Genomic DNA, 40,503 nt, shown 5'->3' with positions numbered 1-40,503 from the left:
CTGAAGAGTGGCACCGATGTCAGAGGTACGGGTCGTCGTCATCGACTGGACGGAAACAGGCGCGTCCCCGCCCACCGGGACCGACCCGACCTGGATCTGACGGCTCTTGCGGCGTTCGGCGAGCTTGATCGGAACATCTGGCATCCCGAGCGAAATCGCGGTCATTGCGTGGCATCCCCAAGGTGTGGATCGAGGTCCCGCGTGGGCGGGCTCCGGTAACCGAGGTTACGGCACCCCGCCCACGACCCACACGCCCCTCATCCCATTACGAACTCAGTTTGACGGGGTTGACCACGTCGGCGATCAGGACAAGCAAGGTGAAGGACACAAAGATTCCGGCCACGACATAGGCGATCGGCATGAGCTTGGCGACGTCGAAGGGGCCGGGGTCCGGCTTGCGGAAGACCTTGGCGGCCTTGCGCCGGACGGACTCCCACAGCGCGCCCGCGATGTGCCCGCCGTCCAGCGGCAGCAGCGGGAGCATGTTGAACAGGAACAGCGAGAGGTTGAAGCCGCCGACGAGCATGACCATGGTCATGACGCGGTTGATGGCGGGCTCCTGGAGCGCGAAGACCTCGCCGCCGACGCGGGCGGCGCCGACGACGCCCATCGGGGAGTCCGGCTTGCGCTGCGCGCCGTTGAAGGCCGCGTTCCACAGATCGGGAATCCGCTTGGGCAGGCTGATCAGAGAATTCACGCCCTGTTTGGCCATGTCGCCCATGTGGTTCACGGAATCGGTGAAGCCCAGCGGCTGGATGTGGCTGGCCGGGCTGAAGCCGAGGAAGCCCGCCTTGACCGTGCCGTCCACGTAGTTGCCGTCACTGTCGGTCTTGGCGACGGTGTTGGTGGTGATGGTGGGGTGCAGGGTGAGCCGCTGTCCGTCGCGGACCACGACGACGCTGGCCGGGCCGATGCCGTCGCGGATGTCCTTGGACAGGGCGTTCCAGTCGCCGACCGGGTGGCCGTTGAACTCCACGATCTTGTCGCCGGCCTTGAAGCCCGCGGTCTTGGCGGGCGCGACCGGGTCGGAGGGCAGGCACGGATTGTTCACGTCGCGCTTGGCGGTGTCCGCCTGCGAGATCACACAGTCGCTGACCTGGCTGACCACGGTGGTGCGCATGCTGATGCCGAAGCCCATGAACACGCCGAGGAACAGCGCGACGGCCAGGATCAGGTTCATGAACGGCCCGGCGAACATCACGATGACGCGCTTCCACGGCTTGCGCGTGTAGAACATCCGCGTCTCGTCGCCGGGCTGGAGCTCCTCGTACGCCGCCGAGCGGGCGTCCTCGATCATGCTGCGCCACGGCGAGGTCGACCGGGCGGAGACCTTGCCGTCCGCCCCCGGCGGGAACATCCCGATCATGCGGATGTAGCCGCCGAGCGGCACGGCCTTGAAGCCGTACTCGGTCTCGCCCTTGTGCCGGGACCAGATCGTCGGGCCGAAGCCGACCATGTACTGCGGCACTCGGATCTTGAAGAGCTTGGCCGTGGAGAGGTGGCCCAGCTCGTGCCAGGCGATGGAGACCATCAGGCCCACGGCGAAGACCACTATGCCGAGGACCGTCATGAGAGCGGTCATACGCCTGCTGCCTCCGATGTCGACGCGCTCGTGTTCACGTTCCCGTTCACGTCCGCACTCCCGTTGTTCCCGTTCACGTTCGCGAGTTCCCTGGCGCGAGCACGGGCCCACGCCTCCGCTTCGAGGACGTCCTCGACGGTCAGTCGAGTTCCCGTCCCGGGCACGCCGTGTTCCTCGACGACCTTCGCGACGGTGTCCACGATCCCGGTGAACGGCAGCCGGCCGGCGAGGAAGGCGTCGACGCACTCCTCGTTGGCCGCGTTGAACACCGCGGGCGCGGTGCCTCCGAGGCTACCCACATGTCGCGCCAATGCGACGGACGGGAACGCGTCGTCGTCGAGCGGGAAGAATTCCCATGTCGAGGCTTTCGACCAGTCGAAGGCGGGCGCGGCGTCCGGGACCCGGTCCGGCCAGCCGAGACCCAGCGCGATCGGCATCCGCATGTCGGGCGGGCTGGCCTGGGCGAGCGTCGATCCGTCCACGAATTCCACCATCGAGTGAATGTAGGACTGGGGGTGGACGACGACCTCGATCCGGTCGAACGGGATGTCGTAGAGCAGGTGCGCCTCGATGACCTCAAGGCCCTTGTTGACCAGGGTCGCGGAGTTGATGGTGATCACCGGGCCCATGTCCCAGGTGGGGTGCGCGAGGGCGTCGGCGGGCTTGACGTCGGCCAGTTCCTCGCGAGTACGGCCGCGGAAGGGGCCGCCGGAGGCGGTGACGACGAGCTTGCGGACCTCGGCGCGGCTGCCGCCGAGCATCGCCTGGAAGAGCGCGGAGTGCTCGGAGTCGACGGGCACGATCTGGCCGGGCTTCGCGACGGCCTTCACCAGGGGGCCGCCGACGATCAGCGACTCCTTGTTGGCGAGGATCAGCACCCGGTCGGCCTCCAGCGCCGCCAGTGTGGGCCGCAGGCCGATCGAGCCGGTGATGCCGTTGAGCACCGCGTGGCACTCCAGGGTCGCGGCCTGGGTGGCGGCTTCCGGGCCGACCAGCAGCTCCGGCCCGTTGCCGGGGCCGAAGTGCCTGGTCAGGGCCTGTCGCAGCGGCTCCACGGCGGCCTCGTCCGCGACCGCGACCGTATGCACCTGAAGCTGGTGCGCCTGTTCGGCGAGCAGTTCCGCGCGGCTGCCCGCGGCGGAGATGGCCACGACGCGGAAGCGGTCCGGGTTGCGGAGCACCACGTCGATGGCCTGGGTGCCGACAGAGCCGGTCGAGCCGAGGATCACGATGTCCCGTCGGCCGCCGGCCGCCGCCTCTCCGGTCGTGTACGGGCGGTAGTGCGGGTCTGCGAGAGCGTCCGTCATGGGGCCATTCTGTCCTGCCGTGGCGGCTGTCAGTGCACCGGTCGGCGGACGTTGTCCGCCCGCGACGGGCCGGGCTCGGCCTCCGCGATCCACGGGCCCTCGCGGCTGGGGTCGACGATTCCGGCTTCCAGCCAGGTGAGGTCGCCGTTGAGCACGGAGCGGGTGAGGCGGCGGTCGGTGCTGTCGGTGTTGGTCCACAGCCGGGCGAACAGTTCCTCGGTGCGGATGCGCGACTGGTGGCAGAAGGCGTCGGCCAGACGGCGGGCCTCCCGGCCGTGGTCGCCGGTCGCGGCCAGGTGCTGGGCGCGGACGCAGGCGGCGCTCATCGCGAAGAGCTCCGCGCCGATGTCGACGATCCGGGCGAGGAAGTTCTGCTTGGTCTCCATCCGGCCCTGCCAGCGCGACATCGCGTAGAAGGTGCAGCGGGCCAGCTTGCGCGCGCTGCGCTCCACATACCGCAGGTGTCCGGCGAGCGGCCCGAATTCGGCGTACGCGTGGGGGAGCCGGCCCGGGCCCGCGACGAGCTTGGGCAGCCAGCGGGCGTAGAAGCCGCCTGCCTTGGCGCCCGCCTTGGCCTTGTCGCCCAGGGTGGTGTCGGGGTCGATGAGGTCGCCCGCAACGGACAGGTGGGCGTCGACGGCCTCGCGGGCGATCAGCAGGTGCATGATCTCGGTGGAGCCCTCGAAGATCCGGTTGATCCGCAGGTCGCGGAGCATCTGCTCGGCCGGGACGGCGCGCTCGCCGCGGGCGGCCAGCGAGTCGGCGGTCTCGAAGCCGCGCCCGCCGCGGATCTGCACCAGTTCGTCGGCCATCAGCCAGGCGGCCTCCGAGCCGAAGAGCTTGGCCAGCGCGGCCTCGATCCGGATGTCGTTGCGGTCCTCGTCCGCCATCTGGGACGACAGGTCCAGTACGGCTTCGAGCGCGAAGGTGGTGGCGGCGATGTACGCGATCTTCGCGCCGACGGCCTCGTGCTCGGCGATCGGCTTGCCCCACTGCTCACGGGCGGCCGACCACTCGCGGGCGATCTTCAGGCACCACTTGCCCGCGCCCGCGCACATGGCGGGCAGCGACAGGCGGCCGGTGTTCAGGGTGGTCAGCGCGATCTTCAGGCCCGCGCCCTCGGCACCGATCCGGTTCGCGGCCGGGACCCGGACCTGGTGGAAGCGGGTGACGCCGTTCTCCAGGCCGCGCAGGCCCATGAAGGCGTTGCGGTTCTCCACGGTGATGCCCGGGGAGTCGGCCTCCACGACGAAGGCGGTGATGCCGCCCCTGTGGTCCTCGTAGGTGTCCGCGCCGCCGTCCGGCTTCGGTACCCGGGCCATGACGACGAGCAGGTCCGCGATGACGCCGTTGGTGGTCCACAGCTTCACGCCGTCGAGTACGTAGTCGTCGCCGTCGCGGACCGCGCTGGTGGCCAGCCGCGCCGGGTCGGAGCCGACGTCGGGCTCGGTGAGCAGGAAGGCGCTGATGTCGGTTCGGGCGCAGCGCGGCAGGAACTTCTCCTTCTGCTCCCGCGTGCCGAACATCTTCAGCGGCTGCGGTACGCCGATCGACTGATGGGCCGACAGCAGCGCGCCGATCGCGGGGCTCGCGGAACCGGCGAGGGCCAGCGCCTTGTTGTAGTACACCTGGGTGAGGCCGAGGCCGCCGTACGCGGTGTCGATCTTCATCCCGAAGGCGCCGATTTCCTTCAGGCCCGCGATCGTCTCGTCGGGGATCCGCGCCTCGCGCTCGATCCTGGCGCCGTCGACCTTCGTCTCGCAGAAGCCCTTGAGCAGGTCGAGGAACGCCTCGCCCTGCTCCACAGCCTCGGCCGCGGGCAGCGGGTGGGGGTGGATCAGGTCGAGGCGGAAGCGCCCGAGGAACAGTTCCTTGGCGAAGCTGGGCTTGCGCCAGTCCTGTTCTCTGGCGGCCTCCGCCACCTGACGTGCTTCGCGCTCCGAGACCTTGCGTGCGGTGGGTGCGGACACGGTTGCGTCACCTCCGGGTAGCCGGTTACCAACCGGTGCTACTTGTCCGTACTACCCGAATCCGGCCGACCCGACCATCCGCGGCGCGAGGTCGGCCGAATCCTTCGGGCCCCTGGAGCTCCCGGTGCCTGGAGGTCGCGGCGCTCGGAGGTCCCGTGTCCAGAGGTCCCGTGCCTAGAGGTCCAGGCCGGTGAGGACCAGCACGCGCTCGTACGTGTAGTCGTCCATCGCGTACTTGACGCCTTCGCGCCCGGTGCCGGAGTCCTTCACACCGCCGTACGGCATCTGGTCGGCGCGGTAGGAGGGCGCGTCGCCGATGATGACGCCGCCGACCTCCAGTTCGCGGTGGGCGCGGAAGGCGGCCTGGAGGTCGTGGGTGAACACGCCGCTCTGGAGGCCGAAGCGGGAGTCGTTGACGGCGGCGAAAGCCTCGTCGGTGCCGTTCACCCGGTGCAGCGACAGGACGGGGCCGAATGCCTCGGCCGAGGCGAGGACGGCGTCGGCGGGCAGGTCGGCCAGGACGGTCGGGGCGTAGCTCGCGCCGTCCCGCACGCCGCCGGTCAGGAGCTTGGCGCCCTTGCCGACGGCATCGTCGACCCAGGAGGCGACGCGCTCGGCGGCGGCCTCGCTGACCAGCGGACCGACGTCGGTCGCGTCGTCGCCGGGGTCGCCGACCGCCTGCGCGCGCACCTTGGCGACGATCTTCTCGGCGAGCGCGTCGTAGACGGCGGTGTCGGCGATGACCCGCTGCACCGAGATGCAGGACTGGCCCGCCTGGTAGTTGGCGAAGGTGGCGATCCGGCTCGCCGCCCAGTCCAGGTCGGCCTCGGACGACCAGTCGGCGAGGACGACGGCGGCGGCGTTGCCGCCGAGTTCGAGGGTGACGTGCTTGCGCGGCACGGAGTCCATGATCTGGTAGCCGACGGTGTCGGAGCCGGTGAAGGAGATCACCGGCAGCCGCGGGTCCTGGACCAGCGAGGACATCCGGTCGTTCGCCACCGGCAGCACGCTCCAGGCGCCCTCGGGCAGGCCGGTGGTCTCGGCGAGGAGTTCGCCGAGCAGCAGCGCGGACAGCGGGGTCGCGGGGGCGGGCTTGAGGATGATCGGCGTGCCGACCGCGATGGCCGGGGCGATCTTGTGGGCCACCAGGTTGAGCGGGAAGTTGAACGGCGCGATGCCGAGCACCGGGCCGCGGCTGAAGCGGCGGGTCAGCGCGAGCCGCCCGACGCCGCCGGCGTCGGTGTCCAGCCGCTGCGCCTCGCCGCTGTTGAAGCGGCGGGCCTCCTCCGCGGCCCAGCGGAAGACGGACACGGCGCGGCCGACCTCGCCGCGCGACCACTTCATCGGCTTGCCGTTCTCCGCCGTGATCAGCCGGGCGACCTCCTCCGACCGCTCCGCGAGCCGCTTCGACACGTGGTCGAGCGCCGCCGCGCGCACATGGGCGGGCGTCGCCGAGAACGCGTCCTGCGCCGCGGCTGCCGCCGCCACCGCCTCCTCGACCTGCGCGTCCGTCGGCACGCTCACCCGGCCGACCGCCGCACCGTCCCACGGGCTGGTCACATCGAAGGTGTCCGTACCGGTGGCCTCACGGCCCGCCAGCCAGAACGCGTACTCGGCTGCGCCTGTCGTTGTCACGGTGGGTCCCGCCCTTCAGAAGTTCGATTGTGCTGCCGTCCCGTCTCTCACGGTAGGCGCGCCCGCGGACACCGCACGTTGTCCACGACGTAGTACGTGCCCACTGACGCGCGCCGTAATGGCCGGAATGGCCCAGCGGTGCGAGGAGGGGCCCGTTTTACGGGGACCGCCGGGGACCCGGCGGCGGCCGGTCGGGGCATACCGGACGGCGTCCGGTGGGGCGTCGGTGCCGGGGGACGGCAGGGGCCGGGCTTACGGGGACCGGCGGGGATCCGGCAGCGGCCGGTCGGGGCATACCGGACGGCGTCCAGTGGGCGTCCGGCAAGGGCCGCGGCGGGCGGACGGCGTCGGGTATGGCCCCAGTACGGCCGGGGTACGGCCCGGGTACGGCCGGTCGGCGGTGCCGGCTTCGGTCGGGGGGCAGGTGGGGAAAGCCGCACGGCGTGCCGGCGGGCGCCTCTATCCTGCTGGCGGGACGGGGAGGGAACGCCACGACGGAGACCGTGACGATCGACCTGGGCGACGGCTCGACGGTGGAGGCCGAGGTCATCGGCGACCTCACCTTCCGGCAGCCCGGTGAGGCCGCCTCCGGCGCGGGCGGCGCCGACTCGTACGGCGACGTCGGTGTCGACGTCGGCCGCCGCGCCGCCGCGCTGGGCTCGGCCGTCGCCCTGAGCCTCGGCCAGGTGCGCGACACCGTCCGCAGTGTGGGCCGCTGGGCGGCCGAAACGGTGACGGAGGGCGGCGCCGCCGGTTCCCCCGACGCCTTCGAGGTCGAGTTCGGCCTCAACCTGGCCGTGAAGTCCGGCCAGCTCTTCGGGATCATCGCGGAGGCGGGCAGCGAGGCCAGCCTGACCATACGGCTCTCCTGGGACCTGGCGGCGCGCAGAGCCCGCGCTGAAGCGGCCGAGGCGGCGGCAGCAGCCGTCACGGCGGTGGTCGGAGCCGCCACGGACGGGTCCGGCCCGGTCGGGGACACGGGCTCCGGGTCCGGCGGACAGCCGTGAGCGCTGGGGCCGTCGCCTGGTGGGGCGCCGGGCCGCTGTGCGGCGAGGCGCACTTACGCGCGGTGTGGCTGGAGATCGGCGGGACCTTCCGGGGCAGCGGCTTCCTCGTACGGGACGGGCTCGTCGTCACCGCCGCGCACGTGGTGGCCGAAGCGGCCGGAATCGTCGTCGCGGTCAGGCGCCGTACGACAAGGCCCTGCCGTGGCTGGAGTTGACCGTCCTGGGCCTGACCGGCGCGGCGCGCCGAGCTGTGGTCGGCCGGGCCGACCCGTACCCCGCTCGGCCAGCACCACCCCGTCGTCGTACGGTCCCTGGAGCGGTACACCGACTCCTGGGTCATCGGCGCGTGGCGGCAGCGCTGGCAGCACCTGCGCCGGGACCCGCAACGAGCGGCGGCGGGAACGGCGACACGGCCGGAACCGGGGCTCGGGAGCCGACCTCGGCGGACGACGCGCTCGGCCGGATCTCCTGGCCCCGGCTGCACGGCCGGTCCGCCGCGACTGACCTGACCGAATCCCTCGTACGGCAGCCGGAGTTGGCCTGCCTCGGCCTGACCGTGCCGTACGACCGGCTCTCGGCGCACCTGCTCGCGGCCGTGAAGGACGCGCTGTACACCGAGGGCGTGCCCGTCATGCTGTGGCGGGGCGGCGTTCGGACGCGCGGGATGCCGAGCGGCAGGCGGAGAGCATGGCCGCGCGACTGCTGGCCGACAACCGGCAGGGCTGACGGGTCAGCGCCTCACGGCCCGGTCTTCAGCGCCAGCCACAGCTCCATCCGCACGTCCGGGTCGTCCAGCGAGCGGCCCAGGATTTCCTCGACGCGCCGCATGCGGTAGCGGAGCGTGTGGCGGTGGACGCCCAAGTCGGCCGCGGCGGCGTCCCATTGGCCGTGGTGGGAGAGCCAGGCGTGCAGGGAGGCGACGAGGTCGCCGCGGGAGGTGGCGTCGTGGTCGCGCAGTGGCCGCAGCAGACCTTCGGAGAAGGCGCGGACGGCGTCGTCGGCGAGGAGGGGCAGGACGGAGCCCGCGCCGACCTCGCCGTGCTCGACGAGGTTGCGGCCGCGGCGCAGGGCGACGGCGAGGGCGCGTTCGGCCTGGCGGTGGGCCTCGGGGACCTCGGCGGGAAGTACGGGCGCGGACAGTCCCGCGGCGAGCGCGTCCTCGGCCTCGGCGAGGTCGGCGGCCGTGGACAGGGCCATGGACTCCTCGGCGGCCAGCACGATCAGCCGGGGGCCCTCGCGGACCGCGAGAAGGGCGTCGCCGGAGCGGGAGGCGACGGCCTCGGCGCGTTCGCCGAGGAGCGTGACGGCGTCGGCGCCCGCGGTGGCGTGGGCCTCGGCAGGTTCGGCGATGAGCACGCGGACCGGGTGGTCGAGGAGGGTGCCGTAGAGCTTGCCCGCGACGCTGCGGGCGTGGCCGGGCTCCCCGGCGAGCAGCATCCGCAACAGGGCGGCGGCCAGGCGCTGTTCGGCGTCCTGGAGGGTGCGGGACTGTTCGAGGGAGAGGGTGAGCAGGGCGACGGCGGCGTGGACGACGTAGCGCGCGGCGGTGTCGAGGCGTTCCTCGGTGCCGACGGCGAGGAAGCCGCGGGGGCGGCGGCCGGTGCCCAGCGACTGGAGTTCGACGCGGTCCTCGCTGCCCGCGGGTCCCGCGACGGCGGCGCTGGCCGGGGCGGGCGTGTCGCGCAGCCGGTCGATCTCGCCCGCGAGCCGGGCGGCCCGGCGGCCCGCCCAGTCGGGGGCCGCGGCCAGAACGGCGCCTGAGGCGTCGTAGAGCGCGGCCCAGCCGTCGAGGTGCTGGGCGAGGCGGCTGAGGAGCGCGGCGGTGCCGTCGGGGGCGAGGGCGGCGCGGGTCAGTTCGCGCTGGGCCTCGAAGCCCGCCGTGACGGCCTTGTACTGGTCGGCGGCGACGGCCGCGGAGACGGCTTTGCTGATGGCGATGAACGGGGTCTTGCGCGGCACCTCGAACAGCGGCAGCCGGGCGGCCTCCGCCGCGGCCACCAGGGCGGGGGGCACGGCGTCGTGGCCGACCCCGACGCCGAAGCCGAGGCCGACGACTCCGGCCGCCGCCAGCCGCGTCACGTACGCGCGTATGTGCTCCGCGTCGTCCACGGGCAGTTTCAGGCCGGTGGTGAGCAGCAGTTCGCCGCCCTCCAGGTACGGTCCCGGGTCGTCCAGCTCGCTGGTGTGGACCCAGCGCACTTCGGTGTCCCCCAGCCGGTCGCCTCCGGCGAGGACGGTGAGCTTGAGTACCGAGTGGTGGGCGAGGGACGCGAGCGTGAGGGGCATACGTACCTGGTACGGGAGGAGGCCGATTTTTGGCCGACCGGGAGCGGTCGCCACCCCCAATTGTGCCGCACCGTCCAGCACCCGGCCCGCACTGCCCTGCCGCCGCACCCCGACACCGGGCCCGCACGCCCCCGGCGCTACCCCCGCAGGTCCACCAGGACCGGTGGGGCGCTCTCCCCCGCGGTGGTCGTGAGCGAGACGACGGCCTGCCCGGCGGGCACGGTGTGGGCGAGGTCGGAGGCCGACCAGCGTTCGCGTTCGACCTCGCGGACGGTGACGGCGTCGGCGGTGACGACCCGGCCGGTGATCATCCGGCGTGCCACGCGGTTGACGCGCTGCGCCATGCCGCCCGACTGGTCGGCGCGGGTGACCTCGCGGGTCTCCACCCGCGTGGTGCCCCAGGACTCGGCGAAGAACTTGCCGTCCCAGGGCGTGACCCCGGCCAGGGACATCCGGCAGCCCGCGGCGGCGACGAGCGGGCCGCGCAGGTGCTCGGGCACGTCGGCCAGGGTGCGCAGACCGAGGACCATGCCCGCCGTGGTGGACGGCAGGGCCGCCAGCGCGCGGACGGTCTCCGCGGTGACGGCCTGGCCGATGTCGTCGACGATCAGGCAGACGAACCGGGTCCAGGTGCGCTGGGCGCGGACGGCGGCGGTGAACTGGGCGAGCAGCAGCCGGACGAGGATCCGGGAGGCTTCGGCGTGGCCGCGTTCGGGCAGCTCGATCCGTACCCGGATGGGGTGGACGAGCGCTTCCATCGAGAACGGCCGGGCCCGGTCGGGGGCGCCGAAGGAACCGGCGAAGGCGGGGCGGTCGAGCAGCGCGATCCGGTTGGCGAGGTCGCCGCCGATGTCCCCGGTGCGGGCGGACTGCCGCTGTCTGGCGTCGAGTTCGCGCAGCAGCGCGGACGCGCCCGCCGCGGCGACGGCGCGGCGCAGGTCCTCGTACGCCTCGGGTGCGCCGTCCAGCAGTTCGCGGAGCACCGGCACCGGGGGGAAGCGGCCGTGCGCGGCGGCGTACGGGCCGAGGAGTTGGCCGAGGGCGGCGACGGCGCGGCGCTGTTCGGCCTCGGGGCCGTCGACGAGGGCTTCGGCGAGCAGCCAGGCGGCCATGTCGGGGTCGGTGGTGCCGCCGTACAGGTCGAGGCTGTAGCGGGAGGCCGGGTCGCCGGGCGCGATGATGACGTCGTACGCCTCGTGCGGTCCGAGGTCGGTGTCCGCGCCGGCCACGACGACCACGGCGGCGGTGCCGGTGAGCGCCTGGAGGCAGAGCGACTCGGCCGCCGGGCGCATGACGCGGCGGGTCCTGTCGGCGCCGGGCGGGCCGACGACGAGCAGTCCCGTACCGAGCAGTGCGGGGTCGAGGGCCATGCCGGAGCCGCGGTACTGGAAGCCGTTGCGGTCGTCCTCGACGCCGCGGCCGATCCTGACCTGGCCGCCGAGCAGGTCGTGCGGGGCGGTGCGGGCGGGCAGGTCGCGCTCGCCCGACGGGTGGAGGCAGGCGCCGCCGCCGAGGCGCCGGACCTCGTCGGTGAACGCCAGGACCTCGCGGGGGCGCTGCCGGGTCTCGTCCCACGCGTGCCGGACCCGGACGCAGTCCACGTCGTTCATCCGGCCCAGGCCCACGTCCCGCGCCAGCCGGTCGGCCGCGTCGGAGCGCCCGGCCGCGCGCAGTTCCGGCCAGTCCGCGGGGGTCTCCCCGAGGGGGTCGGCGCCGGTGCGGGTGCTGGTGTACGAGGGGGCGGCGGGGCGCCCTCCCGCGGTGTCGTCGGGCTGCCAGCCGGGGATGCCGAACCAGCCGCCGAATTTGGCGCAGGGCCAGGCGATCAGCGCGGCGACGAGGGCGTAGATGGCGTAGGTGACCGCGGCGGCCCGGTTGGGGTTGCCGCCACCGCTTATCCACGAGTACGGGAAGAGGTCGAGCACCGTGTCGAGGATGGGCACGTAGCCCGTCCAGCTCAGTTGCCACACCAGGGCGCCCGCGGCGAGCGCGAACCAGCCGCGGCGCGCGGGGGTGTTCAGGAAGCGGCGGGCCGCCTCGCCCCAGTTGCCGAGCCTGCCGGTGATCCAGACGATCACGGCGGCCGACAGCACGCTGTAGAGGTTCTGGGTGAAGACCTCGGGGCGGGACTGGTGGCCGCTGAAGGACCAGCTGTGCGGGGTGAGGATCTTGAGCGGGAACTGCCACCAGGGCAGGAAGCCGTTGTTGCGCAGGGACCAGATGAGGATTCCGGCGAGGAGGGCGAGTGCGGCGCGGCCGAGGACGCGGCCGTCGGGGACCCGGTCGGCCTCGTTGGGCACGTGTCCGTAGGCGTACACGCCGGGCGCGTCGGAGATCCGCGGGGTGCGCAGCCAGCGCTCGGTCTCGGACATCGGCGGTGCCTGTTTGGGCACGGGGGGCGCGGCGGCCGGGCGCGGCGCCGGTGTCCCGGCGGGCCGGGGCGGCACCTCGGGCCGGTGGCCGTACCCGTGCGCGCCCTCGTGATCCATGGCATCCATGGTGCGTGCCCCTCGCCCCTCGTCGCCGACGATGCGCTCAATGTAGTCGAGCGGCTACCGCCGTAAAAGGATCTTGCCGGTGGCGGGCGGTGGCACGCCGCGGCGCGCGCACTGGCCGTTACGGCGAATCGTCGGTGGGCAGTGTTACCTATCGGCGTATGCGGGCGGGCCGGGACGCGGCCTAGCCTGCGGGAAGAGCTGAAAAGTCCGCAGAGATCCGAAGAGATACCGCACAGACACCGCCGCCCGGCTTGAGGAGAGCACCCGCCATGACCGCACTTCCGCAGGAACGCAAGCTGGTCACCAGCATTCCCGGCCCGAAGTCGCAGGAGCTGTCGGCGCGCAAGAGCGCCGCGGTCGCGAACGGGGTGGGGGTGACGCTGCCGGTGTACGTGACGCGCGCCGGGGGCGGCGTGGTGGAGGACGTGGACGGGAACCGGCTGATCGACTTCGGCTCCGGGATCGCGGTCACGTCGGTGGGCAACAGCGCGGAGGCCGTGGTGCGGCGGGCCACGGCGCAGCTCGCCGACTTCACGCACACCTGCTTCATGGTGACGCCGTACGAGGGGTACGTGGAGGTCGCCGAGGCGCTGAACGAGCTGACGCCCGGCAGCCACGCGAAGAAGACGGCGCTGTTCAACTCGGGCGCGGAGGCGGTGGAGAACGCGGTGAAGATCGCGCGTTCGTACACCAAGCGCCCGGCGGTCGTCGTGTTCGACCACGGCTATCACGGCCGGACGAATCTGACGATGGCCCTGACCGCGAAGAACATGCCGTACAAGGAGGGCTTCGGGCCGTTCGCGCCCGAGGTGTACCGGGTGCCGCTGGCGTACGGCTTCCGGTGGCTGACCGGGCCGGAGCACGCGGCGGAGGAGGCGGCGGCGCAGGCGATCGACATGATCACCAAGCAGATCGGCGCGGAGCACGTGGCGGCGATCGTGATCGAGCCGATCGCGGGCGAGGGCGGCTTCATCGAGCCCGCCAAGGGCTTCCTGCCGCGGATCGCGCAGTTCGCGAAGGACAACGGGATCGTCTTCGTCGCGGACGAGATCCAGACCGGCTTCTGCCGTACCGGTCAGTGGTTCGCGTGCGAGGACGAGGGCGTGGTGCCGGACCTGATCACGACGGCGAAGGGCATCGCGGGCGGTCTGCCGCTGGCGGCGGTGACCGGCCGCGCGGAGATCATGGACGCGGCGCACGCGGGCGGCCTCGGCGGCACCTACGGCGGCAACCCGGTGGCGTGCGCGGCGGCCCTGGGCGCGATCGAGACGATGAAGGAGCTGGACCTCGCGGCGAAGGCGCGGCGGATCGGCGAGGTGATGAAGGCGCGGCTGACCGCGCTCCAGGAGAAGTTCCCGGCGATCGGCGAGGTCCGCGGGCGCGGCGCGATGATCGCGGTGGAGCTGGTCGAGCCGGGCACCACGACCCCGGACGCGGCGCTGACCGGCGCGATCGCCCGCGCGTGTCACAGTGCGGGCCTGGTTGTCCTCACTTGTGGCACCTACGGCAACGTGTTGCGTTTCCTCCCGCCGCTGGTCATCGGGGAGGATCTGCTCAACGAGGGCCTCGACATCATCGAGGAGGCCTTCGCCGGGGTGTGACCGGCGGTAAGAAATGGGGGGACGTGAAGAACGTGTGCGGGCCTGATGGCGGAGGGGTGATCCCTGGCCTTGTGGCCCTCCCGGTGACGTACGGTCTCAGCAGAACACCCCGCTCGGGGCGGTCTCCGAAGGAGATCATCACGGGCGACACCGCGCCGGTGTATCCCCAACACCGGCTCAGCAGTGCCCTCGCGCACGACACCGCCGGGACCGTAGGCCCCGGCACTCCTCGCCGATCGGTCGGCCGTTCGTCCCACACCCCCCGGGACGAGCGGCACGGCGGTCGCCCTGGCCGCCCCGGAACTCTCCCCCCTGTTCCGGGGCGGCTGACTTTTCTCCTGCTGCTGAGCGCCGTCGGCGCCGCCCTGTTCTCCCTGCTCACCTGGCAGGTCGAGACCGGCGGGCGGCTGGTCGGCCGCGACTGGACCGTACTCGGCTGGTTCCGGCGGGCGTCCGCCGCGCATCCGGGCGTTCACGGCACCGCGCAGGTCGTGAGCGACTTCGGCAACATCGAGGTGGCCGTGCCGGTCCTGCTCGTCGCGGTCGTGGCCGCCGCGGTGCTCGGACGGCGGGCGGCCGTCGTCCGCTGGTGGCTGCCGCCGCTGGCCGCCTGCGTGGCCATGGCGCTGCTGCCGGTCGTCGTCGACACGGTCAAGTCCGCGGTGCACCGGCCCGCGCCCGGCCGCCTCGTGCCCCGGCTCGACGGCTACGGCTACTTCCCCTCCGGTCACGCCGCGACCTCCGCCGTCGCATACGGCCTGACCCTGCTGCTCCTGCTGCCGTACGTGCGCCGCCCCGCGGCCAGGACCGCGCTGACCGTTTTCACCCTCGCCCTCCAGGCGGCCGTGGGCGCCGCACTGGTGTGGTGCGACTACCACTGGCCGCTGGACGTGCTGGCGAGCTGGTTCCTGACGGTCACGCTGGTGGCGTGGGTGGCGGCGGCCGGGCTGTTCAGCCACGCGCCGGAAGCCGGCGAACCGGACGCCGGCGGTCCGAGCGCCGACCGCCCGGGCGTCGGCGGTCCGAACGTCGGCGGCCCGGACACCGACGGACCGACGGTCAGCTATTCGTCGGGAAGCCCAGATTGATGCCCCCGTGCGAAGGGTCGAGCCAGCGCTGCGTGACGGCCTTGCCGCGGGTGAAGAAGCGGACCCCGTCCTCGCCGTAGGCGTGCGTGTCGCCGAAGAGCGAGGACTTCCAGCCGCCGAAGGAGTAGTACGCGACCGGCACCGGGATCGGCACGTTGATGCCGACCATGCCGACCTCGACCTCGTGCTGGAAGCGCCGCGCGGCGCCGCCGTCGTTGGTGAACAGCGCGGTCCCGTTGCCGTACGGGTTGGCGTTGATCAGCGCCAGGCCCTCCTCGTACGAGGCGACGCGGACGACGGAGAGCACCGGGCCGAAGATCTCGTCGTCGTAGACGGACATTCCGGGCGTGACGCGGTCGAAGAGGGTGGGGCCGAGCCAGAAGCCGTCGGCGGTCTCCGCGCCCGAGATCGGGTGCTTGCGGCCGTCGACGGCCAGTTCCGCGCCGTCCGCGACGCCGGAGTCCAGATACGCGGTCACCTTGTCGCGGTGCACGCCGGTCACCAGCGGGCCCATCTCGGAACTGGCGGCGCAGCCGGGTCCCACGGTCAGACCCGCGACGCGCTGCTTGATCCGCTCGACCAGGCCGTCGCCGACCGGGTCGACGGCGACCAGCACGGAGACCGCCATACAGCGTTCGCCCGCGGCGCCGAAGCCCGCGTTGACGGCGGCGTCGGCGGCTAGGTCCAGGTCCGCGTCGGGCAGCACCAGCATGTGGTTCTTGGCGCCGCCGAGGGCCTGGACGCGCTTGCCGTGCCGGGTGCCGGTCTCGTACACGTAGCGGGCGATGGGGGTGGAGCCGACGAAGGAGACGGCCTTGATGTCGGGGTGTTCCAGCAGGCGGTCGACGGCGGGCTTGTCGCCGTGCACGACGTTGAAGACGCCGTCGGGCAGGCCCGCCTCCTGCCAGAGCCCGGCGATGAAGTTGGCGGCGGAGGGGTCCTTCTCCGACGGCTTGACGACGACGGTGTTGCCCGCGGCGATGGCCAGCGGGAAGAACCACATCGGCACCATGGCGGGGAAGTTGAACGGCGAGATGATCGCGACCGGGCCGAGCGGCTGGCGGATCGAGTAGACGTCGATGCCGGTGGACGCCTGCTCGGTGAAGCCGCCCTTGATCAGTTGCGGGATGCCGCACGCGTACTCCACGACCTCGATGCCGCGGGCGACCTCGCCGAGGGCGTCGGAGTGCACCTTGCCGTGCTCGGCGACGATGATCGAGGCCAGTTCGTCGCGGCGGGCGTTGAGCAGTTCGCGGAAGGCGAAGAGGACGCCGGTGCGCTTGGCGATCGAGGCGTGCCGCCACTGCTGGAACGCGTCGAGGGCGGCGTCGACCGCCGCGTCCACGACATCGGCGGACGCGAGGTCCACCTGCCCGGTGATCGCGCCGGTCGCCGGGTCGTACACGTCGCCGTGCCGTTCCGCGCCGCCGGTCCAGCCCTTGCCTGCGATCCAGTGGGTGATGTGCTTGGTCGTCACGGGCTGACCCTTCCGTCGTTGTCTCATGTCAGTCTCCCCAGGCCGGGGAGGTGGTCACAAGCACCGCGCGGTGGGCTCGCTCCGCGGTGCGTCCTTCAGCCGCCGCCCGCGATCTGGGCGGCGGCCTCGTGCATGGCCAGTTCGAGCAGCACCGGGTCGGTCAGGTGCCCGCTGCCGTCCGGCGGCACCAGCCACCGCACCCCTCCGGTCGCCCGGCCCGGGTACGGCACGACGATCCAGGTGCCGCGGCCCGCCGTCCGTACGCCGGTGGCCAGCCAGCGCGCCGCCGTGCCCGGCGGTACGAAGAACCCCATCCGGGAGTCGCCGAAGTCGGCGAGCACCGGGCCCGGCCGCTCCACGAGCCGGGTCAGCACGTCCAGGGTGGGGTAGCCGAGATCTCCGGTGAGGATCAGGACGTCCCACAGTTTCCCGGCGGGCAGCAGCGTGACCCCGAGGGGGTTGCGCTCCCACTCCCACCGGCAGCTCACCGGATCAACCGCCACCGACACCAGCCACTCGACCGCGCTTTTCGCACCGGTGCTGACCATGACCGGCTCCTCCGTTTCTTCCGCCCGACGACCGCTGTGGACGGTCGCTGTCATGGAAGAGAGCGGGTTGGGGGCCGATCATTACGCGGGTTTCGCTACTCATTGGTAGTGAAGTGGCTCACGCCACATGCCGGTTGTGCGCCGGGGGATCACCGCGGGTCCGCGCCAGGCGGCCCTAGCTGTCGAAGCCGAGCCCGGCGCGGTCCATCGCCTTCAGCCACAGATTGCGCCGCCCTCCCGACCGGTCGGCGCGGGCCAAGGACCACTGGGTGATGCCGATCCCGACGGTGGCCAGCGGTTCCGGCGGGAACGGCAGCGGCTTCCTGCGGACCATCTCCAGGCGGGTCCGCTCGGTCTCCTCCCCCGCCAGCAGGTCCAGCATCACGTCCGCGCCGAAGCGGGTGGCGCCCACGCCCAGCCCGGTGTACCCGGCCGCGTAGGCGACCCGGCCGCCGTACGCGGTGCCGAAGAAGGCGGAGAAGCGCGAGCAGGTGTCGATCGCGCCGCCCCAGGTGTGGGTGAAGCGGACGTCCTCCAACTGCGGGAAGCAGGTGCGGAAGTGCTCCGCCAGCTTCAGGAAGGTCTCGGGCCGCTGGTCGTACTCCGCGCGCATCCGGCCGCCGCGCGGATAGACCGCGTCGTAGCCGCCCCACAGGATCCGGTTGTCCGCGCTGAGCCGGAAGTAATGGAAGTGGTTGGCGCTGTCGCTCAGGCCCTGGCGGCCCTGCCAGCCGATCGCCGCGAGCCGCTGTTCGGTCAGCGGCTCCGTCATCAGCGCGTAGTCGTAGACCGGCACGGTGTAGGGGCGGGCCCGGCGGACCAGTGACGGGAAGACGTTGGTGCCGAGCGCCACCTGGCGGGCGGTCACCCTGCCGTACGGGGTGCGCACCCCCAGCGCCGTGCCGTAGGTGGCCAGGTCGCGGGCCGGGGTGCGCTCGTAGATCCGTACACCCGCGTCCGCGGCGGCGCGGGCCAGGCCCCAGGCGAGCTTGGCGGGGTGCAGCATGGCGACGCCGCGCCGGTTGTACAGGCCGCCGAGGAAGGTGGGCGAGTCGACTTCGGCGCGGACCTGGTCGCGGTCCAGCAGTTCCGCGTCCAGGCCGTGCTCGGCGCCTTCCTCGGCGGCCTCGCGCAGTTCGTCGTACTGGTGCGGCTCGGTGGCCACGTCGATCTCGCCGGTCCGCTCGAAGTCGCAGTCCAGGCCGTAGCGGGCGACGGCCTCCTCGATGGCGTCGAGATTGCGGTCGCCCAGCCGCTGGAGCGCGTCGAATTCGTCGGGCCAGCGGGCGAGTCCGTTGGCGGCGCCGTGGGTGAGGCTCGCGGCGCAGAAGCCGCCGTTGCGCCCGGAGGCGGCCCACCCGATCCTGTCCCCCTCGACCAGCACCACGTCCCGCAGCGGATCGCGCTCCTTGGCCAGCAGCGCGGTCCACAGCCCGCTGTAGCCGCCCCCGACCACCAGCAGGTCGCAGCTGTCGTGGCCGGTGAGCGCGGGGTGCGCCTGCGGCCTGCCGGGGTCGTCCAGCCAGTACGGTCGGGGCTCGGCCTCGGCGAGCGAGCGGGCTGCGTCCATGGTTCTCACACCTTCGTGATGCGCGGGTCTCCGTCGGGAAATACGGGGGCGGTACGGGTCAGGTGCGCGCCCTCCTGCGGCTGCTGCCGAGAAGCTGCCCGGCCAGTACGAGCAGCACCGCGATGACGAACATCGCCGTACCGATCACATTGACCTGGACGGGTGTGCCGCGCTGCGCGGAGCCCCACACGAACATCGGGAAGGTGACGGTGTTGCCCGCGTTGAAGCTGGTGATGATGTAGTCGTCGAAGGAGAGCGCGAAGGACAGCAGGGCGCCCGCCGCGATACCGGGCGCGGCCAACGGCAGGGTGATCCGCAGGAACGTCTGCGTCGGGGTGGCGTAGAGGTCCTGCGCGGCCTGCTCCAGACGGGGGTCCATGCTCATCACGCGGGCCTTGACGGCGACGACGACGAAGCTCAGGCAGAACATGATGTGCGCGATGAGGATCGTCCAGAAGCCGAACTGGATGCGCATGTTGAGGAAGAGGGTGCCCAGCGAGGCGCCCATCACGACCTCGGGCATCGCCATCGGCAGGAAGATCAGCATGTTGGTGGTGGCGCGGCCCCTGAAGCGGTAGCGGGCCAGCGCGAAGGCGGTCATCGTGCCGAGCACGGTGGCGCCGATGGTCGAGTAGACGGCCAGTTTCAGGCTGAGCGTGAGGGAGTCGCACATGCCCGCGACGTCGCAGGGGTGCTGCCAGGCGTCGGTGGAGAACCGCGTCCAGGTGTAGTTGTAGCGGCCGTTGGGCTTGTTGAAGGAGAAGAGCAGCACCACGAGGTTGGGCACGATCAGGTACGTCAGGGTGAGCACCCCGGCGATCACCACGAGGTTCTTGCGCAGCCAGCGGATCGGACGCATCAGACCAGTTCCTCCGTTCCCGCGCGGCGGACGTAGACCATGACGATCGCCAGGATGACCGCCATGAGGATGAACGACAGGGCGGCGGCCGTCGGGTAGTCCAGCACCCGCAGGAACTGCGACTGGATGACGCTGCCGATCATCTTCTGGTTGGTGGAGCCCAGCAACTCGGCGTTGATGTAGTCGCCGGAGGCCGGGATGAAGGTGAGCAGGGTGCCGGCCACCACGCCCGGCATGGACAGCGGGAAGGTCACCTTGCGGAAGGTGGTGAACGGGGTCGCGTACAGGTCGCCCGCCGCCTCGTGCAGCTTGCCGTCGACCCGCTCAAGGGACGTGTAGAGCGGCAGGATCATGAACGGCAGGAAGTTGTACGTGAGGCCGCAGACGACCGCCAGCGGGGTGGCCATCACCCGGTTGCCCTCGGTGATGCCGAGCGCGGACGTGACGTCCAGCAGGTGGATGTGGTTCAGGAACGACACCAGCGGGCTCTGGTCGGCGAGGATCGTCTCCCAGGCCAGGGTGCGGATCAGGAAGCTGGTGAAGAAGGGCGCGATCACCAGGATCAGCACCAGATTGCGCCAGCGTCCGGCCCGGAAGGCGATGGTGTACGCCAGCGGGTAGCCGATGCCCAGGCACAGCACGGTGGAGATGCCGGCGTAGACCAGCGATTTCACGAACTGCGGCCAGTACTCGTGGAAGGCGTCCCAGTACGTGGCGAAGTGCCAGGTCACCTTGAAGCCGTCGTCGAGCGAGCCGGTCTGCACCGAGGTCGACGCCTGGTAGACCATCGGGGCCACGAAGAAGACCAGCAGCCAGGCGACGCCCGCGAGCAGCAGCAGATACGGGATGCGCCGCCGTCTGCGGGCGGCCTTCTTCAGGGCGGCGGGCAGCGGGGCCGCCTCGGCCGGCGCCGACGGCCCGGTGACGGGCGCGGTCGCTGCGCTCATGCGGCGGCCTCCCCCTCGTCGGTGTCGGTACCGGCGTCGATGTCCTGGGCGGCGTCGAGGCCGAAGGTGTGCTCGGGGTTCCAGTGCAGGACGACGGGCGCGCCGGGCACCAGGCGGCCGTCGCGTTCCACGTTGGGCACGAAGACCTCCAGCTCCGGGCAGACCGGGCTGTCGATGACGTACTGCGTGGAGACGCCGATGAAGCTGGAGTCGACGATCCGGCCGCGCACCCGGTTGCGGCTCTCGGCTATCTCGTGCTCGTCGTCGCTGTGCGCCAGGGTGATCTTCTCGGGGCGGACCCCGGCCAGCACCCGGCCGCCGGTCGTCACGTCGACGCGACATCGGGCGGCGGGCAGGGTCAACTTCTGTCCGGCGGCGGTGAGCTGGAGTTCGCCGCCGCTGACGCCGGTCACCTCGGTCTCGATGAGGTTGGAGGTGCCGAGGAAGTTGGCGACGAAGGTGGAGGCGGGGTTCTCGTAGAGGTCGGCGGGCGCGCCCATCTGCTCGACGCGTCCGGCGTTCATCACCGCGACGGTGTCGGCCATCGTCATGGCCTCCTCCTGGTCGTGGGTGACGTGGATGAAGGTGATGCCCACCTCGGTCTGGATGCGCTTGAGTTCGAGCTGCATCTGGCGGCGCAGCTTGAGGTCGAGCGCGCCGAGCGGTTCGTCGAGCAGCAGCACCTGCGGCTGGTTGATCAGCGCGCGGGCCACGGCGACGCGCTGCTGCTGGCCGCCGGAGAGCTGGTGCGGCTTGCGGCGGGCGAGCGCGCCGAGCTGGACGAGGTCCAGCATGTCGCCGACCTGCTTCTTGACGGATTTGATGCCGCGGCGGCGCAAGCCGAAGGCGACGTTCTCGTAGACGTCGAGGTGCGGGAAGAGCGCGTAGTTCTGGAAGACGGTGTTGACCGGGCGCTTGTACGGCGGCAGGGCGGTGACGTCCCGGCCGCCGAGGCGCACGGAGCCGGAAGAGGGGTCCTCCAGGCCCGCGATCATGCGCAAGGTGGTGGTCTTGCCGCATCCGGAGGCGCCGAGCAGTGCGAAGAAGGAACCGGCGGGCACGGCGAGGTCCAGCGGCTGGACGGCGGTGAAGGAGCCGTAGGTCTTGCTGATCCCGGTGAGGCTGACGGCGTCGTCGGCTGGGGTCTTGGGGGTCGTCATGAGGTGTCCCGGAAGTCGTCGGGGAGTGCGGGCTGCTGGAGCGCCGGTCAGGCGCCGGTGAGCTTGGAGAACTTCGCCTCGTACCGGGTGTCCTCGTCCTCGCTGAGCGAGCGGAAGGCGTGCGACGTGGCGTTCATCTGGGCGTTCGGGATGATCAGCGGGTTGGTGGCGAGCGACGTGTCGATCTTGGCCAGTTCCTCGCGGACGCCCATCACCGGTGACACGTAGGTGGTGTAGGAGGCCAGTTCGGCCGCGATCCGCGGCTGGTAGTACCAGTCGATCAGCCGCTCGGCGTTGGTCTTGTGCCGCGCCTTGGCGGGGATCAGCAGATTGTCCGTGGAGGTCATGTAACCGGCGGCCGGGAAGGCGTACCCGATGTTCGGGTCGTCGAGCCTGAGCTGCACCAGGTCACCGGCCCAGGCGATACAGGCGGCGATGTCGCCCTTGCTGAGGCCGTCGGTGTACTCGCCGCCGGTGAACTTGCGGATCTGCCCCTTGTCCACCGCGCCCTGGATGCGGTTGAGCGCGGCGTCGTACTCGTCGTCGGTGACGGTCTCCGGCTTCTTGCCCATGTCGAGCAGCGTCATCCCGACGGTGTCGCGCATCTCGGAGAGCATGGCGGCCTTGCCCTTGAGCGCGGGGTCGTCCAGCAGTTGCGACACCGAGGTGACCTTGCGGCCCTTGGTGACCTTCTTGTTGTAGGCGATGCAGGTGGGGATGCCGGCCCAGGGGTAGGAGTAGGCGCGGCCGGGGTCCCAGTCGGGGCTGCGGAAGCGCTGTTCCAGGTTGGCGAAGGCGTGCGGCAGGTTCGAGGGGTCGAGCTTCTGGACCCAGCCGAGCCGGATCATCCGGCCGGCGAGCCAGTCGGTGAGCACCATCAGGTCGCGGCCGGTGTCCTGGCCCGCGGACAGTTGCGGCTTGATCTTGCCGAAGAACTCGACGTTGTCGTTGATGTCCTCGGTGTAGTCGACCTTGATGCCGGTGGCCTTGGTGAACTGGTCGAGGCTCGGGCGGTGCTTGCCGTCGTCGGTGACGTCGATGTACTGGTCCCAGTTGGAGAAGTTCACGACCTTCTCCTGCGCCGAGTGGTCGGTCGACGCCGTGGTGTCGCCCTTGCGGCCCGCGGCCGGGATGCCGCACGCCGTCAGTCCCGCCGTGGCGACGGTGCCCAGCCCCGCGGCGCGCAGCAGCGTCCGGCGGCCGAGGGCGCCGCGCCCGCCGGTCATGCTGCGGAGTATCGCCGCGCGCACCGGCGGGGACAGGGTCTCGTACTGCTCCATGGGTGGTGCCCTTCCGCTATCGGTCTCCGAAGACGGTGCGGTGCCAGTCCTTGCGCGCCACCGCGGTGTTGTCGAACATCACGTGCTTGACCTGCGTGTACTCCTCGAAGGAGTACGTGGACATGTCCTTGCCGAAGCCCGAGGACTTCGTTCCGCCGTGCGGCATCTCGCTGACGATCGGGATGTGGTCGTTGATCCAGACGCAGCCCGCGGTGATCTCCCGCGCGGCCCGCCCGGCCCGGTAGACGTCGCGGGTCCAGGCGGAGGCGGCCAGGCCGTACGGGGTGTCGTTGGCGTACGCCAAGCCCTGATCGTCGCTGTCGAACGGCAGCACCGCCAGTACCGGGCCGAAGATCTCCTGCTGGAGGGCCTCGCTGTGCTGCGGCGCGCCGGTGAGCAGCGTGGGCCGGTAGTACGCGCCCGCCGCGAGCCCGTCGCCGGGCGCCGCGCCGCCGGTGACGACGGTGGCGTACGTACGGGCCCGCTCGACGACGGCCGCGACGCGGTCGCGGTGCGCGAAGGAGATGAGCGGGCCGAGGTCGGTGGCCGGGTCGGCGGGGTCGCCGAGCCGTACGGTCGCCATCAGGTCGGCGACGGCGGACACGAACGCGTCGTACAGCGGGCGCTGGACGTAGGCGCGGGTGGCGGCGGTGCAGTCCTGGCCGCTGTTGATCAGGGCGGCGGCGACCGCGCCGTGCACGGCCGCGTCGAGGTCGGCGTCGTCGAAGACCACGAAGGGGGCCTTGCCGCCCAGTTCGAGGTGCAGGCGCTTGACGGTGCCCGCGGTGAGCCGGGCGATCCGGGTGCCGACGGCGGTGGAGCCGGTGAAGGACGTCATGGCGACGTCGGGGTGGGTGACCAGGTGCTCGCCCGGGCCCTGCCCCGTGCCGGTGACGATGTTCAGCACCCCGTCCGGGATTGCGGCCTCGGTGGCGGCCTCGGCGAACATCAGGGCGGTCAGCGGGGTCAGCTCCGACGGCTTGAGCACGATGGTGTTGCCCGCCGCGACCGCCGGGAGGATCTTCCACCCGGCCATCTGGAGCGGGTAGTTCCAGGGGGCGATGGAGCCGATGACGCCGACCGGCTCGCGGCGCACGTACGAGGTGTGGTCCGGGCTGTACTCGCCGGCCGCCTTGCCCTCCAGGTGGCGGGCGGCCCCGGCGAAGAACGCGGCGTTGTCCACGGTGCCCGGCACGTCGAATTCGGTGCTGAGCTTGATCGGCTTGCCGCACTGGAGGGTTTCGGCGCGGGCCAGTTCGTCGGCGCGCGCGTCGAGGGCGGCGGACAGCCGGTGCAGCGCGGCGGAGCGCTCACCGGGCGCGGTGGCCGCCCAGCCGGGCAGCGCGGCCTTCGCGGCGGCGACGGCGGCGTCCACGTCGGCGGGTCCCGCGGTGGCGTACGTCCACACCGTGCGGCCCGTCGCCGGGTCCACGACGGAGTGCGTGTCGCCGCTGCCGCCGGTTCGCGGGCGGCCGTCGATGTACTGGGCTCCGCCCGCGAACCGTTTCGCCACGTCCGTCACGTGGTCCATCACGTTCTCCTCGCCTCCGCGCCCACTCCTGGCGGCGTGGCCAAACTCTGGATTGATCGCCGATCCTGGCAGAGGAGCTGTCCTTCAACAAGTGATTCCGTTGTTGCCTTTTGGTTACGCGACGAATTCTGTGTGAATCCGGCCGTCGCGGCGATCCCCGGCAGCGTGAGCGGGTGACGACAGGGGGCCGTGGTGCGACGTCGGCCGTCCCCGCCCGCCGTCACGGCGCCGCCGCCCGCCGTCCCAGCGGCGTTTCCCGGTGCCGTTTACGATGAACCGCACCGATCGGACCCCTGGGAGGACCCCCGCATGCCCGACACCGCGCCCGGCTTCGGCTCCGGCCTCGACACCTTCATCGCCGGACTTCCGAAGGCCGAGTTGCATGTCCACCACGTCGGGTCCGCGTCACCGCGGATCGTCGCGGAACTGGCCGCCCGGCACCCGGACTCCGCGGTCCCCGCCGACCCCGCCGCCCTCGCCGACTTCTTCACCTTCAAGGACTTCGCGCACTTCATCCAGGTCTACCTGTCGGTGGTCGATCTGATCAGGGACGCCGAGGACGTACGGCTGCTCACCTTCGAGGTGGCCAGGGACATGGCGCGGCAGAACATCCGCTACGCGGAGCTGACCGTCACCCCGTTCAGCTCGACCCGGCGCGGCATCCACGAGCAGGCGTTCATGGAGGCCATCGAGGACGCGCGCAAGGCCGCGGAGTCCGAGCTGGGCGTGACGCTGCGCTGGTGCTTCGACATCCCCGGCGAGGCGGGTCTTGAGTCCGCCGAGCAGACGGCGCACCTGGCACTCGACCTGCGCCCCGAGGGCCTGGTCTCCTTCGGTCTGGGCGGACCGGAACTGGGCGTGCCGAGGCCGCAGTTCAAGCCGTACTTCGACCGGGCGCGCGCCGCCGGTCTGCACAGCGTGCCGCACGCGGGCGAGACGACGGGCCCCGAGACGATCTGGGACGCGATCAACGAACTGGGCGCGGAGCGCATCGGCCACGGCACCAGCGCGGTACGCGACCGGCGGCTGCTCGATCACCTGGCGGAGCAGCGCATCCCGCTGGAGGTCTGCCCGACCTCCAACATCGCCACCCGCGCGGTCGCCGAGATCGACCGGCACCCGATCAGGGAGATGATCGACGCGGGCGTGCTGGTCACGGTCAACAGCGACGACCCGCCGATGTTCGGCACCGACCTCAACACCGAGTACGCGGTCGCCGCCCGGCTGCTGGAGCTGGACCACACCGGGGTCGCGGCGCTCGCCAAGAACGCCGTCGAGGTCTCCTTCCTCGACCCGGCGGGCAAGCAGGCGCTGGCCGCCGAGATCGACGCGTACACGGCGGCGTGGCGGTGACCGTCGCGGTCTCCCACCGCGGCGACCCGTACCACGAGCGCGAGAACACCCTGCCCTCCGTGCGGTCGGCGCTGCTCAAGGGCGCGGGCGCGGTGGAGGTCGACGTGAAGCTGACCGCCGACGGCGTGCCGGTGCTGCTGCACGACGAGACGCTTGAGCGGCTGTGGAAGGTGCCGGAGGCGGTCGGCGACCTGTCGTTGAACGATGTCGTGGACCTCACCGGCGGCCGCGTGCCCACCCTGGCGGACGCCTTCGCCGAGCTGCTGCGGCACCCCGGCGGCTGCCGGATGATGCTGGACCTGACCTCGGTCGGCCAGGTGAAGGCGACCGTGGCCGCGGTGGCGGAGGCGGGCGTCGGCGACCGCGTCTACTACTGCGGCGGGCTCGGCGCGATGCTGACGGTGCGCGACCTGGACGCGTCGGCGGAGATCGCCATGACGTGGACGACGGTGGCCCCGCCGCCGCGCTCGCTCCTGGACGAGCTGGGGCCGCGGTGGATCAATCTGCGCTTCGGGCTGATCGACGCGACGACCGTGCGGTGGGCCGCGGACAACGGGCTGCTGGTCGGCGCGTGGACGGCGGACTGGCAGCGCAATATGACCCGGCTGCTCGACCTGGGCGTGGACGCGATCACCACGAACCGGCTGGACACCTTGCAGCGGCTGCTGCGGCGCCGCGCCTGACCGTCCCTCCCCCGCGGGCCCGCCCGCGGGGGAGGCCGGACGGCCGGCTCAGCCGTCCAGCGAGGTCATCACGTGCTTGATCCGCGTGTAGTCCTCGAAGCCGTAGCCCGACAGGTCCTTGCCGTACCCGGACCGCTTGAAGCCGCCGTGCGGCATCTCGGCGACCAGCGGGATGTGGGTGTTGATCCACACGCAGCCGAAGTCCAGCCGCTTGGACATCCGCATGGCGCGCCCGTGGTCCTTGGTCCACACCGAGGACGCCAGCGCGTAGTCCACGCCGTTGGCCCAGGCGACGGCCTGCTCCTCGTCGGTGAAGGACTGGACGGTGATGACGGGGCCGAAGACCTCGCGCTGGATGATCTCGTCGTCCTGCCGCAGCCCGGACACGACGGTCGGCGCGTAGAAGTAGCCGCGCTCGCCGACCCGGTGGCCGCCGGTCTCGACCTTGGCGTGCGCGGGCAGCCGCTCAATGAAGCCGCTGACCTGGGCGAGCTGGTTGGCGTTGTTCAGCGGCCCGTACAGCACGTCCTCGTCGTCCGGCAGGCCGGTCTTGGTCTCGGCGGCGGCCTTGGCGAGGGCCGCGGTGAACTCCGCGTGGATCGACTCCTGGACCAGGACGCGGGTGGCCGCGGTGCAGTCCTGCCCGGCGTTGAAGAATCCGGCGACGGCGATGTCCTCGACGGCCTTGGCGATGGCTGCGCTGTCCAGGTCCTCGAAGACCACGACGGGGGCCTTGCCGCCCAATTCGAGGTGGACCCGCTTGACGTCCTTGGCGGCCGATCCGGCGACCTCGATGCCCGCGCGTACCGAACCGGTGATGGAGGCCATAGCGGGCACCGGGTGCTCGACCATCGCCCGGCCGGTGTCCCGGTCGCCGCAGACGACGTTGAAGACACCCTTGGGGAGGATGCCGCCGAGGATCTCGGCGAGCAGCACGGTGGAGGCGGGCGTGGTGTCGGACGGCTTGAGGACGACGGTGTTGCCCGCCGCGATGGCCGGGGCGAACTTCCACACGGCCATCATCATGGGGTAGTTCCAGGGCGCGACCTGCGCGCAGACGCCGACCGGCTCGCGCCGCACGATGGACGTCATGCCCTCCATGTACTCGCCGGCCGAGCGGCCTTCGAGCATGCGCGCGGCGCCCGCGAAGAAGCGGATCTGGTCCACCATCGGGGGGATTTCCTCGCTGGCGGTCAGTCCGATCGGCTTGCCGGTGTTCTCGCTCTCCACCGCGATAAGCTCATCGGCGCGCGCCTCGATCGCGTCGGCGATCTTCAGCAGTGCCTTCTGCCGCTCCGACGGAGTGGCGTCGCGCCACGCGGGGAAGGCTGCCGCTGCGGCGGCCATCGCCGCGTCCACGTCGGCCGCGCCGGACAGCGGCGCGGTGGCGTACGCGTCGCCGGTCACCGGGCTGACCACCTCGGTGGTGCGGCCGTCCGCGGCGTCGCGGAACTCTCCGTCGATGTAATTGCGCAGAGTACGGAGTTCGGTCACGGCGCTTGCTCCCTGGTCGTACGAGTCCGGTGTCCACGGGCTGAGACGTTCCCCAGCTTAGCCGCAGGACTGCCGTATTCGACACACCCATCCCCCCTCAACAACCGATTCGGTACCACAGAGGGCCATCGGCGACGATTTTCATCGTGAAGGGCTTGCGCGACCGTCGACCTCTCCTGCACAGTGGGGCGCGTGGCCACTCGGGACAAGAACGGCGGAGCGCCGTCGATAGACGCGGTGTCGAACGCGATCATCGAACAGCTCCAGCAGGACGGACGCCGTCCGTACGCGACGATCGGCAAGGCCGTGGGCCTGTCCGAGGCGGCGGTGCGGCAGCGCGTACAGAAGCTGCTCGACCAGGGCGTCATGCAGATCGTCGCCGTCACCGACCCGCTCACCGTGGGCTTCCGGCGGCAGGCGATGGTCGGCATCAACGTGGACGGCGACATCGACCCGGTCGCCGAGACCCTGACCGCGCTGGACGAGGTCGACTACGTCGTCATCACCGCCGGTTCCTTCGACCTGATGGTGGAGATCGTCTGCGAGGACGACGACCACCTGCTGGACCTGGTGAACAAGCGAATCCGGGCGCTGCCCGGCGTCCGCTCCACCGAGACCTTCGTCTACCTCAAGCTGCGGAAGCAGACCTACACCTGGGGAACCAGATAGCCATGACCTCCACGAACCCCGCACCGTCCGCGACTGCCTCGGACTCCTCCAGGATCGCCCACGACCACCTGTGGATGCACTTCACCCGCATGTCGTCGTACGAGAACGCCCCCGTGCCGACCATCGTGCGCGGCGAGGGCACGTACATCTACGACGACCACGGCAAGCGGTACATCGACGGTCTGTCGGGGCTCTTCGTGGTCAACGCCGGTCACGGCAGGCACGAGCTGGCCGAGACCGCGTACAAGCAGGCCCAGGAGCTGGCCTTCTTCCCGATCTGGAGCTACGCGCACCCCAAGGCGATCGAGCTGGCCGAGCGGCTCGCGCACTACGCGCCCGGCGACCTCAACAAGGTCTTCTTCACCACCGGCGGCGGCGAGGCCGTCGAGACGGCCTGGAAGCTCGCGAAGCAGTATCACAAGCTGACCGGCAACCACACCAAGTACAAGGTGATCTCACGGGCCGTCGCCTACCACGGCACCCCGCAGGGCGCCCTGTCGATCACCGGGCTGCCCGCCCTGAAGGCCCCTTTCGAGCCGCTGGTCCCCGGCGCGCGCAAGGTGCCCAACACCAACATCTACCGCGCCCCGATCCACGGTGACGACCCCGAGGCGTTCGGCCGCTGGGCCGCCGACCAGATCGAGCAGCAGATCCTCTTCGAGGGCCCGGACACCGTCGCCGCCGTCTTCCTGGAGCCGGTGCAGAACGCGGGCGGCTGCTTCCCGCCGCCCCCCGGCTACTTCCGGCGCGTCCGCGAGATCTGCGACCAGTACGACGTCCTGCTCGTCTCCGACGAGGTCATCTGCGCCTTCGGGCGGCTCGGCACGATGTTCGCCTGCGACAAGTTCGACTTCGTGCCCGACATGATCACCTGCGCCAAGGGCATGACCTCCGGGTACTCCCCCATCGGCGCCTGCATCATCAGCGACCGGCTCGCCGAGCCCTTCTACAAGGGCAACAACACCTTCCTCCACGGGTACACCTTCGGCGGCCACCCCGTCTCGGCCGCCGTCGGCATCGCCAACCTCGACATCTTCGAGCGCGAGGGCCTCAACCAGCACGTCCTGGACAACGAGGGCGCGTTCTTCGACACCCTCAAGAAGCTCAACGACCTGCCCATAGTGGGCGACGTCCGCGGCAACGGCTTCTTCTACGGCATCGAACTCGTCAAGGACAAGGCCACCAAGGAGACCTTCACCGACGAGGAGACCGAGCGCGTCCTGTACGGCTTCCTCTCCAAGGAGCTGTACGCCGCCGGCCTCTACTGCCGCGCCGACGACCGCGGCGACCCCGTCGTCCAGCTCGCCCCGCCGCTCACCTCCGACCAGTCCCTCTTCAACGACATCGAGGCCATCCTGCGCAGCGTCCTGACCGAGGCGTGGACCAAGCTTTAACGCTTCCAGCGCGGTGCGTCGGCGTGGGACGCCAGCCCCGTGTTTTTAGGGGCGCGGGGAACTGCGCGGCCCCCCGGTGGTCCGGCGACAACCGAACTGCCCGCCGGGGCGGGTGGTGACCTGCGGGAGCGCTCCGGCGGGCCTTCAGGTAAGCGTCGGGGGCTTGTCACCCGGACGGGGGGCTCGCGGGGGACGCACGCCGTGCCTGCGGGCCGCGGGGGCTGACGGCGCCTAACCTCCCCGGAGGGGATTGGTTCGCGAACCGCGGAGGTAACGGCATGGTGGCCCCGCCGGACAATGACGTGTTGTGGGCCCGTTCGCTGCGCCACGCGCACGACGGGTCCCCCGCGCTGCTGGGTGTGTCGCTGGGCGTACGGCAGGGCGAGATCCTGGCCGTCGTGGGTCCGCGAGGCGCGGGCAAGTCGACGCTGCTGCGCTGCCTGTCGGGGCAGTTGGTGCCGGACGAGGGCGAGGTGTGGTTCAACAGCGCCCCGGTCCACACCCTCCCCGAGACAGCCAGGGACGAGCTGCGCAGGGACCGCTTCGGCTGGGTCGGCAGCACCTCACAACTGCTGCCCGAGTTGACGGCCTGGGAGAACGCGGCGCTGCCGCTGCTGCTGCGCGGCACCAAGTACCGCGCGGCCAGGGCCGCGGCGCAGGAGTGGCTGGACCGGCTCGACATCGGGGCCGCCGCCCGCAAGCGCCCGGCCGAACTCCTCCAGGCCGAGCGGCAGCGGATCGCGGTGGCCCGCGCCCTGGTCACCACCCCGGAGATCGTCTTCGCCGACGACCCTGGCGCGCCGCTCCACCGCCCCGACCGCGCCCTGGTGATGCGGACCCTCACCAGCGCGGCCCGTTCGCACGGCATCACCGTCGTGCTCAGCGCCTGCGACCACGACATCGCGCCCTTCGCGGACCGCGTGATCCCGCTGCTCGACGGCCGGGTCAACGCCGCGATGCCCGCGCAGGAGCGGGATTCCGAGCCGACCACAACGACGACGACGCGGGCCGCGTCCGTATGACCTTGACTGTCCACACCGCCCGTGCCCTTACGGGTGCCCGTTCCGGCGGGGCCGGTGCCGTGGCCATGGCTCGTGCGGGGCGGCGGCCGGTGTCGGAAGGGAGCCGGGCGTGCTGAGTCTTCGTGTCGTACGCGGGGCGCGGTACACCGCGCTGCTGCGGTGGGTGCTGGTCGCCGCCGCGTCGGCGGCCACCGGACTGCTGCTGCTGGCCGCGCTGGGATACGCCCTCGGGCACCCGCACCGGCCGGCCGACGCCGCCGCGCGGCTGGCGTGGTGCGCGCTGCCGGTCGTGGTGACCGTGCAGTTCGCGGTGGCCGCGGGGCGGGCGGTGCCCGCGCGGTGGCCGCGGCCCGGACTGGCCGCGGTGGGCCTCGGCCGGGTCGGCGTGGCCCTGCTCGCCACGTCGGCGACCGCCCTGACCTGCGCGGTCGGCAGCGCGGTGGCCCTGCTGGCATTTCTGCACCTGCGCGGCGACCTGACGGGCGCGCTGCCCTTCCACGGCGCCGCCTCGGATCTCCTCGGCGGCGGCGAACAAGTGCCGCTCGCGGGTGCGTTGACGCTGCTCGCGCTGGTCCCGGTGAGCGCCGCCGTCATCGGCGCGGCCCAGTTGTGGCCACCGCGCACCGTCTCCACCGCGCCCGCCCCCGCGGCCCGCAAGGTCTCCGCGGCCGATCCGCCCGGCGGCCTGCCCTGGGGCGTCGCCCTGACCGCCGTCGGGCTCGCCGCCGAGGCGGCCGCGCCGCACGGCCACGAGGTGCCGCTGCCCGGCGGTCTCGGCTCCATCGCGCCGCTCGCGCTCGGCGGCTGGGTCGTCGCCACCGCGGGCATGGTCCTCGCGGGGCCCGGCCTCGTGCACGCCTGCGGACGGCTGCTCGCCGCCTTCCGCCCCGGCGCGCTCCGGCTGCTCGCCGGACGCGCCCTCCAGGAGGAGGCCGGTGCGATCGGCCGCCCGCTCGGCGCCCTGTGCGCCACCGCCGCCGCGGCCCTTGCCGTGTACGACCTGCACCGCGGCGGCGCCCGCCCCTTCGGCCCCCTCACCGCCCTGGCCGGTGTCCTGATCGTGGTGTGCGTGCTGGCCACCGCGGGCACCGCGCTGCTGGAGGCCCGCCGCGGCCGCGAGCCCGCGATGGCCGCCCTGCGCCAGGTCGGCGCCTCCCCCGCGCTCCTGCGCGGCGCGGTCGCGCTGCGGGCGGGCGTCCTGCTGGCCGCCGCCGTCCCCCTCACGGCCCTGGTCGCCGTACTCACCACCGTCCCGCCGGGCCGGTGAGCCGCACCGAGGACTATCGTTCAGCCGTGCCCGCCGACATCCCGCCCGCAGCGCCCGACATTCCTCCAACTCCCGGACGGAACAGGGAAGTCGAGTCGCTGGCCGCATTCGACCAGGTCGCCCTGAGCGGTTCCTTCGCCGGATACCGCGTACAGGCGGTCGACCTGACCGACCGTACGTTCGCGCTCCTCGTCACCGACACCTCGCAGGCCGTCTTCCTCGGCTGCCCGATGGAGCCGCAGGCCCTCGCCCATGTGCGCGCGGGCGGCGCGCTGGTCTTCCCGCCCGTCCCCGACCTGCCCTTCGACCCGTACCGGGGCGCGCTCTACAGCCCCGACGAGCTGTACGCGGGCCTCGACGAGGACGGTTACGAGCGGACGCCGGACGCCCGTACGTACGCCTGGGCGCGCTCGGCCGCGGCGGACGGCGACATACTCGCCTCGATGCTGCGCTCGATCCACGACGACGCCGTGTCCGACGCCCTCGACGAGCGCCTGCGCGGCCTCAGCGTGGTCGGCGTCATGGGCGGACACGCCATGGAGCGCGGCTCCGACGCCTACGCGGGCGCCGCACGGCTCGGCCGCGACCTCGTCAGGGCCGGGCACACCGTCGCCACCGGCGGCGGCCCCGGCGCGATGGAGGCCGCCAACTTCGGCGCCTACGCCGCGCCCTACGACGACCTGATGCTCCGCAAGGCTCTCGCCGTCCTGGCCGGCGTCCCGTCCTTCGCGCCCTCCGTCGGCGACTGGGCCCGTACCGCCTTCGAGGTCCGCGACCGCTGGCCGGACGGCGGACCCTCCTACGGGCTGCCCACCTGGTTCTACGGCCACGAGCCGCCGAACGCCTTCGCCTCCGGCATCGCCAAGTTCTTCGCCAACGCGACCCGCGAGGACGGGTTGCTCTCGCGCTGCACCGGCGGGGTCGTCTTCCTCCCCGGCGCCGCCGGGACCGTCCAGGAGATCTTCGACGCCGCCACCCCCAACTACTACTCCTCCCGAGGGGTTCCCGTTCCCCTCGTCCTCGTCGACCGACTCCACTGGACCACCACCCTCCCCGCCTGGCCCCTCCTCACCGCCCTCGCCTCCGGCCGCCCCATGTCCCCCCTCCTCACCCTCGTCGACTCCGTCGCGGAAGTCCCCGCCGCCCTGTCCAAGTTGACCTCCCCCTAGAACGGCTCTCTGACCGAGGCGGTCAGCCGATCCTCTTCGGCGGCACTGCCCGAGGCCCTCAGCCGGTCTTTTAAGGAGCGCTGGGGCACCTCCCGGCCGGAGGCTGGGGAGGAACTGCGCGACCAGCCACGACGAGGCCGCACGTCACCACCGGCCCCGGCGGGGCAGATCGGTTGTCGTCGGACCACCGGCCGGTGGTGGGTTGATCGCGCAGTTCCCCGCGCCCCTAAAGGACCGGCCTACCCCCCATGGCAAAAGGACCGTCCGGAGCACCGCCCCTAGGCGCGGTGGGGGTCCTCCGCGAGGAGGACGACCTCTTCGGGGGCGAAGGTCACGGCGACCTCGGCACCGACCTCGGGTGCCGCCCGCCAAGGGCACCCGGCTTCGAGGCGCGGCCCCGCCTCCGGCGCCAGGACGAGCGTGATGTGGTCACCACGAAAGGTGCGGGCGACGACGGTGCAGCGAAGCCCGGACTCGGGTCCGGTGAGGCGCACCCCGGCGGGCCGGATGAGCAGGTGGCAGGGCCCCTGCGGGGTGCCGGAGGGCACCGGCACCTTCCCCCACGGCGTATCGGCGAAGCCACCCCCGACGCTGGCGTCCACGATGTTGTCGAAGCCGAGGAAGCGGGCCACGAAGGGCGACACCGGCCGCTGCCAGACCTCAAACGGCGTACCGGCCTGCGCGATGCGCCCGTCGCGCATCACCACGACCCGGTCCGCGAGGGCGAACGCCTCGCTCTGGTCGTGCGTGACGGCCAGGACCGTCGTCCCCAGGCGACGGAAGAGTTCGCGCAGCTCCACGACGAGCCGTTCGCGCAGCGCCCGGTCGAGCTGCCCCAGCGGCTCGTCGAGCATGAGCAGCCGCGGCTCGGGGGCGAGGGCGCGGGCCAGGGCGACCCGCTGCTGCTCCCCGCCGGAGAGCGTGGCGACCCCGCGCCCGCCCGCGCCGGGCAGCCCGACGAGGTCGAGCAGTTCGCGTACCCGCTCCTCGCGCCGCTCGCGCGGCACCTTGTGCATGCGCGGCCCGAAGGCGACGTTGCCGCCGACGTCGCGCTGCGGAAAGAGCTGGTGGTCCTGGAACATCAGGCCGACGCCGCGCCGGTGCGCGGGAACGCCCGCCTGGTCGGCGCCGTCGAGCAGCACCCGTCCGCCGTCCAGTGGCTGGAGTCCGGCGACGGCCCGCAGCAGCGTGGACTTGCCGCTGCCGCTGGGCCCGAGCACGCACACCGTCTCGTGCGCGGCCACCTCCAGCGTGACGGCGTCCAGCGCGGCCCGCGCGCCGAACCGTACGGTGGCGTCCTCGACTCGCAGCAGCGTCATCAGAACTCTCCGGGGGAGGGGTCGGCGCCCCGGCCGCGCGGGCGCAGATTCTCCAGCACCAGCAGCGACGCGGCGCAGACCAGCATGAGGATGGTGCTCAGTGCCATGGCCTGGCCGTACGTGGACGGGCCCGCGCGGCCGAGCAGGCGGGCGACGGCGACCGGGAGGGTGGGGCTGTCGGGGCGGGCGATGAAGACGGTGGCGCCGAACTCGCCGAGCGACACGGCGAAGGCGAAGCCTGCGGCGACGGCCAGCGCCCGCCCGACGAGCGGGAGTTCGACCTCGCGCCAGACCCGTAGCGGGGACGCGCCGAGCACCGCGGCGGCCTCCCGCAGTCGGTCGTCCACGGCGCGCAGCACCGGCAGCATGACGCGTACGACGAACGGCACACCGACCAGCGCCTGGGCGAGCGGCACCAGGATCCAGGAGGACCGCAGGTCGAGCGGCGGCTCGTCGAGGGTGATCAGGAAGCCGAAGCCGACGGTGACAGCGGAGGTGCCGAGCGGCAGCATCAGCAGCGCGTCGAAGCCGCGGACCAGCCGTCCCGCCCTGCGGACCAGGGCCGCGGCCGCGAGCCCGCCGACCGTCAAGGCGATGACGGTGGCGACGGCGGCGTACCGCAGCGAATTCCAGACCGTCTCCAGCGGGGCGACGGTGAAGGTGCCGCCGCTCCGGCCCGAGCCGATGGAGCCGAGCGAGCGGTAGAAGGCGAAGCCGTAGCCGTCGGGGCCGTCCAGCGAGCGGGCGACGAGCACGCCGAGCGGCAGCAGGATCAGCAGCGCGATGACGGCGAGCACTCCGGCGAGCAGCGTCCGCTCCCCCCTGCCGCGCGGCCGGTGCGCGGTGGTGGCCGCGTCGACCAGCCGCAGCGTGGACTCCCGGCGGCGTACGGTCCAGGCGTGCACGGCGAGGATCGCGGCGACGGCGGCGAATTGCAGCAGGGTCAGCACGGCGGCGGTCGGCAGGTCGAGGAGTTCCGCGGTCTGCCGGTAGATCTCCACTTCGAGGGTGGAGTACAGCGGGCCGCCGAGGATCTGGATCACGCCGAAGGAGGTGAAGGTGAACAGGAACACCATCAGCCCGGCGGCGGCCACCGAGGGGCCGAGCGCCGGCAGCGTGACCCGGCGCCAGGCGGCGAGCCGGCTCGCGCCGAGCATCCGCGCGGCCTCTTCCTGGCGCGGGTCGAGCTGCGCCCACAGGCCGCCGACGGTGCGGACGACCACCGCGTAGTTGAAGAAGACGTGCGCGATGAGGATCGCCCACACGGTGGTGTCCAGGCGGACGCCCCACAGTGAGTCGGTGAAGCCGCCGCGGCCGAGCAGCGCGAGGAAGGCCGAGCCGGCGACCACGGTCGGCAGCACGAAGGGCACGGTGACGACGGTCCGCAGCAGCCGCTTGCCGGGGAAGTCGAGCCGCGCGAAGACGTACGCGCCGGGCAGGGCGACGGCCAGGGTCAGCGCGGTGGACGCGGCGGCCTGCCAGCAGGTGAACCACAGCACGTGCCGGATGGAGCCGTCGCCGAGGACGTCGCCGATCCGGCCGAGCTGCCACCGGCCGCCCTGGTGCAGGCCGCGGCCGACGATGGAGACCACGGGGTAGGCGAAGAACACCCCGAAGAAGGCGGCGGGCACGGCCATCAGGGCGAGCCGGACCGCGGTGCCGCGACCGGGTACCAGCGACCGGCCCTTGCCGCGTACCGCCGGTGCCGTGCCGGGCATGTCCGCCGTGCCGCTCGTGTCCGTCGTATCGGCCTGGCCCGACGTATCGGCCGTGTCCGTCTTTTCGGCCCCGGGCGTCACTTGAGGACGATCGACGACCATGCCTTGACCCACTCGTCGCGCTGGGCGGCGATCTTGTCGGGCGCCAGCGTCTTCGGGTCGGTGATCTTCGCGCCGTATTTGGTGAACACCTCGGGCTCGGTGGCGTCCTTGCGCACCGGGTCGACGTACATCTGGAGGGGCATGTCCTCCTGGAAGGTCCTGCTCAGCAGGAAGTCGATCAGTGCCTGGCCGCCCGCGGTGTTCTTCGCGCCGTGCAGCAGCCCGGCGAATTCGATCTGCCGGAAGCAGGTGCCGGTGGAGACCCCGGTCGGGGACTGGGCGGGCGCGGGGGTGACGCCGACGACCTCGGCGGGCGGGCTGGACGCGTACGACACGACCAGCGGCTTGTCACCCTTGGCCTTCTTGCCTGCCGAGGAGCCGGAGAAGCGGTCGTTGTACGCCTGCTCCCAACCGTCCACGACCTCGACGCCGTTGGCCTTGAGCTTCTTCCAGTACGACTGCCAGTCGGAGTCCCCGTAGGCGGCGGCGCTGCCGAGCAGGAAAGCCAGACCGGGCGAGGACGTCGCGGCGTTCTCGGTGACCAGCAGGTTCTTGTACTCCGGCTTGACCAGATCCGCGAAGGTGGCGGGCGGGGCCAGCTTGTGCGCGGCGAAGTACGCCCGGTCGTAGTTGACGCAGACGTCGCCGGAGTCGATGGGCGTCACCCGGTGCTTGGCCGCGTCGAGTTGGAGGTCGGCGGGCACCTGGTCGAGGCCCTTGGCCGCGTACGGGGTGAACAGGCCGTTGTCGAGCGCGCGGGACAGCAGCGTGTTGTCGACGCCGAAGAAGACGTCGCCCTGCGGGTGGTCCTTGGTGAGGATCGCCTGGTTGACGGCCGCGCCCGCGTCTCCGCCGCGCAGCACCTTGACCGTGTAGCCGGTCTCCTTGGTGAAGTCCTTGAGCACGGCGTCGGACGCCGCGAAGGAGTCGTGGCTGACCAGCGTCACGGTCTTGGACGTGCTGCCGCCGCTGGTCTTGGTGCCGCCCGAGTCGCTGCCGCACGCGGCGAGCGCGGTGGCGCCGACCGTGGCCAGGACGAGCGCGCCGATGGCACGCCGACGGATGGTGTTCATCTGTGCAGACTCCCTACGCCGGTATGACCCGGATCAGGTCCGAGGGTCTGCGGTCTCGTGGGCCGCACTCTCAGCGCCGTCTCAGGCGCTCCCCTGTCGGAATGTTCACTTGTACGTACTTGTGTGATTGCACGAGCACGATAGCAGCAGGTGCGAAAGGGCTGGTCAGCGCCGGGCCCTTAAAGTTGCTCGTCCTTTGAGCGCCTCGCCCTTTGAGCGCCTGGCCCTTTGAGCGCCTGACCCTCAAAGCGCCCGGCGCTTCAGCGCTCCGAGGCCGCGAGCTGGCCGCACGCGCCGTCGATCTCCTGGCCGCGGGTGTCCCGTACGGTCACGGGCACGCCGTGGGACTCGAGCGCGGCGACGAACGCCCGCTCGTCCTCCGGCCGGGAGGCCGTCCACTTGGAGCCGGGCGTGGGGTTGAGCGGGATCAGATTGACGTGCACCCGGTGGTTCTTCAGCATCCGGCCGAGCCGGTCCGCGCGCCACGCCTGGTCGTTGATGTCCCGGATCAGCGCGTACTCGATGGAGATCCGGCGGCCGGAGACCTCGGCGTAGTGCCAGGCCGCGTCCAGCACCTCGCGGACCTTCCAACGGGTGTTGACCGGCACCAGGGTGTCGCGCAGCTCGTCGTCGGGCGCGTGCAGCGAGACCGCGAGGCGGCACTTCAGCCCCTCGTCGGCGAACCGGTAGATGGCCGGGACCAGGCCGACCGTGGAGACGGTGATGCCGCGCTGCGACAGGCCGAGGCCGTCCGGCTCCGGGTCGGTGAGGCGGCGGATCGCGCCGATCACGCGCTTGTAGTTGGCCAGCGGCTCGCCCATCCCCATGAAGACGATGTTCGACAGCCGCGCGGGCCCCCCGGGCACCTCTCCGTCGCGCAGGCTCTTCATGCCCGCGACGATCTGGTGCACGATCTCGGCGGTGGACAGATTCCGGTCGAGACCGGCCTGCCCGGTCGCACAGAACGGGCAGTTCATGCCGCAGCCCGCCTGCGAGGAGATGCACATCGTGACCCGGTCCGGGTACCGCATCAGCACCGACTCGACGAGCGTCCCGTCGAACAGCTTCCACAGCGTCTTACGGGTGTCCCCGTCATCGCACGACGCGTGCCGCACCACCGTCATCAGCTCCGGCAGCAGGTCCTCCGCCAGCTTCCCCCGCGCCGCGGCCGGAATGTCCGTCCACGCCGCCGGATCGTCGGCGTACCGCGCGAAGTAGTGCTGCGACAGTTGCTTCGCCCGGAACGGCTTCTCCCCGAGCGCGGCCACCGCCTCCCGCCGCTCGACGGGAGTGAGGTCGGCAAGGTGCCGCGGCGGCTTCTTGGCCCCACGCGGCGCGGCAAAAGTGAGTTCTCCGGGTACAGGCATGATGTCTCCGAGTGTCCCACAGTCGCGCTAGCAGCCTGCTCAGAGCGCCTTGAGACTGGCCACCGTTGGGCATCATTGGTCATCGTTGGCCACCCTCGTACGGCCCACAGACGGCCCGGAATGCGGGTGAGGCGGGCCGGTGAGGCAACGGTGAGGTGGTGAGTTCTCACTGCCCACCTCACCGGGCAGCCTCACTGGGGATGACCTGCGTGAATGATGCTCTGGTGACCCTGGTGACCCTCGTGAAGCAGGCACGGCAGGAGCCGAAAACACGCCCTACCAACGGGGCTCGCCTCCCTCACTGAGCATGCCGGGCCGGGGTGTGGGGGGGTGCCCCCCGGAAGTCCGCTACATCCGCTATGCCGCTACATCGCAGGTCAGGGGTGGGTTTTCTGTAGCAGACGGCCGGGGGGTAGCGGACAGGTCCCGCTACGCGGGCCGGGCCCTGGCCCTCTTCCGTCAGGTCCGCTACTTCCGCTACTTCCGCTACCGCCCTGGTCAGGGGCATGATCGCGGTAGCGGAGGGGGGGCCGGGTAGCGGATAGGTCCGCTACCGGGCGCGGGTCACTGATCAAGGGCAGGAAGGACGCCCTTCGGGCGGCGACCTTCGGCGCACCACCCCCGGTGGGAGCTCCGGCCGGAACGGCGGACCCGAGGCGGGCGGTATGGCTTTTACCTCGGGTCGGTGCCGATCGCACATGGCCGACTACGCCTGGCCCCTCGCCCCCCCTGAAACGCCGCCTGAACCAATCCCCGGCGGCCGCAGACCAGTACGGGCAAGAAGAGCACGCCGGGCGAGATGGGTGCTCTTCTCGCTGTTCGGCACTGGCACTACTACAGACACCCCCTCCCTTGTCTTAAGAGAGAAATCCTGCGTCACCTGCGTCACTGCGTCACCGCACGCCGGTTGACCTGCGGGAACCCGGTGACGCAGACTGCGGGCCCTGCGTCACCTGCGTCACCGCGTTCGTCACCGGTGACGCAGGGGTGACGCACACCTCTAGCGCTGCGTCACCCGAAACCGCAGGTCACAGACCCGAATGACGCAGGTGACGCTATGACGCAGAAATCCGCACCTAGGACAGGCACGGCCGGGGTCGAGCTCTGACCGGACAGCCCGGACCGGCACGACCACGGCACAGGCGGCTTTTCAGGGGGCGAGGGGCCGGGCGCAGTCGGCCGGGCGCGACCCGCGCCGGGCCGACGTGAGGCTCTTAGGCGGGGGCCACCAGGTGCCACCAGCGCGAGCAAGAGGAGCACGCCTCGCACCGGGCTCTTCTCGCTCTGTGTGTGTACTACAACAAACACCCCCTCTTTGTCCTAAGTAGGAAGACGCTGCGTCATGTGCGTCATGAACGCCAGAAAACGTGGCCTGACCTGCGGTGAAGACCATGACGCAGACGGAAAGCCCTGCGTCATGCTGCGTCATGTGGGGGCTGGTGCAGGGGCGGGTGACAGGTTGGGTCACGCGGCCTGGTAGGCCGGTGTGGTCATGACGGTCTCGTATTCGATGGGGGTGAGCCGGCC

General features: G+C 71.8%; 32 protein-coding genes and 1 riboswitch. Of the genes, 12 read left to right on the top strand and 20 right to left on the bottom strand.

What is annotated here, in order from left to right:
- From ACFZBB_RS33640 to ACFZBB_RS33620, 5 genes are all read right to left on the bottom strand, one after another.
- The coding region (locus ACFZBB_RS33640; protein ID WP_391130677.1) for a flavodoxin-dependent (E)-4-hydroxy-3-methylbut-2-enyl-diphosphate synthase at window positions 1–165 on the bottom strand (165 nt) is incomplete at its 3' end.
- Window positions 166–265: 100 nt separating this feature from the next.
- On the bottom strand, window positions 266–1,582 hold the full coding sequence (locus ACFZBB_RS33635; RefSeq protein ID WP_391050317.1) for a site-2 protease family protein: 1,317 nt from the start codon (window positions 1,580–1,582) through the stop codon (window positions 266–268).
- The gene (gene dxr, locus ACFZBB_RS33630) at window positions 1,579–2,889 is read right to left on the bottom strand and encodes a 1-deoxy-D-xylulose-5-phosphate reductoisomerase (protein ID WP_391130667.1); all 1,311 of its coding nucleotides are present in this window, start codon (window positions 2,887–2,889) and stop codon (window positions 1,579–1,581) included. The genes ACFZBB_RS33635 and dxr overlap by 4 nt, the downstream gene beginning before the upstream one ends.
- Before the next feature lie 29 nt (window positions 2,890–2,918).
- Window positions 2,919–4,859 (bottom strand): acyl-CoA dehydrogenase family protein, encoded by a 1,941-nt coding sequence (locus ACFZBB_RS33625; protein ID WP_391130664.1) that lies wholly within the window; start codon window positions 4,857–4,859, stop codon window positions 2,919–2,921.
- Window positions 4,860–5,033: 174 nt separating this feature from the next.
- Window positions 5,034–6,494, bottom strand: coding sequence for an aldehyde dehydrogenase family protein (locus ACFZBB_RS33620; protein ID WP_391130661.1), 1,461 nt, complete (start codon window positions 6,492–6,494; stop codon window positions 5,034–5,036).
- 503 nt (window positions 6,495–6,997) lie between these two features.
- Here ACFZBB_RS33620 and ACFZBB_RS33615 point away from each other — a divergent pair.
- The 3 genes from ACFZBB_RS33615 to ACFZBB_RS33605 are packed head-to-tail and all read left to right on the top strand — an operon-like array spanning window position 6,998 to window position 8,010.
- On the top strand, window positions 6,998–7,501 hold the full coding sequence (locus tag ACFZBB_RS33615; RefSeq protein ID WP_391130658.1) for a CU044_2847 family protein: 504 nt from the start codon (window positions 6,998–7,000) through the stop codon (window positions 7,499–7,501).
- A complete protein-coding gene (locus tag ACFZBB_RS33610) occupies window positions 7,498–7,716 on the top strand; it encodes a hypothetical protein (RefSeq protein ID WP_391130655.1) in 219 nt (72 codons plus the stop codon). The genes ACFZBB_RS33615 and ACFZBB_RS33610 overlap by 4 nt, the downstream gene beginning before the upstream one ends.
- Window positions 7,717–7,749: 33 nt before the next feature.
- Window positions 7,750–8,010, top strand: a complete 261-nt coding sequence (locus tag ACFZBB_RS33605) for a hypothetical protein (protein WP_391130673.1) — start codon at window positions 7,750–7,752, stop codon at window positions 8,008–8,010.
- Window positions 8,011–8,239: 229 nt separating this feature from the next.
- Here the strand turns inward: ACFZBB_RS33605 and ACFZBB_RS33600 are convergent, their stop codons facing one another.
- Entirely contained in the window at window positions 8,240–9,787 is a 1,548-nt protein-coding gene (locus ACFZBB_RS33600; protein ID WP_391130652.1) for a PucR family transcriptional regulator ligand-binding domain-containing protein, read from the bottom strand.
- Between the two features lie 137 nt (window positions 9,788–9,924).
- Entirely contained in the window at window positions 9,925–12,276 is a 2,352-nt protein-coding gene (locus ACFZBB_RS33595) for an ATP/GTP-binding protein (protein ID WP_391130650.1), read from the bottom strand.
- A 278-nt stretch (window positions 12,277–12,554) separates the two neighbouring features.
- Between ACFZBB_RS33595 and gabT the strand changes: the two genes are divergently transcribed.
- Both gabT and ACFZBB_RS33585 read left to right on the top strand, forming a co-directional pair.
- Window positions 12,555–13,886 carry a 4-aminobutyrate--2-oxoglutarate transaminase gene (gene gabT / locus ACFZBB_RS33590; protein ID WP_391130647.1) on the top strand — a complete coding sequence of 444 codons (1,332 nt, stop codon included), beginning with the start codon at window positions 12,555–12,557 and terminating at the stop codon, window positions 13,884–13,886.
- A 158-nt stretch (window positions 13,887–14,044) separates the two neighbouring features.
- A complete protein-coding gene (locus ACFZBB_RS33585) occupies window positions 14,045–14,974 on the top strand; it encodes a phosphatase PAP2 family protein (protein ID WP_391130644.1) in 930 nt (309 codons plus the stop codon).
- Here ACFZBB_RS33585 and ACFZBB_RS33580 read toward each other — a convergent pair.
- From ACFZBB_RS33580 to ACFZBB_RS33545, 8 genes are all read right to left on the bottom strand, one after another.
- On the bottom strand, window positions 14,946–16,478 hold the full coding sequence (locus ACFZBB_RS33580) for a CoA-acylating methylmalonate-semialdehyde dehydrogenase (protein WP_391130641.1): 1,533 nt from the start codon (window positions 16,476–16,478) through the stop codon (window positions 14,946–14,948). The genes ACFZBB_RS33585 and ACFZBB_RS33580 overlap by 29 nt on opposite strands.
- A 68-nt stretch (window positions 16,479–16,546) precedes the next feature.
- Window positions 16,547–16,999, bottom strand: coding sequence for a hypothetical protein (locus ACFZBB_RS33575; protein WP_355346550.1), 453 nt, complete (start codon window positions 16,997–16,999; stop codon window positions 16,547–16,549).
- A 175-nt stretch (window positions 17,000–17,174) separates the two neighbouring features.
- A complete protein-coding gene (locus ACFZBB_RS33570; RefSeq protein ID WP_391130638.1) occupies window positions 17,175–18,569 on the bottom strand; it encodes an FAD-dependent oxidoreductase in 1,395 nt (464 codons plus the stop codon).
- A gap of 58 nt (window positions 18,570–18,627) precedes the next feature.
- Window positions 18,628–19,428: an ABC transporter permease gene (locus tag ACFZBB_RS33565; protein ID WP_188280861.1), complete on the bottom strand. Its 801-nt coding sequence runs from the start codon at window positions 19,426–19,428 to the stop codon at window positions 18,628–18,630.
- The gene (locus ACFZBB_RS33560; RefSeq protein ID WP_391130635.1) at window positions 19,428–20,375 is read right to left on the bottom strand and encodes an ABC transporter permease subunit; all 948 of its coding nucleotides are present in this window, start codon (window positions 20,373–20,375) and stop codon (window positions 19,428–19,430) included. The genes ACFZBB_RS33565 and ACFZBB_RS33560 overlap by 1 nt, the downstream gene beginning before the upstream one ends.
- Window positions 20,372–21,535 (bottom strand): ATP-binding cassette domain-containing protein, encoded by a 1,164-nt coding sequence (locus ACFZBB_RS33555; protein ID WP_391130632.1) that lies wholly within the window; start codon window positions 21,533–21,535, stop codon window positions 20,372–20,374. The genes ACFZBB_RS33560 and ACFZBB_RS33555 overlap by 4 nt, the downstream gene beginning before the upstream one ends.
- A 47-nt stretch (window positions 21,536–21,582) precedes the next feature.
- Window positions 21,583–22,815 carry an extracellular solute-binding protein gene (locus ACFZBB_RS33550; protein WP_391130629.1) on the bottom strand — a complete coding sequence of 411 codons (1,233 nt, stop codon included), beginning with the start codon at window positions 22,813–22,815 and terminating at the stop codon, window positions 21,583–21,585.
- Between the two features lie 16 nt (window positions 22,816–22,831).
- Window positions 22,832–24,346, bottom strand: coding sequence for an aminobutyraldehyde dehydrogenase (locus tag ACFZBB_RS33545; RefSeq protein WP_391130625.1), 1,515 nt, complete (start codon window positions 24,344–24,346; stop codon window positions 22,832–22,834).
- A 309-nt stretch (window positions 24,347–24,655) separates the two neighbouring features.
- Between ACFZBB_RS33545 and ACFZBB_RS33540 the strand changes: the two genes are divergently transcribed.
- The gene (locus ACFZBB_RS33540) at window positions 24,656–25,699 is read left to right on the top strand and encodes an adenosine deaminase (RefSeq protein WP_391130622.1); all 1,044 of its coding nucleotides are present in this window, start codon (window positions 24,656–24,658) and stop codon (window positions 25,697–25,699) included.
- Entirely contained in the window at window positions 25,690–26,382 is a 693-nt protein-coding gene (locus ACFZBB_RS33535) for a glycerophosphodiester phosphodiesterase family protein (protein ID WP_391130619.1), read from the top strand. Before ACFZBB_RS33540 ends, ACFZBB_RS33535 begins: the two co-directional genes overlap by 10 nt.
- A gap of 48 nt (window positions 26,383–26,430) precedes the next feature.
- Here ACFZBB_RS33535 and ACFZBB_RS33530 read toward each other — a convergent pair whose 3' ends face one another.
- Window positions 26,431–27,876, bottom strand: coding sequence for an aminobutyraldehyde dehydrogenase (locus tag ACFZBB_RS33530; RefSeq protein ID WP_391130616.1), 1,446 nt, complete (start codon window positions 27,874–27,876; stop codon window positions 26,431–26,433).
- Between the two features lie 192 nt (window positions 27,877–28,068).
- Between ACFZBB_RS33530 and ACFZBB_RS33525 the strand changes: the two genes are divergently transcribed.
- From ACFZBB_RS33525 to ACFZBB_RS33505, 5 genes are all read left to right on the top strand, one after another.
- Window positions 28,069–28,545: an Lrp/AsnC family transcriptional regulator gene (locus ACFZBB_RS33525; protein ID WP_355346522.1), complete on the top strand. Its 477-nt coding sequence runs from the start codon at window positions 28,069–28,071 to the stop codon at window positions 28,543–28,545.
- A gap of 2 nt (window positions 28,546–28,547) precedes the next feature.
- Window positions 28,548–29,939, top strand: coding sequence for an aspartate aminotransferase family protein (locus ACFZBB_RS33520; protein WP_391130613.1), 1,392 nt, complete (start codon window positions 28,548–28,550; stop codon window positions 29,937–29,939).
- Window positions 29,940–30,217: 278 nt separating this feature from the next.
- Window positions 30,218–30,961 carry an ATP-binding cassette domain-containing protein gene (locus ACFZBB_RS33515; RefSeq protein ID WP_391130611.1) on the top strand — a complete coding sequence of 248 codons (744 nt, stop codon included), beginning with the start codon at window positions 30,218–30,220 and terminating at the stop codon, window positions 30,959–30,961.
- A gap of 109 nt (window positions 30,962–31,070) precedes the next feature.
- Window positions 31,071–32,228: a hypothetical protein gene (locus ACFZBB_RS33510; protein WP_391130608.1), complete on the top strand. Its 1,158-nt coding sequence runs from the start codon at window positions 31,071–31,073 to the stop codon at window positions 32,226–32,228.
- Between the two features lie 26 nt (window positions 32,229–32,254).
- Window positions 32,255–33,397 carry an LOG family protein gene (locus tag ACFZBB_RS33505; protein WP_391130605.1) on the top strand — a complete coding sequence of 381 codons (1,143 nt, stop codon included), beginning with the start codon at window positions 32,255–32,257 and terminating at the stop codon, window positions 33,395–33,397.
- 278 nt (window positions 33,398–33,675) lie between these two features.
- On the opposite strand, the gene ACFZBB_RS33500 is transcribed toward ACFZBB_RS33505, so the two are convergent.
- The 4 genes from ACFZBB_RS33500 to rlmN form a co-directional block, all read right to left on the bottom strand.
- Window positions 33,676–34,716, bottom strand: coding sequence for an ATP-binding cassette domain-containing protein (locus ACFZBB_RS33500; RefSeq protein ID WP_391130602.1), 1,041 nt, complete (start codon window positions 34,714–34,716; stop codon window positions 33,676–33,678).
- Window positions 34,716–36,434 carry an ABC transporter permease subunit gene (locus ACFZBB_RS33495; protein ID WP_391130670.1) on the bottom strand — a complete coding sequence of 573 codons (1,719 nt, stop codon included), beginning with the start codon at window positions 36,432–36,434 and terminating at the stop codon, window positions 34,716–34,718. Before ACFZBB_RS33495 ends, ACFZBB_RS33500 begins: the two co-directional genes overlap by 1 nt.
- 77 nt (window positions 36,435–36,511) lie before the next feature.
- A complete protein-coding gene (locus tag ACFZBB_RS33490) occupies window positions 36,512–37,609 on the bottom strand; it encodes a thiamine ABC transporter substrate-binding protein (RefSeq protein ID WP_391130599.1) in 1,098 nt (365 codons plus the stop codon).
- Window positions 37,603–37,714: riboswitch (TPP riboswitch) on the bottom strand. It overlaps the preceding gene by 7 nt.
- A 155-nt stretch (window positions 37,715–37,869) precedes the next feature.
- Window positions 37,870–38,976, bottom strand: coding sequence for a 23S rRNA (adenine(2503)-C(2))-methyltransferase RlmN (gene rlmN, locus ACFZBB_RS33485; protein WP_355346501.1), 1,107 nt, complete (start codon window positions 38,974–38,976; stop codon window positions 37,870–37,872).
- Between the last annotated feature and the right edge of the window lie 1,527 nt (window positions 38,977–40,503).

This window comes from Streptomyces sp. NPDC008139, assembly GCF_042957025.1.
GTDB lineage: Bacteria > Actinomycetota > Actinomycetes > Streptomycetales > Streptomycetaceae > Actinacidiphila.
Note: the sequence above shows the minus strand (reverse complement) of the source record. Positions and strands in the feature narration are given on the sequence as shown.

Excerpts from the sequence above, each read along its gene's own strand:
- ACFZBB_RS33635 (WP_391050317.1), bottom strand. The coding sequence starts at position 1,582 with ATGACCGCTCTCATGACGGTCCTCGGCATAGTGGTCTTCGCCGTGGGC.
- dxr (WP_391130667.1), bottom strand. The coding sequence starts at position 2,889 with ATGACGGACGCTCTCGCAGACCCGCACTACCGCCCGTACACGACCGGA.
- ACFZBB_RS33600 (WP_391130652.1), bottom strand. The coding sequence starts at position 9,787 with ATGCCCCTCACGCTCGCGTCCCTCGCCCACCACTCGGTACTCAAGCTC.
- ACFZBB_RS33595 (WP_391130650.1), bottom strand. The coding sequence starts at position 12,276 with ATGGATCACGAGGGCGCGCACGGGTACGGCCACCGGCCCGAGGTGCCG.
- gabT (WP_391130647.1), top strand. The coding sequence starts at position 12,555 with ATGACCGCACTTCCGCAGGAACGCAAGCTGGTCACCAGCATTCCCGGC.
- ACFZBB_RS33580 (WP_391130641.1), bottom strand. The coding sequence starts at position 16,478 with ATGAGACAACGACGGAAGGGTCAGCCCGTGACGACCAAGCACATCACC.
- ACFZBB_RS33575 (WP_355346550.1), bottom strand. The coding sequence starts at position 16,999 with ATGGTCAGCACCGGTGCGAAAAGCGCGGTCGAGTGGCTGGTGTCGGTG.
- ACFZBB_RS33570 (WP_391130638.1), bottom strand. The coding sequence starts at position 18,569 with ATGGACGCAGCCCGCTCGCTCGCCGAGGCCGAGCCCCGACCGTACTGG.
- ACFZBB_RS33565 (WP_188280861.1), bottom strand. The coding sequence starts at position 19,428 with ATGCGTCCGATCCGCTGGCTGCGCAAGAACCTCGTGGTGATCGCCGGG.
- ACFZBB_RS33560 (WP_391130635.1), bottom strand. The coding sequence starts at position 20,375 with ATGAGCGCAGCGACCGCGCCCGTCACCGGGCCGTCGGCGCCGGCCGAG.
- ACFZBB_RS33555 (WP_391130632.1), bottom strand. The coding sequence starts at position 21,535 with ATGACGACCCCCAAGACCCCAGCCGACGACGCCGTCAGCCTCACCGGG.
- ACFZBB_RS33550 (WP_391130629.1), bottom strand. The coding sequence starts at position 22,815 with ATGGAGCAGTACGAGACCCTGTCCCCGCCGGTGCGCGCGGCGATACTC.
- ACFZBB_RS33545 (WP_391130625.1), bottom strand. The coding sequence starts at position 24,346 with ATGGACCACGTGACGGACGTGGCGAAACGGTTCGCGGGCGGAGCCCAG.
- ACFZBB_RS33540 (WP_391130622.1), top strand. The coding sequence starts at position 24,656 with ATGCCCGACACCGCGCCCGGCTTCGGCTCCGGCCTCGACACCTTCATC.
- ACFZBB_RS33520 (WP_391130613.1), top strand. The coding sequence starts at position 28,548 with ATGACCTCCACGAACCCCGCACCGTCCGCGACTGCCTCGGACTCCTCC.
- ACFZBB_RS33515 (WP_391130611.1), top strand. The coding sequence starts at position 30,218 with ATGGTGGCCCCGCCGGACAATGACGTGTTGTGGGCCCGTTCGCTGCGC.
- ACFZBB_RS33500 (WP_391130602.1), bottom strand. The coding sequence starts at position 34,716 with ATGACGCTGCTGCGAGTCGAGGACGCCACCGTACGGTTCGGCGCGCGG.
- ACFZBB_RS33495 (WP_391130670.1), bottom strand. The coding sequence starts at position 36,434 with ATGCCCGGCACGGCACCGGCGGTACGCGGCAAGGGCCGGTCGCTGGTA.
- ACFZBB_RS33490 (WP_391130599.1), bottom strand. The coding sequence starts at position 37,609 with ATGAACACCATCCGTCGGCGTGCCATCGGCGCGCTCGTCCTGGCCACG.
- rlmN (WP_355346501.1), bottom strand. The coding sequence starts at position 38,976 with ATGCCTGTACCCGGAGAACTCACTTTTGCCGCGCCGCGTGGGGCCAAG.